Genomic DNA, 55,422 nt, shown 5'->3' on the forward strand with positions numbered 1-55,422 from the left:
GCGTGCGTGCACACGAGCCCGGCCCCGTACCGCGCGGCCACCTCCGCCAGCTTGGGGTCCACGCCGCCCCAGGCGTCGTTCAGCACGTCCGCCCCCGCCTCGCAGACGGCCTCGCCCACGTCGTGCCGCCAGGTGTCCACGCTGATCACCACGTCCGGGTGGCGGCGGCGCACCTCGGCGACGAATCCGACCGTGCGGCGTGCCTCCTCCCGCGCCGTCACCTCCTCGCCGGGACCCGCCTTCACCCCGCCGATGTCGATGATCGCGGCGCCCTCGGCGACGGCCTGCTCGACCCGTGAGAGCGCGGGTTCGTCACGGAACGTCGCCCCCCGGTCGTAGAACGAGTCAGGAGTCCGGTTCACGATCGCCATGATCACCGGTTCGTGCGGCCCGAACTCCCGCCGCCCCAGCCTGAGCGCCCCGCTTCGCATTCCTGGTTCCTCCTCGTAGCCCGCCTGCGACCCTAGGGTCTCTCGCGTCCCGATCATGCCGGGCCCGCGTTCCGGTACGCGGGTCCGAGGTGCCACCCAGGGGCCCGGCGCCCGGCCCTCACACCGCCTCGCCTGCCGTCCGCACGGACCGGCCCCCGCTCGCCGGGCCCGTCCGATCCAGACGAAAGACCCTAACTGTCGGTGCCTCATGGCACGATCTGACCTGGACAGGTATTCCGCTTCCCGGGAGATGCACGTGTTCTGGTTCTTGCTGCTGACGATGGCCGTGGTCGTGGCCGCGGTCACCCTCGCGGTGGTCGGTGGAGGCGGAAGCGCGGTTCTGCAGGACGTCGAGCCCGAGCGGCTCACGGACCCGCTGCCCACGAACCGCCCCGTCGGCCGCGCCGACATCGAGGCCATGCGGCTGCCCATGGCCGTGCGCGGCTACCGCATGACGGACGTGGACGAGGCCCTCGGCCGGCTGGGCGCCGAGCTCGCAGAGCGGGACGCCCACATCGCCGAGCTGGAGTCGGCGCTCGCCGGCGCCCAGGCGACCGCGGTGACGGGCCCCGACCTGTTCAAGCGGCCGGGCGAGCTCCCCGCCGGCGGAGAGGGCCCGAAGGACGAGGAGGGCGGGCGGTGAGCGGCGCACAGCCGGCGGCGGACGGGCGCCCGCGCTGCCCCTGGGGCCTGTCCACGGAGGACTACCTCGCCTATCACGACACCGAGTGGGGCCGCCCGGTCCACGGCGACGACGCCCTCTTCGAGCGGCTCTGCCTGGAGGCCTTCCAGTCGGGGCTGTCCTGGCTGACGATCCTGCGCCGCCGCGAGGGCTTCCGCAGCGCCTTCGCCGGATTCAAGATCTCCGCCGTGGCGGAGTTCACCGACGCCGACAAGGAGAGGCTCCTCGCCGACGCCGGAATCATCCGCAACCGCGCGAAGATCGACGCCACCCTCGCCAACGCCGAGGTGCTGGCCGGCTGGGACGAGGGCGAGCTGGACGCCCTGATCTGGTCGTACGCGCCCGATCCCGCCACACGGCCCGCCCCGCGCACCCTCGGCGACGTCCCCGCGGTCACCCCGGAGTCCACCGCGCTCGCCAAGGACCTGAAGAAGCGGTCCATCCGCTTCGTCGGCCCCACGACCGCGTACGCCCTGATGCAGGCCTGCGGCCTGGTCGACGACCACCTGGCCGACTGCGTGGCCCGGGGCGGCGGCCGGTAGGGCCCCGCCCCGGGCGGGCGCCTGCTACGCGCCGAGGTACTTCGGCGTCCGCTTGGCCAGGAACGCCTCGACGGCGATCGTGTGATCCCGCGACGCGCCCGCCTTCGTCTGGAGTTCGTCCTCCTTCTCCAGCGTCTCGGCGAGCGTGTGCCCGGCGCCGTACGCCACGGACGCCTTCAGGGCCGCGTACGCGACCGTGGGGCCGTCCGCGAGGGCGCGGGCCACCGCGTGGGCCTCCTTCGCCAGGTCGGCCGCCGGCACCACCTTGTTCGCGATGCCCAGCTCGTAGGCCTCCTGGGCGGAGACCGAGCGCGGGAAGAACAGCAGGTCGGCCGCCCGGCTCGCACCGATCAGCCGGGGCAGGGTCCAGGAGACGCCCGAGTCGGCGGTCAGGGCGACACCCGCGAAGGACGTGTTGAACGCGGCGGTGTCGGCGACCACGCGGTAGTCGGCGGCGAGCGCGAATCCGAAGCCCGCCCCCGCGGCGACCCCGTTGACCCCCGCGACGACCGGCTTCTCCATCTCGGTGAGGGCACGGACGATGGGGTTGTAGTGCTCCCGCACCGTGCTCAGCGCGTTGCCGCCGTCCTGCTCACGGGCCTCGGAGAGCTTGGCGACGTGCTCCTTGAGGTCCTGGCCCACACAGAAGGCACGCCCGGTGGCGGTGAGCAGGACGGCCCGCACGGCGGGATCGTCCGCGACCGCGCGGAGGGCGTCGCGCAGCGCGACCTTGGCGGCGGTGTTCATGGCGTTCATCGCGTCGGGACGATTGATCGTGATCGTCGCGAGCCCGTCGCTCACGTCGGTGAGCACCGGGCTCGCGCCGGGAAGGTCGATCGCGATCGTCACGAGCCCGTCGCTCGCGTCGGCGCGCACCGTGTCAGCCGTGCTGTCGGCCATTGCTGGGTCTCCTCGCGGGTCCGGCGTCGTGCCTGTCGAGGTAAGCATGGCGGACATCGCGCGGGCCGGACATGTGACCTGCGTCTAACGATTGGACCTCGGCTGGGGGCCGACGGTGGCGCAGTATCGCAGCCGGATCGCCGAATTGGGTGGTTTTGGGAAAGCGCGTTGCGCAAGCGATGCCGGCCGATGTTGGTCATCGGGGTCCCTGATGCGGGATAATGCGGAGGAAGCATTGTGTTCGACGCCGGTGAGGCAGCGCCTGTCATGGAGCCGCCGGCTGCGATGAGCTGGTTTCAGGAAGGGGAACGAGCATGGCGGCCATGAAGCCGCGGACGGGCGACGGCCCGCTCGAGGTGACAAAGGAGGGGCGGGGCATCGTCATGCGCGTTCCGCTCGAAGGCGGCGGTCGGCTTGTCGTCGAGCTGACTCCGGACGAGGCGGACGCACTCGGCGACGCGCTGAAGAAGGTCGTCGGCTGAGGCGGGAGCGCCCACACTTCACCACTGCCCCGGTACGCATCCCGTGCCGGGGCAGTGGTGCGTCCGGGGAGGGGTCCTGCGGGGGTGGGGAGGCCCGGACCGAGGGGCGGAGGGTCAGCCGCGGCGTACCGCGCACAGCAGGCCGTCGCCCACCGGCAGCAGCGTGGCCATGAGCTCCTGGCTCTCGCGCACGGCCCGCAGCAGTTCGCGCAGGCGCAGCACCTCGGCCGGCTGGGCGGCCGAGTCGATCGTCCGGCCGTCGGCGAACACGCCCTCGAAGCAGACCAGGCCGCCCGGCCTCAGCAGCCGCAACGATTCGTCGAGGCAGTCCAGGCTCTCGAGCCGGTCGCCGTCGCAGAAGACGAGGTCGTACCCGCCGTCCGCCAGCCGCGGCAGTACGTCCAGGGCGCGGCCCGGGATGAAGCGGGCCCGGTTCGTGGCGAAGCCGGCGGCGCGGAAGGCCTCACGGGCGAACTGCTGGCGCTCGGGCTCCGGGTCGACCGTGGTCAGCACGCCGTCCGGCCGCATCCCCTGAAGCAGGTAGATGCCGGACACGCCGGTGCCGGTGCCGATCTCGGCCACGGCTTTGGCGTCCGCGGTGGCAGCGAGCAGGCGCAGTGCCGCGCCGGTGCCTGACGACACCGGGCGGAGTCCCGTCTCGTGGGCCCGGTCCCGGGCCCAGAGCAGAGCTTCCTCCTCGGCGACAAAGGCGTCGGCGAATGCCCAGCTCGTCTGCCGGTTGGCGGTAATGACGCTCTCCTGTCCCCGTAGTTGGCGCAACGGTGACTGTATCCGCTGCGCCCGGGAACCCGCAGATGGGACCGGACGTTATGAAGACGTGAAGAGGAACGCCGGGACCGCGCCCTGGAGCCGGGCCCGGAATGTGCCTCTTGCTCCCGGGGGCACCGGGGCACGAGCAGGTAAAAAGGCTTATCCGGAGCTAACGGGCGAGGTGGCTATGGTAGGGGCTCCACTGGACACCACCAGAGCCGATAGGGGAGGTGCGGCTGCGCCTGTGGATCGGAGAGGTGCGCTGCGGCGTCTTCTCGGGTCGGCGGGTGAGCCGAAATCCGTGACCGACACCGCTGACCGTTCTTCCAACGCTTCCGCACCGACCGCGACCTTCGCCTCAGATGCGGATTCCCAGGCGTGGACCCCGCCCTCATGGGAAGAGATCGTCAGCACACACAGCGCTCGTGTGTACCGCCTCGCCTACCGGCTGACGGGTAACCAGCACGACGCCGAGGACCTCACCCAGGAAGTCTTCGTCCGTGTCTTCCGGTCGCTGTCGACCTACACGCCCGGCACCTTCGAGGGCTGGCTGCACAGGATCACGACGAATCTCTTCCTCGACATGGTCCGCCGCAAGCAGCGGATCCGCTTCGACTCCCTCGGCGACGACGCGGCCGAGCGGCTCCCCAGCCGTGAGCCGTCCCCGCAGCAGGTCTTCAACGACACCCACTTCGACGCGGACGTCCAGCAGGCGCTGGACACCCTCGCGCCCGAGTTCCGTGCGGCCGTCGTGCTCTGCGACATCGAGGGCCTCTCGTACGAGGAGATCGCCGCCACGCTCGGCGTGAAGCTCGGGACGGTCCGCAGCCGCATCCACCGCGGTCGTTCGCACCTGCGCAAGGCGCTCCAGCACCGTTCGCCCGAGGCCCGCGCGGAGCAGCGTTCCCTCGCGGACGCGGTCCTGGCAGGGGAGGGCGGAACGGCGTGAGTGGCACAGGTCCGACCCCCGCGGAACAGCACCTGGGGGACCGGCTCGCCGCGCTTGTCGACGGGGAGCTCAAACACGATGCCAGGGAACGGGTCCTGGCCCACCTGGCGACCTGCGCCAGGTGCAAGTCCGAGGCCGACGCCCAGCGGCGGCTGAAGAGTGCCTTCGCGACCTCCGCCGCCCCTTCGCCCTCGGAGGGCTTCCTGGCCCGCCTGCAGGGCCTTCCCGGGGGCCCCAGCGGCGGTGACGGCGGCCCCGGTGACGGCGGCAGGCGCTTCGGCGAGGGAATCTTCCCCGCGCCGCAGTCAGCGCCCGCCGAGCCGGGACGCTCACCGCTCGACGGCTTCGGCTATCTCCCCACGGCCCACGGTTCGACCGCCGTACTGCCCGGAGGCAGGTCCGGTTCCGGCTTCCGCATCCACGACGTGGCCCGGGACGCCGACCGTTCGCCCTGGCGCGCCCGGCGGTTCGCGTTCGTCGCGGCCAGCGCGGTCTCCCTCGCGGCCATCGCCCTGGGAGGTTCCCTCCCCCTCGACTACGGCCCCGAGCCGCCGCTCAGCGCCGAGGGCGCGGGCAGCGGCACCACTCCGCTCACCGCCGACGAGCGCACCGGCAGCGCCGCCGTCACCGCCAGCCGCGGTGGTGGCGGCACCCTCACCTTCGGAGAGGACCAGGGCATCCGGCCGAGCGCCGCGCCGTACCCGTCGGCCCGGGCCGTGTCCGCCTCCGCGCCCACGCTGCTGAACACCTCGGTGCTCGCCGGGGGCACCTTCGCCTTCCCGGTGCTCAACGTGACGGTCCCGCCGCTGATACGCCCGACCGACGCCGGCCCGCTGTACTCGGCCTCGCTCGGAGGGGGAGCGGACCCGAAGCCGTCCGCTCCGTCGGCGACGGCCTCGGCCCCGCCGCTGCACGACCGTGCGATGCCGCTCACCCCGCTGCGCTGACCGGGACCCTGCGCGCCGATTCGCAAACCTGGTTGAATTCCCGCAGGGACGCCTCTGTGGGGCGTGCACGGGCCAGTTGCGGGGAGAGCATGGACGACGGGAAGCCCAGCGGGCCGAAGACGAAGTGGTGGAGCCGTCCCTCTGCGGAACGGAACCACCCGGCCGGGCCGCAGGACGCGGCCGTCGGTGGCGCGGGCGCCGCGCGGCCCGCGGACGCGGCACCGGACACCGGCGGGGCCACCGCACCGCCGTCTCCGCCCGCAGCGGCGGAGCCGCCCGCGCCGGTGACACCGCACGGCGGGCCGGCCACACCGGACGGCGACTACACGCCCGCGCCCCCGGGCGGCGACTACACGCCCGCCCCGCCGGACGGTGACTTCAGCCCCGCCCCGCCGGAACCAGGGCCGGGGGAGCACGCCGTACCGGCCGCCGCGCCGCACGTCCCGGCGCCGCCGGCCGCCGAACCGGCCGTACCCGCGCCGGCCGCTGCCGGGCCGACTGCCACCGCGCCGGTGCCTCCGGCCGCCGGACAGGGCGTATCCGTACCCGCGTCCGCACCGGTGCCGCCGCCCGCCGAACCCGCCGTCCCCGCGCCGCCGGCCGCCGAGCAGGCCGCCCACGCACCCGCCGCCGTGCCGTCCGCCTCCGAGGCCCACGCGCCCCGGACGCAGCCGCTGCACGCGCCCGACGAGTACAGCACCCCGCCCTACGGCGACCCGGGGCCGTGGGCGCTCGCGCCGCCCGTCCAGCGCCCGGTGCCCACCCCGGCCCACGGGACCCCCGTACCGCCGCCCTACGCCGGGACGAACGGCCACGGCACGCCCGCCCCGGCTCCGGCGACGGCCGGTCAGGGGCACCCCGAGGCCTGGCCGCCCCCGCCGCACACCCTCCCGCAGCAGCACACGCCGCCCCCGCCCGGCGCGCAGCCCCCGCAGCAGCCCTCGCAGTGGCTGCGTTACGACCCCTGGGGCGCACCACAGCAGCCGCTGAGCCACCCCGGCCCCGGCCAGGGCGAGGAGACCCGGCCCCGCAGGGGACGCAAGGGGTCGGCCCTCGCCGGTGCCGCGCTGCTCGCCCTCGTCGCCGGCGGGATCGGCGGCGGTATCGGCGCGTACGTCGAGCGCAACGGCGGCCTGACCACGGTCGAGCTGCCGCAGGCCGGACGGGACGCCGGCGGCCGCGCACCCGACAGCGTCGCCGGTATCGCGGCCAGCGCGCTGCCCAGCGTGGTCACCCTGCACGTCAACGGTTCCGCCGAGTCCGGCACGGGCACCGGCTTCGTCCTCGACGATCGGGGCCACATCCTCACCAACAACCACGTGGTCGCCCCCGCGGGCTCCACCGGGGACATCACCGTCACCTTCAGCAGCGGGGAGAGCGCGGCGGCCGAGGTCGTCGGCAAGGACAGCGGATACGACCTGGCGGTCGTGAAGGTGAGCGGCGTCTCCGGCCTCAAGCCACTGCCCCTCGGCAACTCCGACAACGTGCGGGTGGGCGACCCGGTGGTGGCGATCGGCGCGCCCTTCGACCTGTCCAACACGGTCACCTCCGGCATCATCAGCGCCAAGCAGCGGCCCATCACCGCGGGCGGCGAGAAGGGCGACGGCACGGACGTGAGCTACGTCGACGCCCTCCAGACCGACGCCCCCATCAACCCGGGCAACTCCGGCGGCCCGCTGGTCGACGCCCAGGCCCGGGTCATCGGCATCAACAGCGCGATCCGCGCCGCCGACAGCGCGTCAGGGCTCGAAGGCGGCCAGTCCGGCTCCATCGGCCTCGGTTTCGCGATACCGATCAACCAGGGCAAGCGGGTCGCCGAGGAGCTGATCAACACCGGCAGGGCCACCCACCCCGTGATCGGCGTCACCCTCGACATGGAGTACACCGGCGACGGCGCCAAGGTCGGCGGCAGGGGCTCCGGCGCGGCGGTCACCGAGGGCGGTCCGGCCGACCGGGCCGGCGTCCGGCAGGGCGACGTCATCACCGAGGTGGACGGCCAGCGGGTGCACAGCGGTGAGGAACTGATCGTCAAGATCCGCGCGCACCGGCCCGGTGACCGGCTCGGCCTCGTCCTGACCCGCGGTGGCAAAGACCTGTCCATGACGTTGACGCTGGGGTCGTCGAGCGGCACCTGACGGCCACCGGCAGGTACCGCGCGGACGGCTTCGCCGGGTACCGTGGAGCGGTCCGGGCCCCTGACCTGGCGGCGGAGACCACGCGGAGAAGACGCAGAGAACACGAGGAGCAGCAAGGTGTTCAATGACATAGGCGCACTCGAGCTGCTGACGCTCGTGGTTCTCGCCGTGCTCGTATTCGGCCCGGAGAAGCTGCCGAAGGTCATCCAGGACGTCACGCGCACCATCCGCAAGATCCGTGAGTTCTCGGACAGCGCCAAGGAAGACATCCGCTCGGAGCTCGGGCCCCAGTTCAAGGACTTCGAGTTCGAGGACCTCAACCCCAAGACGTTCGTCCGCAAGCAGCTCATGGACGGCAACGACGACCTGGGGCTCAAGGAGATCCGCGAGAGCTTCGACCTGCGCAAGGAGATGGCCGAGGTCACCGACGCGGTGAACGGCCGCGAGACCGCCCCGTCCACCGGCACCGTGGCGGCGGCGGCATCCGGTGCCGCGGCCACGCCGGACCTCCTCAAGAAGCCCGCGCAGCCGGTCAAGGACGAGCGCCCGCCCTTCGACGCAGACGCCACCTGAGACCCGTCAATCCCGACTCGTCCGGACGGTATCGCTATTCTCCATCTGTCCGGTTGCGAGGTTGCCCATGCCCACGGGGGGAGGGCCGCTCCGGATCAGCGGAAGATCGAGGAGGCGGCCGGACAGATGGAGACGACGAGTCGGGCAGGGGCGGACGATGCCCCCGGCGCGGACACCGCGGAGGGGCTGCCGGCGACCCGGCGTACTGTCGACGGCTATCTCAAGGCGCCGTTCCCCTGGTACGGACTGGACGCGGCCTTCACCGGGCAGCGCTGGCTGATGCACGTCACCGCCGCGGCGGACGACACGGTGCAGCACGGTTCCACCGGGCACGGCGAGGAACCCGTCGTACGGGCCGACGCCGGGGCGGAGAAGGCGCGCTTCGCGGTGGTCGTGACCGTGGGCAGCAGCCCCGTGCGGAACAGCGACGACGGTACGGGGGTCCTGGACGCCACCACCGTCTCGTCGGCGGCCTGGCTGGCGGGCTCCGGCCTGCTGGACTGCACCTGGCCCCCGCAGATGGACCACACCCTGCGCGGCGAATGGCTGAACCAGCAGACCGAAACGGCGTTCGAGCTGGCGGACGAGCTGGACCAGGCACCCTGGTCGACGCTGTCCCTTCCGGTGGACGGCGTACCGGTGGACTTCCACTACCGGGAGTCCGAGTTCGGCTGGGTGCTCGCGGGATCGGCCCCTGAAGGGGTCCACATCGGCGCGTACGGGCGCGGGATGAGCGCCTACGGTCTGGGATTCGCCGTGATCGGCGACATCGCCTCGTACGAGGCCTGAGCGACGCGCGTACGGGTGGGGGCGGCCTCGTCAGGAGGCCGCCCCCACCCGTACGGCGATCAGAACTTGTTGCGCGGGGTGAGCCCCAACGACATGCCGGACAGGCCGCGCTGACGGCCGCTCAGCTTCTCCGCGATGGACCGCAGCGCCGAACCCGCGGGTGAGTCGGGGTCGGACAGGACGACGGGCTTGCCCTCGTCGCCGCCCTCACGCAGCCGTACGTCGATCGGGATGGACCCGAGCACCGGAACCTCGGCGCCGACCGTCCGCGTCAGCCCGTCGGCGACCCGCTGCCCGCCGCCCGAACCGAACACGTCGACCATCTCGTCGCAGTGCGGGCACGGCATGCCCGACATGTTCTCGACGACGCCGACGATCTTCTGGTGGGTCTGCACGGCGATGGACCCGGCCCGCTCGGCCACCTCGGCGGCGGCCTGCTGCGGGGTCGTGACGACCAGGATCTCGGCGTTCGGGACGAGCTGCGCCACGGAGATGGCGATGTCGCCGGTGCCCGGGGGCAGGTCGAGCAGCAGGACGTCCAGGTCGCCCCAGTACACGTCGGCGAGGAACTGCTGGAGCGCCCGGTGCAGCATGGGCCCGCGCCACACCACGGGGGTGTTGCCCGGGGTGAACATGCCGATGGAGATCACCTTCACGCCGTGCGAGGACGGCGGCATGATCATGTTCTCGACCTGGGTGGGCTTGCCGTCCGCGCCGAGCATCCGGGGCACGCTGTGGCCGTAGATGTCCGCGTCGACCACGCCGACCTTGAGCCCGTCGGCGGCCATCGCCGCGGCGAGGTTCACCGTCACGGACGACTTGCCGACGCCGCCCTTGCCGGACGCGACCGCGTAGACGCGGGTCAGCGAGCCGGGCTTGGCGAACGGCACCTCGCGCTCCGCCGTGCCGCCGCGCAGCGAGGAGGCGAGCTCCTTGCGCTGCTCGTCGCTCATCACGTCGAGCGTGACCTCGACCCGCGACACGCCCTCGACACGGGCCACCGCGTCGGTCACGTTCGTGGTGATCGTCTCGCGCATCGGGCAGCCGGAAACCGTGAGATACACGGTGACAGCGACTACACCGTCAGGATCGATCTCGACCGACTTCACCATGCCCAGCTCGGTGATCGGTCGGTGGATCTCCGGGTCGTTCACTGTCGCCAGCGCTTCGCGCACCGCGTCTTCCGTAGCCATACCGACGATGGTACGGCGCGGACACCTACGGGCGGGTGGCCCCTCCGCGGTCGCCTTCGTCACTCTCCGCGGGCAGGAGTACCCGGCGCTCCTCCATGTCCTTGACCATGGCCTCCAGCTCCGAGCGGATCCAGTCCCGGGTGGCGACCTCGCCGAGGCCCATCCGGAGTGCGGCGATCTCCCGGCTGAGGAACTCGGTGTCCGCGATCGAGCGCTCGTTCTGCTTGCGGTCCTGCTCGTGGGTGACCCGGTCGCGGTCGTCCTGCCGGTTCTGCGCGAGGAGGATCAGCGGGGCCGCGTAGGAGGCCTGGAGGGACAGCATCAGGGTCAGGAAGATGAAGGGGTACTCGTCGAACCGCAGCCCCGTCGGCGCGTAGATGTTCCAGACCACCCAGACGATGATGATCAGCGTCATCCAGACGATGAACCGCCCCGTGCCCAGGAAACGGGCGATGCGCTCGGAGAACCGGCCGAACGCCTCCGGGTCGTACTCCGGCAGCAGGCGGCGCCGCGGTGCCTTCGGGAGGTCGAGCCGGGGGCGCGGCGGGCGCACGATGCCCGACGCGCCCGTCGCCCCTGCCCTCGAACGGTCCTCAGCGGCCACCGGTGATCCCCTCCTCGCCCTGGAAGTCGTTCTCGCGCCAGTCCTCGGGGAGCAGGTGGTCCAGCACGTCGTCGACGGTCACCGCGCCCAGCAGCGATCCGCTCTCGTCCACCACGGGCACCGAGACCAGGTTGTACGCGGCCAGGTAGCTGGTCACCTCGGGCAGCGGGGTGTCCGGCGCCAGGGGCACGAGATCGCTGTCGACGATGGAGCTGACCAGGGTGAACGGGGGATCCCGCAGCAGCCGCTGGAAGTGAACGGTGCCCAGGTACTTGCCGGTGGGGGTCTCGTCGGGCGACCGGCAGACGTAGACCTGGGCGGCCAGCGCGGGGGAGAGGTCCTGCTGCCGGACCCGGGCCAGCGCGTCCGCGACCGTGGCGTCGGGGCGCAGGATGATCGGCTCCGTCGTCATCAGCCCGCCCGCGGTCCGCTCCTCGTACGACATGAGGCGCCGTACGTCGGCCGCGTCGTCCGGCCGCATCAGGGCCAGCAGCCGTTCCTTGTCGGCCTCCGGCAGCTCCGAGAGCAGGTCGGCCGCGTCGTCCGGGTCCATCGCCTCCAGGACGTCCGCGGCGCGGTCCTCCTTCAGCTTCCCCAGGATCTCCACCTGGTCGTCACCGGGCAGCTCCTCCAGGACGTCCGCGAGCCGGTCGTCGTCGAGGGCCGCGGCGACCTCGGCGCGGCGCTTGGGCGTCAGGTGGTGCATGGCGTTGGCGACGTCGGTGGGGCGCAGCCGCTCGAAGGTCGCCACCAGGCTCTCGGCGCCCTGCCCGTGCTCCTCCAGCGAGAAGCCGCTGATCGCCGACCACTCCACGGTCAGCGTCTCGCCCTTGCGCCGCAGCGCCCCGCCCCGCCCCTTGCGTACGAAGAACTTGTCGATCTCCCAGTCGCGGCGGGCCGGGAGCTGCTGGATGGCGACGTCGAGGACGGTCACCTCCTCGTCGGACTCCACGAGGCGCACCCGCCGGTCAAGGAACTCGCCCAGGACGAGCCGCTCGGTCGGGCGCTGCTCGAAGCGCCGCATGTTGACGACGCCGGTGGTGATGACCTGTCCCGACTCGACCCCCGTCACCCGGGTCATCGGGACGAAGATGCGCCGCCTGCTCACGACCTCGACGACCATGCCCAGCAGCCGCGGCGGTCTGCCGCCCACCCGGAGCATCGCCACCAGGTCGCGGACCCGGCCCACCTGGTCGCCGTTCGGGTCGAACACCGGTACGCCGGCGAGGTGCGAGACGAAGACCCTGGGAGTGCCTGCGGCCATCCTGTGCGCCTCCCTCTGTCCCCCGCGTCCTCCTTTGCCGTGATCAGGCTAGCCCGTACCGGTCCGGGCCGCCCTGGCGGACCGTCCGTACGGAGCTCTGCCGAATGGCGTACGCGTCACGGGTACGCTGCCGTCTGCCAGCCCCCGACACACAGATGAGAGGCAGTGCGCCCGTGACCTCTTCCGCTCCGGCCGCCCGTACCCGCCGCCGGACCGTATCCGCCGTGGTGCTCTGCGCGGGACTGACCGTGGCGCTCACGGCCTGCGCCGGCGAGGACCCGGACGAGGGGACCAACGGCGTCGGCAAGCTGACGGCGGCGCAGATCGACAAGAAGGCGCGCGCGGCGGCCGATGCGGCGGACGCCGTGCGCCTGACGGGCACGCTGGTCGGCAAGGGCGGCACGTACACCCTGAACATGCAGCTCAGCAGCAAGGGCGGCACCGGGTCGGTCACCTCGAAGCAGAACACCTTCGCCCTGCTGCGCATCGGTGACGAACTCTTCCTCAAGGCCGACGCGGGCTTCTGGAAGCACGAGGAGAGCGACGACGGGAGCGAGCAGGCCGCCGACAAGCTCGACGGGAAGTTCGTCAAGGTCCCCGAGGACGACCCCACCTACCGGCAGATGCGGGGGTTCACGGAGATGGACACGCTCCTGGACGGGGTGCTCGCCCTGCACGGAATGGTCAACAAGGGGGACCGGGACACGATCGGCGGGGTGCGCACCGTGCAGATCGCGGGCGGAAAGGGTGAGGGAGGCGTACTGGACGTCTCCCTCCAGGGCACCCCGTACCCGCTGCGGGTGGCCCGCGGCGGGGGCGGCGGCAGCGTCACCCTCGCGGACTGGGGCAAGAGCTTCGCCCTGGAGGCACCGGCCGAGGACGAGACCGTCGACTACGGCGGCGAGCTGCCCAAGTCCTCCAGCTGACGGGCGCTCCGGAGCGGGCAGCCCGTCGGCCCGTCGTCCGGGTGGGCCGGCCGGCCGGCCCACCCGGGGCCGAGGTGCCGTCAGCGCTTGTCGCGGCGCTTCAGCAGCAGCCGGGGGAGTGCGCCGGGCGCCGTCTCCCGGGTGGTCGCGCCGGTGGGCAGCGGGCGGGCCGACAGCGGGCCGTCCGGGTGCGCGGTGCTGGAGGCGCCGGGCGTCAGCCGCAGGACCCGGCACTCGCGCGCCCAACGCTCCGTCATCAGCTCGGCGTCCGGGGCGTTCAGCCGCTTGCCCCTGAGCTCGCCGACCGCCGCCTCCCACTCCTCGGAGTGCGGCTCCAGCACGGTGACTGCGGCCGTCCAGGCCACGAGCCTGCCGCCCTTGTCCTTGCTGCGTACGGTCACCTCGGCGGCCGTACCGGTGTCCAGCCCGGCCGGGAGGGGCTGCTCCCCGGGGCCGTCCCCGACGAGCACGGCCGCGCCCTCGTGCCACACGTGCCACAGCGCGCGCGAGGGGCCCGTGCCCCGCACCCAGATCAGGCCGGACTTCTTGGTGGCCTCCTCGACGAGAGCCCGGGCCAGCAACACGTCAGCAGCAGTCATGCCCGAACTCTATGGGGTCCCGTGCCCGGGGCGGGCAGGTGCGCGTGCCCCGGGCCGCAGGCCCTCAGAGCCAGCCGTTGCGCTTGAGGGTGCGGTGGATGGAGAAGCAGACGACGCCGATGAGCGCCAGCACCATCGGATAGCCGTAGGTCCACCGCAGTTCGGGCATGTGCTTGAAGTTCATGCCGTAGACCCCGCAGATCATCGTCGGCACGGCGATGATCGCCGCCCAGGACGTGATCTTCCGCATGTCCTCGTTCTGTGTGACGGTCGCCTGCGCCAGGTTGGCCTGGAGGATCGAGTTGAGCAGCTCGTCGAAGCCGATGACCTCCTCGTGCACCCGCGCGAGGTGGTCGGCCACGTCGCGGAAGTACTTCTGGATGTCGGGGTCGATCAGCCGCATCGGCCGCTCGCTCAGCAGCTGCATCGGCCGCAGCAGCGGTGACACGGCCCGCTTGAACTCCAGCACCTCGCGCTTCAGCTGGTAGATGCGGCCCGCGTCCGAGCCGCGCCTGCTGCCCTTCGCCGGGGTGGAGAAGACCCCGATCTCCACCTCGTCGATGTCGTCCTGCACCGAGGCAGCCACCGCGATGTAGCCGTCGACGACGTGGTCGGCGATGGAGTGCAGCACGGCGGAGGGACCCTTGGAGAGCAGCTCGGGGTCCTCCTGGAGGCGGTGGCGCAGGGCGCGCAGCGAACCCTGTCCGCCGTGCCGGACGGTGATCACGAAGTCCCGCCCGGTGAAGCACATCACCTCACCGGTCTCGACGACCTCGCTGGTCGCGGTCAGCTCGGCGTGCTCGACGTAGTGGATCGTCTTGAAGACGGTGAAGAGCGTGTCGTCGTACCGTTCGAGCTTGGGGCGCTGGTGGGCGTGGACCGCGTCCTCGACGGCGAGCGGGTGGAGGCCGAACTCCCTTGCGATACCGGCGAATTCCTCCTCGGTCGGCTCGTGCAGGCCGATCCAGGCGAAGCCGCCCTCCTCACGCACGCGCAGCATCGCCTCGCGCGGCGTCAGGCAGGAGGCCTCGGTGATCCGGCGCCCGTCCCGGTAGACGGCGCAGTCGACGACGGCGCTGGAGGCGGAGGGGTCGCGGGTGGCGTCGTAGCTGTTGTACGGGGTGTTGCTCTTGCGCTGGGACGGGCGCACGGCGGCGCGCAGGTCACGGATCATCGACATGGCTGGCTCCTCTTCACGGAGGGCCGTCGGCGGGCACGTGGAACAGCCCGGAATGGGGACGTGCGCTCACGTCCGCAAAGCGGGCGGCACCGCGCGGGCACGATGACGGCGTTCGCTACAGACAGGCAAAAACGAGGGGCTCTTCCGGTGCGCGAACTACCGTGCTGACGTCCGGGAAGGGTGTCAGGACACAGAAGGAAGGCGTCGTGCGGAAGGGCGGTTGGTACTGCACGGTCGACTTGGATCCACCGCAGCCCCACCTCCTCCGGCCGGTCCCCCGTGGGGGATCACGTGTTCTCGGGACTGAGAGCGACGCTTCTGCGTGCTGTCCCGACCGACGCCTCAGGCTATCAGCCAGGTGAGGAGCCAATCCCTTCCTTTGCCCGTTCCGCACGCGTTCTATGCTCGCGGCATGGGAGAAATTCTTGATCTGGTCGAGGCCCGGCTCCGTACGGCGCTGGGGGAGCCGGACGCCCGCGCCGGGGTGACGTTCCTCGGCACGGACCGTATCGAGGTGCTCCGCTTCATCGACGGGGACGTGGTGCGCTACGCCACCCTGGGCATGTCCGCCCAGCCGATGGCCGACCCCGCCTCCCCCCTCGCCGACCCCGTGAAGGGACCCCGCGCCGAACTGGTCCTGTCCGTGCGGCTGGGACTCGCCGACACCGACCAGGTGCTGCGGCCCCTGGCGGTGCTGGCGGCGTCACCGCAGGTCGAGGGGGTGATCGTGGCTCCGGGGGCGTCGCTGGACCTCGGGCAGCCGCTCTGGACCGGGGCCCCCTTCGACTCCGTCCTGGTCGCCGAGCCGGGCGGCCTGGTCGAGGACCTGGAGCTGGACGCGCCGATGGAACCGGTGTGCTTCCTCCCGCTGCTGCCGATGACGCGCAACGAGGCCGCCTGGAAGCGTGTCAGGGGGGCGCAGGAGCTCCAGGAGCGCTGGCTCTCGCAGGGGACGGACCTGCGCGATCCGCTGCGGGCGTCCGTGGCGCTGGACTGACCCCCGCCCCGACCGGGAAGCACGGCCGTGGGCGGGGTCCGGAAGGGAAGCCGGTCAGTCGGCGAAGGCCGTGACGCCGTCCTCGGTGGCGTGGCGCGGTCCCAGCTCCTCGGCCTCGTGGGTCAGCGCCGCCCGCCGGACGAGGACGACCGCGGCGCCGACGAGGGCCGCGACGGCCGCGACCACGAACGGGGTGTGGAGGTCGCTCCACTCCTCGATCTTCGGCGCGAGGTAGGGCGCCGCGGCGGCCGCGAACCAGCGGACGAAGTTGTAACCGGCGCTCGCCACCGGGCGTGGCGCGTCCGAGACGCCCAGGGCCAGCTCGGTGTAGACGGTGTTGTTCATGCCGATGAAGGCCCCCGAGACCACGGTGCAGACGATGGCCGTCGTGTGGTTTCCGTACCCGAGGACCACCAGGTCCGCCGCGAGCAGCACCAGGGAGCCGCCGACCACCTTCAGCGAGCCGAAGCGCCGTTGCAGCCGCGGGGCGACGAGCACCGAGAAGACGGCGAGCAGCAGGCCCCAGGCGAAGAACACCGCGCCCGACCGGTAGGGCGACATGTCGAGCACGAACGGGGTGAAGGCCAGGATGGTGAAGAACGCGTAGTTGTAGAAGAACGCCGATGTCGCGACCGAGGCCAGTCCGCCGTGGCCGAGCGCCCTGAGGGGGTCGAGCAGGGAGGTCTTCCCGGCCGGCCGGGGCTGTTCCTTGAGGAACGCGGTGATGCACAGGAACCCGATCGCCATCAGGACGGCGGTGCCGAAGAACGGGTAGCGCCAGCTGGCGTCGCCGAGCAGGGCGCCGACCAGCGGCCCGCACGCCATGCCGAGGCCGAGCGCCGACTCGTACAGCAGGATCGCCGCCGCGCTGCCGCCGGCCGCCGCGCCGACGATCACCGCGAGGGCGGTGGACACGAACAGGGCGTTGCCCAGCCCCCAGCCGGCCCGGAAGCCGACCAGCCCGGCGACGGACGAGGACGTGCCGGAGAGCGCGGCGAAGACGACGACCAGCGCGAGACCGGCGAGCAGGGTCCTGCGTCCGCCGATGCGGCTGGAGACGAAACCGGTCACGAGCATCGCGACCGCGGTGATCAGGAAGTACGAGGTGAACAGCAGGGACACCTGGCTGGGCGTGGCCTCGAGGCCCTTGGCGATGGACGGCAGGATCGGGTCCACCAGCCCGATCCCCATGAAGGCCACGACCGAGGCGCCCGCCGTGGCCCAGACGGCCTTCGGCTGACGCAGGATGCTGGCCGCCCCTTCGTCGAACGGATCCTCTCCCCGCATGGTTCCTCGCTCTCCACTGGGTCGTTGCGTTATACAAAGAATAAGTTAGACATTCTAATAAGTGCAAGCTGCATCTAACTTTGCCGGTGGGAGCCTCGCTGCGGACGGGTGATCGTCCTTGACGCGGCGACGGCCGAAGAGGACCGTTGGGCGGTATGAGGGGCGAACCCAGTTGCCCGAAGTGCGGTGGCCGGGTCAGGGCGCCCGGCCTCTTCGCCGATGCCTGGCAGTGCTCCGCGCACGGCCAGGTGCACCCCATGCAGCCGGTCGTCCCGCCCAGCGTCGAGGCGCTGGGCGTGGTGGTGCACCGGGCCCAGGTGCCGGTGTGGATGCCCTGGCCGCTCCCCGTGGGCTGGCTCTTCACGGGCGCGGCCTACGCGGGCGACGACCGCAGCGGCGGCCGGGCGACCGCCGTCGCGTGCTCGGGGCCCGGACCGCTCGGAGGCATGGGCGAGCTGCTGCTCGTCGCCGAGGAACTCGGTGTCGGACTCGGCGCGCGCTACGCCGGTCTCGACGGCCCCGACCCCGGCTCAGGGCTGCGCGTCGACGACGCCCCCGACGCCAAGGTGCTCGCCGCCGGCCGCCCCACCCCGCTCTGGCACGTCAAGGACGCCCCCGGCGACCGTGCCGTCTTCGCGGGCGAGGCGCGTGGCCTGTGGCTCTGGGCGATCGTCTGGCCCGAACAGTCCGGGCTCCTGATGTACGACGAGCTGGTGCTGACCGACCTGCGCGACGCGGGCGGGGAGGTGGACCTCCTGCCGTGCGGAGCGCTCACCCCGCGGCTGATCGCACCGCCCTGACCCGGGCGCTTCACCGTGAGCGGGGCCGGGAGGGTGGCGCCCGGCGGTTATCCTTGAGCGTCCCCTGTCCGTCCACCAGCACCGGAGTACGCGTCGTGCGCATCGACCTGCACACCCACTCCACGGCTTCGGACGGTACGGACACCCCCGCGGAACTGGTGGCCAACGCCGCCGCCGCGGGCCTCGACGTCGTCGCCCTGACCGACCACGACACGGTCGGCGGCCACGCGGCAGCCCTGGCGGCCCTTCCCGAGGGCCTCACGCTCGTGACCGGCGCCGAGCTCTCCTGCCGCGTCGACGGCGTGGGCCTGCACATGCTGGCCTACCTCTTCGACCCGGCCGAGCCCGAACTGGCCCGTGAGCGCGAGCTCGTACGGGACGACCGGGTGCCGCGGGCGCGGGCCATGGTGGCCAAGCTCCAGGAGATGGGCGTTCCCCTCACCTGGGAGCGGGTCGCCCGGATCGCCGGGGACGGCTCCGTCGGCCGCCCGCACGTCGCCAGCGCGCTCGTGGAGCTCGGGGTCGTCGACACGGTCTCGGACGCCTTCACCTCGGCCTGGCTCGGCAACGGCGGGCGCGCGTACGCCGACAAGCACGAACTCGACCCGTTCGACGCGGTCCGGCTGGTCAAGGCCGCGGGCGGCGTCACCGTCCTCGCCCACCCGCTCGCCGTCAAGCGCGGCGCGGTGGTCCCCGAGGCCGTGATCGCGAAGCTGGCGGCCGCCGGCCTGGACGGCGTCGAGGTGGACCACATGGATCACGACGAGCCCACCAGGGCCCGCCTGCGGAGGCTCGCCGCCGACCTGGGGCTGCTGCCCACCGGGTCCAGCGACTACCACGGCAGCCGCAAGACCGTCCGGCTCGGGGAGTACACCACCGACCCCGAGATCTACGGCGAGATCACCCGGCGCGCCACGGGAGCGTTCCCCGTGCCGGGAGCCGGTGGACCGCTCCCCGCGTAACGGGGCCCTTCCCTCCTCCTCCCCTTCCCTCCGTCGCGTCCCCGCGCCCGGACGTCCTCCTGGCGTGCCGGCGCGCATCCTCCTGTTCGGCCCGCACTTCTCTCGCAAGGCTCACCGTGTTCGACATCGCTGTCTTCGGATCCCTCTTCCTCACCCTGTTCGTGATCATGGATCCGCCCGGAATCACCCCGATCTTCCTGGCCCTCACCGCGGGCCGCCCCGCCAAGGTGCAGCGCAGGATGGCCCTCCAGGCCGTCGCCGTCGCCTTCGGCGTGATCGCCGTCTTCGGCCTGCTCGGCCAGCAGATCCTCGACTACCTGCACGTCTCCGTGCCCGCGCTGATGATCGCGGGCGGGCTCCTCCTGCTGCTCATCGCGCTGGACCTGCTGACCGGCAAGACGGACGAGCCGACGCAGACCAAGGACGTCAACGTGGCGCTGGTGCCCCTCGGCATGCCGCTGCTCGCCGGACCCGGCGCGATCGTCTCGGTGATCCTCGCGGTGCAGAACGCCGACGGGACCGCCGGCCAGATCTCGGTCTGGTCCGCGATCGTCGCGATGCACCTCGTGCTCTGGGTGACCATGCGCTACTCGCTGCTGATCATCCGCGTGATCAAGGACGGCGGTGTGGTGCTGGTGACCCGGCTCGCCGGGATGATGCTCTCGGCCATCGCCGTGCAGCAGATCATCAACGGCGTCACCCAGGTCATCCAGAACTCCTGAGGCCGGGCCCCGGCCCCGGACACAACAGCGCCCCCGCGCGGAACTTCCGCGCGGGGGCGCCTCGTCATCTTCAGCTCGTCATCGGCTCGAAATCAGCGACACGAAGCGATACAAGGTGTTACGAAGCCGACGTGTCGGCCGGCCGGATGTAGATGCGCTGGCCCATCGAGGCGGCCTGCTGCACGATCCGGTTGACGGAGGCGGCGTCCACGACGGTGCTGTCCACGGCGGTACCGTCGACATCGTCGAGTCGCATGATCTCGAAGCGCATATGGCTTCCCTTCGTCTGATCCTCCTGCTGGAGAACTACTGGGAGGACGGGCTCACCGTCCACAAGGACGGGAGCGCAAGGCGTATGCGTCTCGCGCTCCACACGGGGTACAACGGCTTGCCCGCCGTAAACATTCCCTACGCTAAGGAAATTTTTTGGATGTCTAAGGACCCGTCGGTAATCAGCCATGTGCAGACAATGAGGACCGCATGAGTCACCCGGACACGCGGGCGGACGAGGAGCCGGGTATCCGCGAGCAGCTGGACCGCACCAACGAGCTGCTCCTGAGGGTGCTCGCCGAGGTGTCGAAGACCCCTTCCACCCACGCGATCTTCGTGGACGCGGGGTACGTCTACGCGGCGGCCGGGCTCCTCGTCACCGGCACCGAGGACCGCCGGTCCTTCGACCTGGACGCGGAAGGGCTGATCGAGGCCTTCATCGACAAGGCCCGCACGATCTTCGCGGACAGCAGGCTGCTGCGCGTGTACTGGTACGACGGGGCCAGGCGCCGGATCCACACCGTCGAGCAGCAGTCCATCGCCGAACTCCCCGACGTCAAGGTCAGGCTCGGCAACCTCAACGCCAACAACCAGCAGAAGGGGGTCGACTCGCTCATCCGCAGCGATCTGGAGTCGCTCGCCCGGCACCGCGCCATCAGCGACGCGGCCCTCGTCGGGGGCGACGAGGACCTGGTCTCGGCCGTCGAGGCCGCCCAGGGCTACGGCGCCCGCGTCCACCTCTGGGGCATCGAGGCGGGCGAGGGCCGCAACCAGGCGGAGCCGCTGCTGTGGGAGGTCGACAGCCAGCGCACCTTCGACCTCGACTTCTGCCGCCCCTACGTCACCCGGCGCCCCGTCACGATGTACGACGACGACAGCCCGGCCCCCTCACGCGAGGACGTCCGCTTCGTCGGCGCCCGGATCGCCGCCGGCTGGCTCTCCTCGCGCGGCAGCGAGGCCCTCGCCGACCTGCTGCCCGGGCACCCCTACCTCCCCGGTGCGGTCGACCAGGACCTGCTCGTCGAGGCCGAACGGCTGCTCCAGCACTCGCTGCGCGGCCACGCCCATCTGCGCAGGGCGCTGCGCGACGGCTTCTGGCAGCACCTGCAGGCGCAGTACTGACGGATCCCCGGGCGCACCTGTGCGATCCCGTGCGCGAGGGTCAGGGCCGTCGCCGGAACCGCCGCACGGAACGCGCCCGCCGACCTCCCGCGGTGGGGCGCCCGGGGCGCGCGCCCCAGGTGCCGGCGGTGGGGTACGCGGCGCGTCCCGGCCCGGACGGTGGCGCACCGGCCGGGCCGGGCACAGGACGACCGGTGCGGGACCTGGACGACCGGCCGGTGCCCCTTCGCCGCCGAGGATCCGCTCCGGGCTCCCCAGGGCTCAGAGGCCGCTCCAGAACGCGACCAGGGCCGCCGCGGTCTCCACGGGCCTGGCCGTGTTGGGGGAGTGCTCGGCGCCCTCGATCACGGTGCGGCGGGCGCCCAGCCGCCGGGCCATCCCGTTGAGCAGCGGCACCGGCCAGACGTCGTCGGTGGCGCCCGAGACCACGTGCACGGGCAGGGACAGCGCGGCGAGCTCGGCCACCCGGTCCGGCTCCGACGACAGCTGCGCCCCGGTGGCGATCAGCTGGGCCGGGTCGTGGCGGAGCCAGCGGCGGCGCAGATCCTCGCCGTCGCCCGTGTCCGCGTCCTCCGGCGGGTCCATCGCCCGCATCATCTGCCAGACCTCGGCCATGCTCCACCGGCCGAGCGCGTCGCTGAGCAGCCGGGCCTTCTTCTGCTGGGCCGGGTCGATCTCGGCGGGACCGGACGACATCAGGGTCAGCGAACGGAACGGCGCGTCGTCCAGCAGCACCGCCGCACGGGCGATCTGCCCGCCCAGGGAGTGCCCGAGCAGATGGATGCCGCCGGACGGCGGAACGCCGTCGACGGCCGCGGCCTGCGCCAGCACGTCACGGGCCAGCTCGGCCTGGGCGTACGCCTCCTGACGGCCCGTGCCCCCGGTCTCGTACTGCCCCCGGCCGTCGACGGACAGCACCCGGAACCCGGCCTCGGCCAGGGGTTCGAGCAGTGCGATGAAGTCCTCCTTGCTGCCCGTGTACCCGGGCAGCAGAAGGGCGGTGGAGTGCGCACCGGCGGACGGCACGGCGTCCAGCACGGCGAAGTCCCCGCGCTCGGTACGCAGTACGCGGGCACGGGCACAGGGGGGCGGGGTGAAGGTGGGCGGCCGGCTCATGGGGCCGAGCGTATCGCCGGGTGCCCGGACATGCCCGGGCAGGCGTACGGCCCCGGCCCCCGCAGTGCGGGAACCGGGGCCGTACGGAGGTGAGCGCGGCCGAGGATCAGCCCTCGGTCGTCTCGGCGGCGGCGGCCGTCGCGCGGGAACGGCGCCTGCGCGGCTTCGCGGGAGCCGCCTCGTCCGCCACGGCCTCGGTCACCGCGACGGTCTCCGCCTTCTCGGCGGCACGCGGCCGGCGGCGGCGCGGCTTGGTCTCCGCCACGTCCTCCGCGACGGCCGTGGCCGTGGTGGCCACCGCCTCGGCCTTCGGCTTGGCGGCGGGGCGGGTGCGGCGGCGCGGCTTCGTCTCCGACACGGGCTCGGAGACCGGCGCGATCTGGAAGTCGACCTCGTCGGCCGGCTTCACGACCCGGGTGCGGCGGCGCGGCTTGGTCGCCACGGGCTCCGCGACCGGTGCGGCGACGGCCACGGTCTGGAAGTCGACGACGGGCTCGGCCGCGGGGGCCTGTGCGACGGCCGGCTTCGTGACGGCGGCACGCGTACGGCGCCGGCGGGGCTTCGCCTCGGCGTCGGGCTCGGCCACCGGCTCCACGGCCGGGGTCTCCACCACGGCCACCGCTGCCTCGGTCACGGCCTCCGGGGCGACGGCGCGCGCCCGGCGGCGCCGGCGCGGGGTGCGCGCCTCCGGCGTGTCCTCACCGGGCGCCTCGGCGGCGGGTGCGGGCACCGTGGCGGCGGCGGTCTCGTCGAGGGTGCTGCCACCACGGGTGCGACGGCGCTGGCGCGGCGTGCGCGGCGCCCGCTCCTCGCGAGGGGCGGGGGCGGGGGCGGAGGGGGCGGACCTGCGGCCGCGGCCGCCGGTCTCGCCGAGGTCCTCGATCTCCTCCGCCCGCAGACCCGCGCGGGTCCGCTCGGTACGCGGCAGGACACCCTTGGTGCCGGCCGGGATGCCGAGGTCCTCGTACAGGTGCGGAGACGTGGAGTACGTCTCGGCCGGGTCCGGGAACTTCAGGTCCAGCGCCTTGTTGATCAGCTGCCAGCGCGGGATGTCGTCCCAGTCGACCAGGGTGATCGCGATGCCCTTGGCACCCGCGCGGCCGGTGCGGCCGATGCGGTGGAGGTAGGTCTTCTCGTCCTCCGGCGACTGGTAGTTGATGACGTGGGTCACACCCTCGACGTCGATGCCGCGCGCGGCGACATCCGTGCAGACGAGGACGTCGACCTTGCCGTTGCGGAAGGCGCGCAGCGCCTGCTCGCGGGCGCCCTGGCCGAGGTCGCCGTGGACCGCGCCGGACGCGAAGCCGCGCTTCTCCAGCTGCTCCGCGATGTCGGCGGCGGTGCGCTTGGTACGGCAGAAGATCATCGCGAGTCCGCGGCCCTCGGCCTGAAGGATGCGCGAGACCATCTCGGGCTTGTCCATCGAGTGGGCGCGGTAGACGTACTGCGCCGTGTTCTTGACGGTCGTGCCCTCGTCGTCGGGTGAGGTGGCGTTGATGTGCGTCGGCTGCGACATGTAGCGGCGGGCGAGGCTGATGACGGCACCGGGCATGGTGGCCGAGAACAGCATCGTCTGGCGCTTCGGCGGCAGCATGGTGATGATGCGCTCGACGTCGGGCAGGAAGCCCAGGTCCAGCATCTCGTCGGCCTCGTCCAGGACGAGGACGCGGATGTGCGAGAGGTCGAGCTTGCGCTGGCCCGCCAGGTCGAGCAGCCGGCCCGGGGTGCCGACGACCACGTCGACGCCCTTCTTGAGGGCCTCGACCTGGGGCTCGTACGCCCGGCCGCCGTAGATCGCGAGAACGCGGACGTTACGGGCCTTGCCGGCGGTCAGCAGGTCGTTGGTGACCTGCTGGCACAGCTCGCGGGTGGGGACGACGATCAGGGCCTGCGGCGCGTCCGTCAGCTTCTCGGGAGCCGCGCGGCCCGCCTCGACGTCGGCCGGGACGGTCACCCGCTCCAGGAGCGGGAGACCGAAGCCCAGCGTCTTGCCGGTGCCGGTCTTGGCCTGGCCGATGACGTCGGAGCCGGAGAGCGCTACGGGGAGCGTCATCTCCTGGATGGGGAAGGGGGACGTGATGCCGACCGCCTCGAGGGCTTCGGCCGTCTCGGTAAGGATTCCGAGGTCGCGGAACGTAGTCAGGGTGCTGCCTCTTCTGTGAGACGCGGCCCGAGGCGAACGCTGGGGGTCGTACCGTGCCGGGGTTGGTCATCCGGCCGTGGATGGGCCGGGTGGCGCGGGACCACTGCCGTCGCTCGAGCGCTCGTGCCGCTGAGGGGGCCCCTCATCTGCGGTCGTACGTGGTGTACGCCCCGCGTGGAGGGCTGTCGGGTCGGAGCCGATCGGGCCACCGACCGGGCATCCTCATTCAAGGTCGCGCTCACGGCACAGGAAAATGCTCAGTAAGCGCAATACCACTGTACCCCGGATTCGCGCATGCGTGTTGGGCGAATTCATCGGAACGGTGTGATGTCTCCAACCGGCCGGGCCCTTCCGCCCCCGGCCTGTCCGGCTATTCTGCGCTCCATGGAGACGTCTGACAACGCCACTGAAGCATCCGACGAAGCGCCCGCACCCACCGGAATCGCCGCCCAGGACTGGGCCACCGCCTCCGCCGACCCGCAGTACCGCGCCGCGGTCGTGGATCTGCTCGGAGCGCTCGCCTACGGGGAACTCGCGGCCTTCGAGCGGCTCGCCGAGGACGCGAAACTCGCGCCGACACTCGGCGACAAGGCCGCGCTGGCGAAGATGGCCTCCGCCGAATTCCATCACTTCGAGCAGCTCACCGACCGGCTCACCGCCATCGACGAGGCCCCGACCGACGCCATGGAGCCGTTCGCCAAGGCGCTGGACGACTTCCACCGCCAGACGGCCCCGTCGGACTGGCTGGAAGGTCTGGTCAAGGCGTACGTCGGTGACTCGATCGCGAGTGACTTCTACCGTGAGATCGCCGCACGCCTCGACACGGACACCCGTTCCCTCGTCCTCTCCGTGCTCGACGACACGGGCCACGGCAACTTCGCCGTCGAGAAGGTGCGGGCGGCCATCGAGGCGGAGCCCAGGGTCGGCGGCAGGCTCGCCCTGTGGGCCCGCAGGCTGATGGGGGAGGCGCTCTCGCAGGCCCAGCGCGTGGTCGCGGACCGCGACGCCCTGTCCACGATGCTCGTGGGCGGCGTGGCGGACGGCTTCGACCTGGCCGAGGTCGGCAGGATGTTCTCCCGGATCACCGAGGCGCACACCAAGCGGATGGCGGCCCTCGGCCTCGCCGCCTGACGCCCGGCCGCGGCCCTACTGGGCCGCCGCCGACCGCACCGGCCCGCTGCCGCGGGGGCGGATCAGCAGCGACAGGGTCACCGCCCCGACCAGCACGGCGCCCGTGGGCACCGCCAGGAAGTGGCCCGAGCCCAGCGTCGAGTGGGTCAGATACGCGCCGAACAGGCCGCCCAGCCCGCCCGTGACGAACACCACGCGGGAGGGCGGGAGCCTGCCGGGCAGGAAGCGGAGCGCGATCCAGGACAGGGCGAGTCCGAGCACGACGGCGGTGATGGATTCCCGGAGCACAGAGGGGTCACCTCGCTTGATGGCCTGGCGGTCGGTCCTGTGCGGTTCTACCCGTGGCCCGTGCCGTACAACCCTCCCGGGCTCCTGAGAACCCCTTCGTGGGACGGAACCGGAGCGGATCCGGAGGAGAAGAGGTGGAGGCCCGGCGGAACCGTCCGCCGGGCCTCCACTGTGCTGCCGTGTCGCGCGGGCTACAGCGCGCCGAACCCCACCCGCCGGGTGCTGGGCTCGCCGATCTCCACGTAGGCGATCCGGTCGGCCGGCACCAGGACCTTGCGGCCCTTGTCGTCCGTGAGGCTGAGCAGCTGCGCCTTGCCGTTGAGCGCCTCGCCGACCGCGCTCTCGACCTCTTCGGCGGAAAGTCCGCTCTCCAGAACGATCTCGCGGGGCGTGTGCTGCACCCCGATCTTGACCTCCACGGCTATGTCCCTCCGACGGTCCGTCTCTGCGCGGTGAACCGCGCCGTACGCAGCACACATTAGCCCGGTGAAGGGACGGACCACGGGTCGACCGGCAACGCCCGCAGCGAACACCGGCCGCGGCGCGCCGGGCTCAGTGCTGGTCGGTGCCGTGCAGCGGGAACCCCGCGATGCCACGCCAGGCGAGCGAGGTCAGCAGTTGCACGGCGGAGTCGCGCGGGATGCCGGAGGGGCTGGAGAGCCAGTACCGCGCCACGACCTGGGAGACGCCGCCGAGACCGACCGCGAGCAGCATCGACTCGTCCTTCGACAGGCCCGTGTCGCCGGCGATGACGTCGGAGATGGCCTCCGCGCACTGGAGCGAGACCCGGTCGACCCTCTCGCGGACCGCCGGCTCGTTGGTGAGGTCGGACTCGAAGACCAGGCGGAAGGCGCCGCCCTCGTCCTCCACATAGGCGAAGTAGGCGTCCATGGTCGCCTCGACGCGCAGCTTGTTGTCCGTGGTGGAGGCCAGCGCCGTACGGACGGCCTGGAGCAGCGACTCGCAGTGCTGGTCGAGCAGGGCGAGGTAGAGCTCCAGCTTGCCGGGGAAGTGCTGGTAGAGCACCGGCTTGCTGACGCCCGCACGCTCGGCGATGTCGTCCATCGCCGCGGCGTGGTAACCCTGGGCGACGAAGACCTCCTGGGCGGCGCCCAGGAGCTGGTTGCGTCGGGCACGGCGGGGCAGCCTGGTGCCACGCGGGCGCGCCGCGTCTGTCTGCTCGATGGCTGTCACGCCGCCTCCCAAATTCGTGTTCGAACACAGTCGTACCGTGCACGCTGCGCCGTGGGGCCATCGTACTTTTGAGTAACCCGGGTGCGCGCGGCGCGGACGCAGAATTTCACGGACCGGACCGCTGCGGAAGCCGCGGATCCGCGGGTCGGCGCCGCAAAGCGGTGCGTTCTACCGGTAATCGTCCTCATCCTGTGTGACCACACGTGCCTGTTCCGCGGCGTCCGCCTCGTCGGCGGAGCCGCGGTCGACGCCGGTGAGCGGTTCGTCACGCTCCGGCCGGACGTCCGCCCGCTGTTCCGCGGTGTCGGCTTCCGGGGCCTCGGGGTCCGGTGTGTCCGGCTGCGGGTCCTCGAAGGTCTCCGGGTCGCTCGGGTCGACCGTCATGGTGGCTCCCTTCCTTCCCTTGCAGCCTAGGAGCAACCCCCACGGGCCGCTATGCGGCCTGTGACGGCGAACACATGAACCATCACGTGATCGTCTCGTAACATTGCCGCATGTCTTCGACCGAGCTGCCCGGTATCCACGCCGCCGCCGCCGCGGTGGCACCCACGGTCAGCGCCGTCCGGGTCGCGGAGGGGGAGAAGCTCCGCTCCGTCGCGCTGCCCGGTCTCACCCTGGCCGTCCGCTCCCGCCCGGCGGAGGCGGCGGGATCGGCTCCCGCGCTTCTCGTGCACGGGCTGGGCGGCTCCTCGCAGAACTGGTCGGCCCTGATGCCGCTGCTGGCGGACACGCTCGACAGCGAGGCGGTCGATCTCCCCGGGTTCGGGGACTCGCCGCCGCCGGACGGCGGCAACTACTCCGTCTCCGGACACGCCCGCGCGGTGATCAGGCTGCTGGACGCGGGCGGGCGCGGGCCCGTCCACCTCTTCGGCAACTCCCTGGGCGGCGCGGTCGCCACCCGGGTCGCGGCCGCCCGGCCCGACCTGGTGCGCACCCTGACGCTCGTCTCCCCGGCCCTGCCCGAGATCCGGGTCCAGCGGCCCGCCGTGCCGACCGCCCTGCTCGCCCTCCCCGGAGTCGCATCCCTGTTCGCCCGGCTCACCCGTGAATGGACCGCGGAGCAGCGCACCCGCGGGGCCATGGCACTCTGTTACGGCGATCCGGCGCGAATCTCCGACGAAGCCTTCCGCCACGCGGTGGCCGAGATGGAGCGACGGCTGGAACTGCCGTACTTCTGGGACGCCATGACCCGCTCGGCACGGGGCATCGTCGATGCCTACACGCTGGGGGGACAGCACGGGCTGTGGCGTCAGGCCGAGCGGGTGCTCGCGCCGACCCTGCTGGTGTACGGCGGGAGGGACCAGCTGGTCTCGTACCGGATGGCACGCAGGGCGTCCGCGGCCTTCCGCGATTCGCGCCTGCTGACACTGCCCGACGCGGGGCACGTGGCGATGATGGAGTACCCGGAGGCGGTCGCCCAGGCGTTCCGGGAACTGTTCGACGAACGCGGCGGGAGCTGATCCGGGGCGTGGGACGACACAGCCGAAAGAGCCCCGGGCCCACCCGGGGTGACACGGGGGCAGCCGCGGGCGCCGCCGTCGAGCGCGGCACCGGCAGGCGTGGGCGGGACCCCGCCACACCGCCGCCGCGGGACGGTCACGGCCCGTCCGGTGACGCGCCCCAGGTGCGCGGCGGGCACCCCGAACAGCATGAGCCGGGCGGCGGCTGGGGGACGGGGCCGCAGCAGCGGCCCGGCCCGGCGGGACCCGCCGGGCAGGAGGTCTTCCGCGCCGGGCAGGCCGCCCTCGCGCGGCAGCGGGCCGCCGAGCGGGCGGCGGCCGGGCGGCGCCCGGCGGAGCCGGAGACCGGCGGCGACGCCCCGCTGATACCGGGACCGCGCCGGGAGTTCCTCGAGGCGTTCGACACCACGCCTTCACGCCCGGCCCCGCCGCTCCCGCCCGAGGAGACGGACCGGACCTCGGCCGAGGCCGACGGGCCCGCCGACGGCCGGACCGAGGGGGACGGCCGGCGGACCAGGGGCGGTAAGGGCCGCGCCTTCATCGGCATCGCGGCCGCCGCCGTGACCACGGTGCTCGCGGTCGTGGTGGCCGGTCAGGTGGCGCGGGACTCCGACGGCCCGGCGGACGGCCCGCGGCCCGCCGGAACCGACCGGCAGAACTCCGAGGACGCCTCCCGCTCGGTGGACCGTACGACTCCCCAGGTGAAGCAGCAGGAGGTCAAGACCCTCTCGTACGCGCAGAAGATGGCCACCGCCTTCCCGCTGGCGCCGGACCTCCGGGCGTCCGGGGCGTTCGAGGCGGTGCAGGGCCTGGCGAAGGCACCGGGCACGGGGCACAGGTACCGGTACCGGATCGACGTCGAGAAGGGGCTGGGGCTCGATTCCGGCCTGTTCGCCGAAGCGGTGCAGAAGACGCTGAACGACGACCGCAGCTGGGCGCACAACGGCGCCATGACCTTCGAACGGATCTCCTCCGGCGAGCCCGACTTCGTGATCACCCTCGCGAGTCCGGGCACGACGGCGGTCTGGTGCGCGAAGTCGGGGCTGGACACCACCGAGGACAACGTCTCCTGCGACTCCGCCGCCACCGACCGCGTGATGATCAACGCGTACCGCTGGGCCCAGGGTGCCGCGACCTTCGGGCCGGACAAGATGCTGACCTACCGTCAGATGCTGATCAACCACGAGGTCGGCCACCGGCTGGGGCACAACCACGTGAGCTGCCGCACCCCCGGCGCGCTCGCGCCCGTGATGCAGCAGCAGACCAAGACGCTGGACCTGGACGGCGTCAAGTGCCGCCCCAACCCCTGGGTGTACCCGGGTAGTTGAGCGCCCCGGGATCCTCCGGTGTCCGCATGGTGGGACGAGCGTCTCACCGTGCGTTGACATCGGGGGAGGGGGTCGTTCATATTTCTCCGCATGTCACGCAGCCCCGCATCCTCCGAGCGCGCCGCCCTTGAGCTGGCGCTCCTCGGCGTGGCCGGGCACTGCGTAGCCGACGTTCTCTGTCGCTGACGCCTGCTCGAGCGCGTCGGCCCCTGACGAGCCCCTCCGGGCTCCCGTCCCCTTTCCGCCGCGCCCGGGCGTACTCCGTCCGCAGGCGCGGCCCTCCGGTATCCGGTCCCCTCCCCGTCACGGGGCGGGGCCCGCTGCGCCCGCGCGGACCCGTTCCCCCTCCCCGCCGCAGCACACCGAGAGGTCATCTTCCGATGAGTCAGCCGTCCGTCATATCCCGCCGCGTGGCGACCACCGCCGCCGTCAGTCTCGCCCTGGTCGCCGGCCTCGCGGGCTGCGCGGGCCCGCAGAACAACGACGGCGGGGGAAGCGGGGACGGCTCCGGAGCCTCGGGCAAGCCGCAGAAGGGCGGCACCCTCACCGTCCTCAACCGCAACCCGCAGGAGGACTTCGACCCGGCGCGGCTCTACACCTCCGGCGGCGGCAACGTGCCCTCGCTGGTGTTCCGTACGCTCACCACCCGCAACCGCGAGAACGGCGCGGCGGGTGCCGAGGTCGTCCCCGACCTGGCCACCGACCTGGGCACGCCCAGCAAGAACGCCACCGTCTGGACGTACACGCTCAAGGACGGGCTGAAGTACGAGGACGGCACCGCGATCACCAGCGCGGACATCAAGTACGGCATCGAGCGGTCCTTCGCCCCCGAACTGTCCGGCGGGGCGCCCTACCTGCGCGACTGGCTGATCGGCGGGGCCGGCTACCAGGGCCCGTACAAGGACGGCAAGGGCCTCGACTCGATCGAGGTACCGGACGCGAGGACCATCGTCTTCCACCTGAACAAGCCCGAGGGCGAGTTCCCCTTCCTCGCCACCCAGACCCAGACGACCCCGGTGCCGAAGGCCAAGGACACCGGCACCAAGTACGAGGAGCACCCGGTCTCCTCCGGCCCGTACAAGGTCGTCTCCAACGAGAACGACGGCGAGCGGCTCGTCCTGGAGCGCAACCCGCACTGGTCGGCGGAGACCGACGAGGAGCGCAAGGCCTACCCGGACAGGATCGACGTACGCTCCGGCCTGGACTCCGCCGTCATCAACCAGCGGCTCTCGGCCTCGCAGGGGGCCGACGCCGCGGCCGTCACCACCGACACCAACCTCGGCCCGGCCGAACTCGCCAAGGTCTCCGGCGACAAGAAGCTCGCCGCACGCGTCGGCACCGGTCACTTCGGCTACACGAACTACATCGCCTTCAACCCGAAGGTGAAGCCCTTCGACGACCCGAAGGTGCGCCAGGCGATCGCGTACGCGGTCGACCGCTCCTCGGTGGTCAACGCGGCCGGCGGCTCCTCGCTCGCCGAACCCGCCACCACCTACCTGCCGAACCAGAAGTCCTTCGGGTACACGCCGTACGACCACTTCCCCGCGGGTGAGACCGGCAACGCGGCGAAGGCCAGGGAACTGCTGAAGGAGGCCGGTCACCCCAAGGGCCTGACCGTCACCCTCACGCACTCCAACGACAAGGACTTCGAGACCAGCCCGGAGATCGCCACGGCGCTCCAGGCCGCGCTCAAGAAGGCGGGCATCACCGTCGAGCTCAAGGGCCTGGAGAGCAACGACTACTCCGACACCATCCACAGCGCCTCCAAGGAGCCGGGCTTCTTCCTCGCGCACTGGGGAGCCGACTGGCCCTCCGGCGGCCCGTTCCTCGCACCGATCTTCGACGGCCGGCAGATCGTGAAGGACGGCGCCAACTTCAACACCGGCTTCCTGAACGACGCGTCGGTCAACCAGGAGATCGACGAGATCAACAAGCTCACCGACCTCGACGCCGCGGCCACGCGCTGGGGCGCCCTCGACAAGAAGATCGGCGAGCAGGCGCTGACCGTGCCGCTCTTCCACCCCGTCTACAAGCGGCTCTTCGGGCAGGACGTCAAGAACGTGGTCATCAGCGACTGGACCGGCGTTCTCGACATCTCCCAGGCCGCGGTCAAGTAACCATGTCGGAAGCGCTCCTGGCCCAGGAGACGGGAGCGGCGCCCCTCGCCGCTCCCGTCTCGGGGGCCCGGCAGTTCTGGCGGCGGCTGCGCGCCCAGCGCGCGGCCACCGTCGCGGCGGCCGTGGTCCTCCTGCTCTTCCTGGCCGCGCTCGCCGCGCCGCTGCTCAGCGCGCTGGCGGGCCAGGACCCCAACACCTACCACCCCGCCCTCGTCGACTCGGCGGCCGGCGGCGTCCCCCTCGGCCCCTTCGGCGGTATCGGCGCGGACCACTGGTTCGGCGTGGAACCGCAGACCGGCCGCGACCTGTTCGCCCGCGTCGTGTACGGCGCGCGGGTCTCGCTGGGCGTGGCCGTCGCGGCCACCCTCCTCCAGGTCACCATCGGAGTCGCGGTGGGACTCGCCGCGGCCCTCGGCAACCGCTGGGTCGACCAGGCCCTCAGCCGGATCACCGACATCAACGTCGCCCTGCCGCTCATGGTCATCGCCCTGGGGCTGCTCGCGGTCGTTCCCCCGTCGTTCCCCCGCCCCGTCCTGATCGCTCTCGTCATCGGCGGCATCAACTGGGCGGGCACGTCGAAGATCGTGCGCGCCCAGGCACTCACCCTGAAGTCCCTCGACTTCGTGTCCGCCGCCCGCCTCAGCGGCCGCGGACGGTGGAGCATCGCCCGGCGCGAACTGCTCCCCTCGCTCGCCGCACCCGTCATCACCTACGCCGCGCTGCTCTTCCCCGTCAACGTCACCGTCGAGGCGGCCCTGTCCTTCCTCGGCGTCGGGATCAAGCCGCCCACACCGTCCTGGGGACAGATGCTCACCGAGGCCGACACCTGGTACCAGTCGGCCCCCACCTACCTCCTGCTGCCGGCCGGGCTGCTCTTCGTCACCGTGCTCGCCCTGACCGTCCTCGGGGAGGGCGTCCGTACGGCACTCGATCCCAGGGCGGCCTCCCGGCTGCGGATCGGCACCGGGCGCACGGCACGCGGGGAACGTGCGAAGGAGGCCGCCTCATGACCGGATTCCTGCTGCGGCGGCTCGGCGGAGCCGTCTTCGTGCTCCTCGCCCTGACCGTCATCCTCTACGCGGTCTTCTACGTGGCCCCCGGCGACGTCGCCCAGATCGCCTGCGGGCCCCGCTGCTCACCCGCACAGGTCGCCCAGGTGACCGAGCAGCTCCGGCTCGACGACCCGGTGTACACGCAGTACTGGCACTTCCTCCAGGGCATCGTCGCGGGACGGGACTTCTCCACCGGCACGGGCGTGGACCACTGCCCCGCCCCCTGCCTCGGCGTCTCCTACCAGAGCGACCAGCAGGTCATGCGGCTGATCCTCACCAAGCTGCCGGTGACCGGCTCCCTCGTCGTCGGGGCGTTCGTCTGCTGGATCGTGCTCGGCGTCGGCACCGGCGTGCTGTCCGTGCGCCGGCGGGGCAGGATCACCGAGCGGGTCCTGACCTGGCTGACCCTGGCCGGCACGGCGACACCGGTCTTCGTCATCGGGCTGCTGCTCATCATCGTCTTCTGCTCCACGCTGCGGTGGCTGCCGTCGCCGGTCTACGTGCCGTTCACGGAGGACCCCGAGCAGTGGGCCTGGGGGCTGCTGCTGCCCTGGGTGTCCCTGGCGCTCATCGAGTCCGCCAAGTACGCCCGCCTGACCAGGAGCTCCATGCTGGAGACGCTCGCCGAGGACCACGTACGCACCTTCCGCGCGTACGGCGTCAGCGAGCGGGCCATCGTCGGACGGCACGCGCTGCGCGGCGCCGTCGCGCCCGTGATCGCGCTCAGCGCGCTCGACTTCGGCAGCATGTTCGGCGGCGCGGTCCTGACCGAATCCCTCTTCGGGATCCCCGGGCTCGGGCGTGAGCTGGTGCACGCGGTCAAGGTCGTCGACCTGCCCGTGGTCGTCGGCATGGTGCTGGTGACCGGCTTCTTCGTGGTGCTCGCCAATGCCGTCGCGGACCTGCTGTACGCGCTGGCCGACCGACGGGTGGTCCTGTCATGACAACGCCGCTGGTCCAGGTCGAGGACCTCACCGTCGACTTCGGCCCCGTCCGCGCCGTGGACGGGCTCTCCTTCACCCTGGAGGCGGGCGCCGCACTCGGGGTCGTCGGGGAGTCCGGCTCGGGCAAGAGCGCGTCCGCCTCCGCACTGCTCGGGCTGCACCGGGGCACCGGCGCACGGGTCACCGGGACCGTCCGGGTGGCCGGTACGGACGTGGGCGCGGCGGACGAGGACCAACTGCGCGCGTTGCGGGGCGCGCGGGCCGCGATGGTCTTCCAGGACCCGCTGTCCTCCCTCGACCCCTACTACACGGTCGGCGACCAGATCGCCGAGGTGTACCGGGTGCACAACTCCGTCTCCCGGCGGGCCGCGCGGGCCCGTGCCGTCGAGGTCCTGGACCGGGTCGGCATCCCGGACGCGGTCCGCCGCGCCCGGTCCCGGCCGCACGAGTTCTCGGGCGGGATGCGCCAGCGGGCCCTCATCGCGATGGCCCTGGCCTGCGAACCGCGGCTGATCGTCGCGGACGAGCCGACCACCGCCCTCGACGTCACCGTGCAGGCGCAGATCCTGGACCTGCTGCACGGCCTGCGCCGCGAGACGGGCATGGGCCTGCTGCTCGTCACCCATGACGTGGGCGTCGCCGCGGAGAGCGTGGACGACATCCTGGTGATGCGGCACGGCCGTGCGGTGGAACGCGGCCCGGTCGCCGAGGTGCTGGCCGCACCCCGGCAGCCGTACACCCGCGAGCTCCTGGCCGCGGTGCCCCGGATCGAAGGGAAGCGGACCGCCGCCCCGGGCCCGCGGACCGTGCCCCCCGGAGCCGGGCCGCTTCTCGAAGCCGACGGTCTGCGGCGCGAGTTCGGCCGGGGCGCGGGGCGGGTCACGGCCGTGGACGGCGTCTCGCTCACCGTCCACGCCGGCGAGACCCTCGGGATCGTGGGGGAGAGCGGCAGCGGCAAGACGACGCTCGGGCGCATGCTCGTACGGCTGGAGGATCCGACCGCGGGCCGGCTGCGGTACGCGGGCCGGGAGATCGGCTCGCTGCCGGAGAGGGACATCCGCCCCTTCCGCCGCGAGCTCCAGATGGTCTTCCAGGACCCCGTCGCCTCGCTCAACCCGCGCCGCTCCGTCGGTGAGTCCGTGGCCGACCCGCTCCGTGCCGCCGGGGAGACCGACGAGTCCCGCGTCAGGGACCGCGTGCGCGAACTGCTGGAGAGGGTCGGCCTCGACGCCGCACGGTACGACCGCTATCCGCACGAGTTCAGCGGCGGGCAGCGGCAGCGGATCGGTATCGCGCGGGTGCTCGCCGCCGAGCCGAAGCTGATCGTGTGCGACGAGCCCGTCTCCGCGCTCGACGTCACCACCCAGGCCCAGGTGACCGCCCTGCTCGCGGAACTCCAGGCCGAACTCGGCATCGGGCTCGTCTTCATCGCCCATGACCTCGCCGTCGTCCGGCAGGTCAGCGACCGGGTGGCGGTGATGCGGCGGGGCCGGATCGTCGAACAGGGTGCCGTGGACGAGGTCTACGGATCACCGCAGGACCCGTACACGAAACAGCTCCTGGCGGCGGTCCCCACGCTCGACCCCGCGCGCGCCGCCGCGCGCCGTGCGAGCCGGTCGGAGCTGGCCCGGGCCTGACTCTGCGTCATCGAACGCCGCATTGTCGCAACAGAACGCGACTGCGGCGGGAAAGTTACGCCGGTTCACCCCTTTCGGTGGTGGGGGGGGGGCGCCGCCGGGGCCCCCCCCCCGGGGGGCGCGACCGGGGGGCCCCCGGGTGGCGCCCCCCCCCCCCCGCGCCGCCCCCCCCCCCCCCGCCCCTCTCCCCGGGGTGGGGCCGGGTTCAGCAGCTCAGGTTCGAGCCGGGTGTGGTGCCCAGGATCTGGACGAAGGCCTGGTACTTGTCGATGCGGCTCTGCACCTGGGCGGGGTTGCCGCCGTTGCACTCGATGCTGCCGTTGATGGACCGGATGGTCTCGCCGAATCCGGCGCCGTTGACGATGGCGTTGTGAGGCGTCATGGTGCCGGGGCCGGACTGGGTGTTCCAGTACCAGAGGCCGGTCTTCCAGGCCACGGCCGCGTTCTGCTCCACCTGCCACGGGTTGCCGAGCAGGTCGATGCCGAGCGCGTCACCCGCGGCCTTGTAGTTGAAGTTCCAGCTCAGCTGGATCGGACCGCGCCCGTAGTAGGCGGCCTGTCCGGCCGGGCAGCCGTACGACTGGCTGGTGTCGCAGTAGTGCGGGTAGTTCGCGGTGTTCTGCTCCACGATGTGCACCAGGCCGCCGGTCTCATGGCTGACGTTGGCGAGGAACGCCGCCGCCTCCTGCTTCTTGACCGTGTCACTGCCGGTGTTCGCGAAGCCGGGGTAGGCGCTCAGCGCGGCGGTCAGACCGCTGTAGGTGTAGAACGAGTTCCGGCTCGGGAACATCTGGTTGAACTGGGACTCGCTCACGACGAAGCCCGAGGGGGACGGATCCGTGCCACCGCCGCCCGACCCGCAGGCCCCCTGGTCGGCCCAGACGTCGGCCGTGCCGGGCCGCTCGTTCTGGGTCCACCACTTCGCGGACCAGTTGTGCCCGTTGTACGAGGCCGATCCGCCGCCCACGTAGACGGAGGAGGCGTTCCAGGCCGGGGCGCAGGTGGCGGCCGATGCCGTGGACGCGGGGAGGAAGACGAACATCGCGATGACCGCGCCCAGCGCGGCGATCAGGCTCATGACACGTTTGGCCACGTGATCACTCCTTGGTCGCGGCGCCCGCGCCGAGCGTGCGCCGCCATGGGGGGTGGGCCAACTCAAGCGTCGATGGTCTGGACCTGTCAAGGTCTAGACCAGAACTCGGCCGCTTCCGTCCATCCGCCGGCCTCGGGCCCGCCGGGCGCGGAACGCCGCTCCCCCGCTCACCCCCGGAACGCCCGACGGCCGGGCCTCCCCGAAGGGGAAGACCCGGCCGTCGTCACGCCGTTGCGGGCGGTGCCGCTCCTAGAGGAAGGAGTTGATCTCGATCGTCTCGGTACGGCCGGGGCCGACACCGATCGCGGAGATCGGGGCGCCGGACATCTCCTCCAGCGCCTTCACGTACGCCTGCGCGTTCTTCGGCAGGTCGCCGAAGGTCTTGGCCTTCGTGATGTCCTCGGACCAGCCCGGCAGCGTCTCGTAGATCGGCTTCGCGTGGTGGAAGTCGGTCTGGCTGTAGGGGAGTTCCTCGACGCGCTTGCCGTCGATCTCGTACGCCACGCACACCGGGATCCGCTCCCAGCCGGTCAGCACGTCCAGCTTGGTGAGGAAGAAGTCGGTGAGGCCGTTGACCCGGGTCGCATACCGCGCGATCGGGGCGTCGAACCAGCCGCAGCGGCGGTCGCGGCCGGTGGTGACACCGCGCTCCCCGCCGATCCGGCGCAGCGCCTCGCCGTCCTCGTCGAGAAGTTCCGTCGGGAAGGGGCCGGCACCGACGCGGGTGGTGTAGGCCTTGAGGATGCCGATGACCCGGCTGATCTTCGTCGGGCCCACGCCGGATCCGGTGCAGGCGCCGCCCGCGGTCGGGTTCGACGAGGTGACGAAGGGGTACGTGCCGTGGTCGACGTCCAGCAGGGTGCCCTGGCCGCCCTCGAAGAGGACGACCTTGCCGTCGTCGATGGCGTTGTTCAGGATCAGCGTGGTGTCGGCGACGTACGGCTTGATCTGCTCCGCGTACTGGAGCATCTCCTCGACGATCTTGCCGGACTCGATCGCGCGCCGGTTGAAGACCTTGGCGAGGAGCTGGTTCTTCTGCTCCAGCGCCGCCTCGACCTTCTGCTCCAGGATCGACTCGTCGTAGAGGTCCTGGACGCGGATGCCCACCCGGTTGATCTTGTCGGCGTACGTCGGGCCGATGCCGCGCCCGGTCGTCCCGATCTTCCGCTTGCCGAGGAAGCGTTCCGTCACCTTGTCGACGGTGACGTTGTACGGAGTGATCAAATGAGCGTTGCCGCTGATCAGGAGCTTGGACGTGTCGACGCCCCGCTCGTTCAGACCGCTCAGCTCGGAGAGCAGCACCGCCGGGTCGACGACGACACCGTTACCGATGACCGGGGTACACCCCGGCGACAGGATTCCGGAGGGGAGGAGATGCAGTGCGTACTTCTGGTCGCCTACGACGACCGTGTGACCGGCGTTGTTGCCGCCCTGGTATCGCACCACATAGTCAACGGATCCACCGAGGAGGTCGGTGGCCTTCCCCTTGCCCTCGTCACCCCACTGAGCACCGAGCAGCACAAGTGCGGGCACAGGCGTACACCCCTTCCGGGCGGGGCATGTCCAAGGTCAGGGGGCGTACGTAAAGGTCGTACCTGCCGCACGACGATGTACGGCAAAGCCTGAGCCGTCGAACCGGGTGCCCCGGAATAGACGAAGCCCCTGGCGCAATAGCGCAAGGGGCTCTTGCACCAAGATGCTACCCGAGGAAGGACCGAGGTGTCGGCTGCAGAGCCCCCCGGCGACGGCGACCACCAGCTACTCGTACTCATCGACCCCCTTGCCCGCCGCTACGACGGCGAGTCCGTGCGCATCGCGAAGGACGTGCTGAGCGCCGGCGCGCAGGCCAAGATCTGCCTCGCGGACAGCCCCGACGAGTTCGCCAAGGCCCTCTCCAGGCGCGGCTCCAGACGTCCGGTGGTCGTCGGCGACGACCACGCGCTGCTGCGCGCCGTCTCCCAGCTCCACCGGGAGCGGGAGCTGTCCGGCGGCGCACTCGCCCTGATCCCGGTCGGCGCCGCGCACACGCTGGAACTCGCTCACGCGCTGGGCGTGCCCCGGGGTGCGGTCGCGGCGGCGCGCACGGCGCTGGACGGGGCCGCGCGGCGGCTCGACCTCCTCGTCGACGACAGCGACGGAGTCGTCCTCGGCGAGCTGCGCATCCCGGCGGCCAGCCCTACGGCCGGCCCTCCCCACACGGTCTGGGACACCTGCCGCACCTTCGTGTCCTCGCTGGTCAGGCCCGCTCCTCCGGCGCCCTCCGGGCCCTCGCGTGCGCACCGGCTGCGGGTCGAGGCGGACGGGGTGCTGCTGAACGGCCTGGACCGCCCGGTCGAGACCGTCTCGGTCACCGCGCAGGGCGACGGCGGCCTGGCGGACGTGGTGATCCGGACGGCCGCCGGCCGGACGCACACGACGGAGGCCAAGGCGGTCACGGTCTCCGGCCCCGACTTCCGCTACCGCGCGGACATATCGGTGGCGGGTCCCGTCAGGACCCGCACCTGGACCGTCCGGGAGGGTGCCTGGGGGCTGGTGCTCCCCGCGGCGGGGGACTGAGCCCGCGCCTCCGCGGGACCGGCCCCGGTCCTCACCCCGCCGTCCCGCGGCTCTCGTGCCACCGGTCCAGGATGCCGATCAGTTCGGCCTGCATGAACGCGAAGAACTCCGCCGTCTCCACGAGCCGCGCCCCCGCCGGTGTGTCCTCGCCCAGCGAGCGCGCCCCCTCCCTCAGGGTGCGCTCCCAGCGGGTCAGCACCTGGTCGCGGTGGGCGAAGGCGGCGTGCCAGATCCCGTCGTGCAGGCGGTAGCGGTCACGGCGTGAACCGGGGTCCCGTTCCCGGCCGACCATCCTGGCCCGGGTGAGGTGGTTGACCGCCCCCGACACGGCGGCCGGGCTGATCCGGAGCCGGCCTCCGAGGTCCGCCGAGGTCATGGAACCGTCGTCGTCGGCGAGGAGCGAGGCGAAGACGCGTGCGGCCATCCGCTGCATCCCGGCCTCCGTCATCTCGGCCGCGAAGCGCTCGACGAAGCGTGACACCGCCTCCTCGTCCCGCCCGCGCGGTGCCGCGCTCCCGGGCTCGTCGGCCATGGTCTCCGCCGCCTTCTCCGCTCCGTTCACGCCCCGACTTTATCCACTTCCGCACTTTCACCATTTCGTGAATCCCGCGCGTTCGGGCCGGTGCGACACGGACGATCGCCACGGCCGGACCGCGCCCCCGGCCCCACGCCCCGCGGACGGCGGGAACCGGCCACGGGGCGCGTGCGTCCTGAAACGCATGGAACAACGGGACGCGGCGGGGTACGGCGGTTGTGCGGCGGCGGCGCTCGGGGCGGTCACGGCCCTGTACGTCTGGGGTTCGTCGCGGCGCACCGGCCTGCACATGGGCACCGGTCTCGAAGGGAACGGCAGGGATCTCTCCGTCCTGTTCACGGAGCTGCCCCTCGTCCTGCTCGCCGGGGCCCTGATCCCTCCTGTCTCCTGGCTGCTGACCCTGCGGCTGCTGCGCGGGCGCGGGGCCCTGCGGTCCCGGGCCCTCGTCGCGGCCGTGTGCACGGCCGGTGTCCTGGCCATGGCCACCTGGGGTCTGCACAGCTGGGCGAACCCGCACGACCCGGACCGCGTACGGCTCTCCGGCGTCCTCGTCTCAGATCTCGACGCGTAGCTCCCGCAGCCCCCGGATCACGTACCCCGGGTTCCACTCCGGCTCCGCCGTCAGCCGCATGCCGGGTGCCTTGCGCAGCAGCTCACCGAAGGACGCGGTCAGCTCGACACGGGCCAGGGGTGCGCCCAGGCAGTAGTGGATGCCCGCGCCGAACGAGATGTGCGGGTTGTCCTGCCGGGCCAGGTCCAGCGTCTCCGCGTCGGCGAAGCGCTCGGGATCGCGGTTGGCCGACGCGAAGAGCAGCGCGACCTGCGAGCCCCTGGGGATGACGGTGCCGTCGATCTCGATGTCGTCCAGCACCCAGCGCGCGAACATCGGCACCGGGGTGTCGTAGCGCAGCAGTTCCTCGACCGCGGTCGGCAGCAGGCTGTGGTCGCCGCGCAGCGAGGCCAGCTGCTCCGGGTGCCGGAAGAGCATCCACCAGCTGTTGGCGGTGGCGTTGACGGTGGCCTCGTGACCGGCGTTGAGCAGCAGGACGCAGGTGGAGATGATCTCCTGCTCGGTCAGCCGGTCCTCGTCGTCGTGGGCGGCGATCAGCCCGGAGATCAGGTCCGTCCCCGGGTCGGCGCGCCGCGCGGCGATCAGTTCGCGCAGATAGCCGGAGAACTCGACCGACGCCCGCACGGCGGCCCGGGCGGTCTCCTCCGGCGGGTTCAGTTCGAACATCCCGCAGATCGCCGCCGACCACGGCCGCAGCAGCGCCCGGTCGGCCTGCGGGACACCGAGCATCTCGGCGATGACGGCCACCGGCAGCGGCTCGGCGACCGCGCTCAGCAGGTCACCGCCGCCCGCCGCCACGAAGTCGTCGACGAGTCCGGCGGCCAGCCGCTCGACGGCCGGGACGAGCGCCTCGACACGCCGCGGGGTGAACGCCTTCGCGACGAGCCGGCGGATGCGGGTGTGGTCGGGAGCCTCCAGGTCGAGGATCCCGTGCCCGTTGAGCGTGTGGAAGGGCTCGTGGGCGGCGGGCGGGGCGGTGACGCCGAACTCCTCGTGGCTGAAGCGGTGCAGGTACGTCCGCCCCAGCCGCCGGTCACGCAGCAGACCGGACACGTCGGAGTAGTGCGGGACGAGCCACTGCCGCGTCGGCTCGAAGTAGTGCGCCCGGCCGGTGGCGCGCAGCGCGGCGTAGGCGGGGTACGGATCGGCGACGAACGCCGGGGACCAGGGGTCGAAGGACACGTGCATGAGCCGACGCTATCCGGGCGTGACCAGCCTCGCCTCGTACGCGAACACCGCCGCCTGCGTCCGGTCCCGCAGGCCCAGTTTCACCAGGATGCGGCTGACGTGGGTCTTGATCGTCGACTCGGCGACCACCAGGTGCGAGGCGATCTCCAGGTTCGACAGCCCCTGGGCGATCAGCACGAGCACCTCCGTCTCCCGTTCGGTCAGGTCGCCGATCCTCGCCATGGCGGGCGGCCGGGGCGCGTCGGCGATCTTCGAGAACTCGGTGATCAGCCGCCGGGTCACCGTCGGGGCGAGCAGCGCCTCACCGGACGCCACCACCCGCACCCCCTCGGCGAGCTGTCGGGCCGACGCGTCCTTCAGCAGGAAGCCGGAGGCGCCGGCCCGCAGGGCCTGGTAGACGTACTCGTCGAGGTCGAACGTGGTCAGGACGAGCACCTTGGCGTCCGCGTCGGCGGCGACGATCTCACGGGTCGCGTCGATGCCGTTGAGCTCCGGCATGCGGATGTCCATCAGCACCACGTCGGGCCGCAGGGCCGCGACCTGGGAGACGGCCTGCCGGCCGTCGACGGCCTCACCGACGACCTCGATGCCGGGCATCGCGTTGAGCAGCACCGAGAACCCCTCGCGGACCATCATCTGGTCGTCGACGATCAGGACCCGGATGGGAGACTCGTTCACGCGCCCTCACCGGCCTCCGCGTGCTCCCGCCGCACCGGCACCGGAAGGAACACGGCGACCTCGTAGCCGCCGTCCCCGGTGGCGCCCGCCGTCATCTCGCCGTTCAGCATCGCGACCCGCTCCCGCATCCCCGTTATCCCGTGCCCCGCCCCCGGCGACGGCTTGACCAGCCCCCGCGCGGGGCCGTTGACGACCCGTACCCCGAGCCCGCCGAGCACATAGCCGATCTCCACCTTGGCCGCGGCGCCCGGGGCGTGCCGGAGGGTGTTGCTCAGCGCCTCCTGGACGATCCGGTACGCCGACAGCTCGACGCCCTGCGGGAGCTCCCGCACCGCACCGGTGACCGTCTTCTCCGTCTCCAGCCCCGTCTCCCGGACGTTGTCCAGCAGCCGGTCGATCTCCGCGAGGGTCGGCTGCGGGGCGTCCGGCGCCTCGTAGTCCTCCGCGCGTACGACGCCGAGGACCCGGCGCAGCTCGGTGAGCGCGGCCACCGCGTTCTCCCGGATGGTGACGAAGGCCTGCTCCAGCTCGGGCGGCGGATTCTCGACCCGGTACGGGGCGGCCTCCGCCTGGATGGCGACGACCGACATGTGGTGCGCGACGACGTCGTGCAGCTCGCGGGCGATGGTGGTGCGCTCCTCCAGGAGTGTGCGCCGGTCGCGCTCGACGGCGGTGACGGTGCGCTGCACGGTGACCTCGTGCTGCGCCTCGCGGCGCACCTGCACCATGGCCACGACGAGCAGGGCGAGCGCGGACGTCACGGCCATCGGCGCGGTGTTGGAGAAGCCGGGGCCCATGTTCCCCAGGGAACTTCCGACGGCCAGGGTGATCAGCCACATCCAGCCGGCGGTACGGGGCCGGGTCCTCGCCGCGACCACCGTCAGCACACCGAGGTGGCAGGCGAACGCGCTCGGCTCCCAGGGCCAGTCGCCGCTGCCCATGACCGCCACCACCGGCGTCGACGCGATCGACACCCAGAACGCGAGGACGGGACGCACCAGCGTCATCAGCAGGGTGGCGGCCGGGACGAACGCGGTGAGCAGGGTCACGACACCGAACGGGGAGTGAGTGTTCGCGGTGAACGTGCCCTCCATCAGGGAGATCAGCGCGACCATGCCCACCACCGCGTGCGGGAACCACACGGCGCCCTTGCGCAACGGCGCCGGAAGGCGCCGGATGACCGGGCCGTCCACGCCCAGCGGGCCCAGCGGGCGGTAGTCGAACACGTTGTGGAGCAGGTCCTGCCGCAGGCTCGCCATCGCCGCCGCGGCCGCCCGGCGCTCCGGGCTCTGGGTCTTGGTCTCGGTCACGCTTCCACGGTAGGGGCCGCGCCCGCCCCGGTCGTCAGCAGTGATGCGGATCCTTCGCCGTCCGTCGCAAGTACTACCAGGCCAGCTGGGCGATCTCCTCGGCCACCACGGCGCAGGCGTCGGCCGCCGGATCGATCAGCGGGAAGTGCCCCACCCCGTCCAGCAGCGTCAGCCCCACCACCTCACCGGCCTTCGCCGCGGCGTCCACGAACGCCTCCGCGACGGCCTGCGGCACCGTGGTGTCCTCCACGCCCTGGACCACCGTCGTCGCGATGCCGGTCGGCAGCAGCAGAGCGGGATCGGCGTGCGCGCTCCGCGCCTCGAAGCCTTCCGCACCGCCGAGGAGCTGGTGCAGCGCACCCGAGCAGACGTCCAGCTCCACCGCGCTCGCGAAGTCCCCGACCGGTGCCAGGGCGATCACCCCGCGCAGCGGCGGTGCGGCGGGCAGCCGCCACGGGGAACCCTCCGGCAGCACGTGCCGGGCGGCCGCCCACAGGGCGAGCTGCCCGCCCGCCGAGTGGCCGGTGACCACGGTCCTGCGCGGATCGGCGCCCGGCATCTCACGGGCCGCCAGTTCCGGCAGGGCGTCCATCGCCGCCGCCACGTCGTCGAAGGTCGCGGGCCAGCGCCCCGCGACCGGACCCGCCGCGCCCTGCCGGGGGATCCCGCCGCCGCGCCGGTACTCGACGCTGGCCACGGCGAACCCGCGCCGCGCGAGGAAGTCCGCGAACGGCGACACGTGCTGACGGTCGTACGGGGCACGCCAGGCACCCCCGTGCAGGAGCACCACGAGCGGCGTCCCGGTCCGGCCGTCCCTCGGCGCGAAGAAGTCGATCACCTGGTCGGGGTGGCCGCCGTAGGCCGCGGACCCGTCGGGCGCGACCACCGGGTGGGCGAACGCCGACGCCGTCTCGGCGGCGTCGCGGTCACGCGCGGCAGAATCCGACATGCTGCTCCAACCGTCCTGGGGCCGTGCCCAACTGGGCTGACCTGCGGGGACGGTACCAGTACGGCGCACCGCCGCCGTACCGGCCCGGACGGCGGGCCGGTACGGCGGCGGACCCTCAGACCGCCAGCACCTCGGCGAGGATCCGAGCCGCCCGTTCCGCGTCGGCGAACCCGACGTAGAGCGGGGTGAAACCGAAGCGCAGGATGTCCGGGCGGCGCAGGTCGCCCACCACGCCACGCTCGACGAGGGCGCCCATCACCGCCTCCGTCTCCTCCGCGTCCTCGCACCGCAGCGAGACCTGGCTGCCGCGCTCCGCGTGGGCGGCGGGGGTCACCGGGGTGACCCGGCCCGCGGGGGCGTAGGCGGCGACGCACTCCAGGAAGAAGTCCGTCAGCGCCAGCGACTTGGCCCGCACGGCTTCCACCGGTACGCCGTCCCACACGTCCAGCGCCGCCTCCAGGGCGAGCATGGACAGGATGTCCGGGGTGCCGACCCGGCCCCGTACCGACCCCTCGGCGGGCGTGTACCCGGGGGTCATCCCGAACGGGTCGGCGTGCGACGTCCACCCGGGCAGGGGCGAGTCGAAGGCCGCCTGGTGGCGCTCGGCGACGTACAGGTAGGCCGGTGAACCGGGCCCGCCGTTCAGGTACTTGTACGTGCAGCCCACGGCCAGGTCGACGCCGTGCGCGTCCAGGCCCACGGGCAGGGCCCCCGCGCTGTGGCACAGGTCCCAGACCGCGAGCGCGCCCGCCCCCTGGACGGCCGCGGTGAGGGCGGGCAGGTCGTGGAGCCTGCCCGTGCGGAAGTCGACGTGGTTCAGGAGGACGGCCGCCGTACGGGGCCCGAGCGCGGCCGGCACCTCGTCCGGGGCGACCGGGACGAGACGGTGGCCGGTCATCCGGGCCGCGGACCCGGCGATGTACCCGTCCGTGGGGAACGTCGTCGCGTCCACCAGGATCTCGTCGCGCCCCTCGCCCGCGAGGCGGGTCGCGGCGACGACCGCCTTGAAGACGTTCACGCTGGTGGAGTCGCCCACCACGATCTGCCCCGGGGCGGCCCCGACCAGCGGGGCGATCCGGTCGCCGATCCGCTCGGGCGCGGTCCACCAGCCGCTCTCGTCCCAGGAGCGGATGCGCAGCGAGCCCCACTCACGGGTGAGGACGTCCCGCATGCGCTCGGGGACGTGGCGGGGCAGCGCTCCCAGCGAGTTGCCGTCGAGGTAGACGGTGTCGTCGAGGACGAACAGTTCGCGCAGGGGTGCCAGTTCGTCGGCGGTGTCGAGCGCCTCGGCGCGCTCCTGGAGGTCAGACATGGCTGCGCGCCGTCCACAGCTCGGGGAAGACGCTCTTGGTGGCACGCTTCTCCAGCCAGGCGACCCCGGCCGATCCACCGGTGCCGGTCTTCGAGCCCATCGCCCGCCGGGTGGCCGTCAGATGGTCGTTGCGCCAGCGCCACACCAGTTCGCCGACATCGGTCAGCACCTCGCCGAGCCTCACGAGCTCGGCGTTCTGGTCCTCGTCGGCGTAGATCTCCGCCCAGACGGCCTCGACCTCGGGGGACGGCTCGTACTTCCGCGCCAGGTCGCGCTCCAGCACCGACCGGGGCACCGCGTATCCGCGCCGGGCGAGCAGGGCGAGCGTCTCGTCGTACAGGCCGGGCTCGTGGAGCGCCTTCTCCAGCTCGGCGTGGACCCGGGGCGCACCCCGGTGCGGCACGAGCATGGAGGCGGACTTGTCGCCCAGCAGGAACTCCATACGGCGGTACATCGCCGACTGGAAGCCGGATCCCTCGCCGAGGGATCCCCGGTAGGAGTTGAACTGGGCGGGGGTGAGGCCGGCGAGCGGCCTCCAGGACGCGTTCAGCGCCTCCAGCTCCCGCAGCGAGCGCTTGAGGGCGTCGCGGGCGACGGGTATGCGGTCCTCGCGCAGGGCGTGCGCCGCCGTCTCCCACTCATGGACGATGACCGTGAACCACAGCTCCATGACCTGGGTGGTGACCAGGAAGACCATCTCGCCGGGATCGTCCGAGCGCAGGTGCTGGAGGTGGGTCAGGACGTCCGCCTGGACGTAGTCCTCGTACGGAGTCGTTCCCGCGAAGTCCAGGTGCGGGGTCTCCGCACCGGTGGCTTCGGGGTCGGGGTGGAACGTAGACATCGCTGTCTCCTCGACACGAGCTTCCGGGTAGCGGTCCGCCCCTTCCTCGAGGGTGGTGGAGCTCCGGTCCCCTGTTCCGGATCATAACGGCCTTCCGGGGAACGCGTCGGGCCCCGCGGGCTGCTGCCCGCGGGGCCCGGAAGGCGGGGTCGTCTCAGCCCAGGATGTCGGCGGCGGTCTGCGAGGAGTCACGCAGGAACGCCGAGCAGCGCTCGTACTCCTCCTGCTCGCCGATCGCCTGCGCGGCGCGCGCGAGGGCGTGCAGGGCCCGCAGGAAGCCACGGTTCGGCTCGTGCTCGAACGGGACGGGGCCGTGGCCCTTCCAGCCGGCGCGGCGCAGGGCGTCGAGCCCGCGGTGGTAGCCGGTGCGCGCGTACGCGTACGACTCGACGACCCGGCCGCCCTCGTACGCCTCGTCGGCGAGCTGCGCCCAGGCCAGCGAGGACGTGGGGTACTTCGCCGCGACATCGGCGGGCGCCGTGCCGCTCGCGAGCAGCTCACGCGGCTCCGGGTCGTCGGGCAGGTGGGTCGGGGCAGGGCCCCCGAGCAGGTTCTCGTGGATGGACATGGCTCAAGTGTGCCCGGACCCGGGTTCCGGCTCCAAGGGCGGGGCCGTGACCCCGCAGTGCGTCGTGCACGCCGGCCGGGGCTCCTGCCGCGCCACGGGGGACGACCGTACGGCCGACCAGGCGATCACCGAGCCCGCCACCAGCAGACCGGCGCACATCGGCATGGCCCGCCGGAACGTCGAGGCGAACTCCCCCGCGTCGCGGTACGCCTCCGGCCCCATCCCGGCCAGCAGCGGGAGCGCGGCCACCGCGAGCAGCCCGGCGGCCCGCGCCGCCGCGTTGTTGACGCCGCTGGCGAGACCGGCCCGTCCGGTGTCCACGGCGGCCAGCACGGTCGCGGTGAGGGGCGCCACGAGGGTCACCATGCCGAGCCCCAGCACCAGCACCGCGGGCAGGACGTCCAGCGGGTAGGAGGCGCCGGGGCCCACCCGCAGCATCAGGAGCATCCCGGCGGCGGCCAGCAGCGGGCCCACGGTGAGCGGGATCCGCGGCCCGATGCGCCGCCCGAGGTCGCCCGCCGACGCGGAGAACAGCAGCATCAGCACCGTCGTGGGCAGCAGCGCGGTGCCCGCGCCGAGCGCCGAGTACCCGGCCACCACCTGGAGCTGGATCGCCGACAGGAAGAAGAACCCCCCGAGGGCCGCGTACACGCAGAACGTGACGACGTTGACGGCGGTGAACTGGCGCGACGCGAAGATCGACGGCGGCACCATGGGGTCGGCCCGGTGCCGCTCCACGTGCACGAACGCCGCTCCGAGGACGACACCGCCGAGAGCCGCGCCGATCACCGTGAGGGACGCGCCCTGCTCCGGCACCTCGATCAGCGCGTAGGTGACCAGTGCGAGCGCGAGCGCCGCGAGGGCGGCACCCAGCACGTCGAACCGGCCGTGGGCGTCCGGGTCCCTGGACTCCGGTACGTGACGCAGGGCCACGGGCACGCAGACGGCGGCGAGCGGCAGATTGAGCAGGAACACCCAACGCCAGCCCGGCCCGTCCACCAGCCACCCCCCGAGGAAGGGCCCGACGGCCGCCCCGACCCCGCCGAGCCCGGACCAGAGCCCCACGGCACGGGCCCGGTCGTCGGGGTGGAAGCTCGCCTGGATGATCGCCAGCGAACCGGGGGTGAGCAGCGCGCCCCCGGCCCCCTGCAACGCCCGCGAGGCCACCAGCACCTCCGCGTTCGGCGCGATCCCGCACAGCAGCGAGGCCGTCGCGAACCAGACCACCCCGAGCACGAACACCCGCCGCCGCCCGAACCGGTCGCCGAGGGCCCCTCCGAGCAGGATCAGCCCGGCCAGGGTGAGCATGTACGCGTTGACGGTCCACTGGAGGGCGGCCAGATCGGTACCCAGGTCCCGGCCGATGCGGGGGAGGGCCACATTGATGACGGTGGAGTCGAGCAGGGCCATGCTCGATCCGAGCACGGTGGTCAGTACCACCCAGCGCCCCACGGGCGAGGCAACCCGGATCCCGACCCCGTCCGTACCCTCCGCACCCTCCGCGTCAGTCATACGAGCAGCATCACCGCTGCCCGCCCCGGTGGCCATTCATGGACCCGCCCGGCCGCACGGCACCCCTCCGTCCCCGGACCCCTCTGGCCGGCCGCGGCCGGCCCCACAGGTCCGCCGAGCCACTCGGCACCTCCGGCCCGCTTCCGGCACCGGAGCTCCGGCCCGGACACCCCGGGCTGCGGCGGCGCCCACGCCCCGGAGCCCGTCGCACAGCTCCGCCCTGGGCCCCCGGCCCCTTTCCCCGTGCGAGGGGCGGGCAGGGGACGAGCCCGCCCCTCGCCCCCAGCCCGACGGCCGGGAACCGGGGCTCCTACCCCCGCACCGCCCCCAGCCCACGCACCAACGCCGCCACTCCCGCCTCCGCCTTGCTCCGCGCGCATCCCACGTTCAGCCGCACGAACCCCGGCGCCCCGTACACCGCCCCCGGCATGATCGCGACCTTCTCCCGCTCGATCAGCACCCGCTGGAGAGCCTCGTCGTCCACGCCGAGCGGACGCAGATCGATCCAGGCGAGATAACCGGCCTGCGGCGGTTCCCACGCCAGCTCGGGAAACGCCGCGTCCAGCCGCTCCGCGACCATCCGCAGATTCCCGGTGACATACGCGCGGACCGCGTCCAGCCAGGGGGCACCCTGCCGGTACGCCGCGATGTGCGCGGTCAGCGCCAGCACGGCGGGCGAGGCGAGGCCCTCGGCCGTCTCCATCCGGCGCAGGTACTCCGCGCGGTCCGCCGGGTCCCCTATGAGCCCGTACGAACCGGTCAGCGCCGGAAAGTTGAAGGACTTCGACGCCGATGTGATCAGGGCCCAGCGCTCCCCACCGCCGCCGCTGCGCTCACCGCCGGAACCGCCGTCACCGTCGCCGACGACCCGTACGTACGGCACGTGTGTCCGCCCCTCGTGGACGAAGTCCGCGTGGATCTCGTCGCTGATCACGGCCACCCCGTGCCGCCGGGCCAGCGCCGCCATCTCCCGGAGCTCGGCCTCCGTCCACACCCGCCCCGTCGGGTTGTGGGGTGAGCACAGCACCAGGACCTTCGCGTCGGCTCGCGCCAGCTCCCGTTCCAGGGCGCCCGTATCCCCCACCGGCACGCCCCGCAGCTCCCGGCCGAGCCCCAGGACCGCCTTGCGGAAGCCGTCGTACGTCGGGGTGTGGACGACCACGCCCTCCCCCTCGGCCGTCCACATCTGCAACAGCTGCGAGAGCTGGCTGAGTACCGACGGCCCGTAGACCAGCCGGCCGGTGTCGATACCGGTGCCGTGGCGGGTCTCGTACCAGTGCGCGACGGCCGACAGGAAGTCGTCCTGTCGCCAGTCGGTGTAACCGAGCACCCCGTGGTCCAGCCGGGCCCGCAGCGCGGCCAGGACCTCGGGCGCGGTCTCGAAGTCCATGTCGGAGATGGTGAACGGCAGCAGCCCGTCCACCCCGAACCGGTCGGCGACACCGTCCCACTGGACGCACCAGGTTCCCCGGCGGTCGATGACGGTGTCGAAGTCGTACTGCGCAGGCGTACCCACGGCGGATCCCTCACTCCCTCGGACATGGAGCGGGCCCGGCCCCCCGAGGGGAGACCGGGCCCGCTCGTACGTCCGCGACGTACTTACTTCAGCTTCGTGCCCGACGAACGCAGGTTGGCGCAGGCCTCCGTGACGCGCTTGGCCATGCCGCCCTCGGCGGACTTGCCCCAGCTGCGCGGGTCGTAGACCTTCTTGTTGCCGACCTCGCCGTCGACCTTCAGCACGCCGTCGTAGTTGCGGAACACGTGGTCCACGATCGGGCGGGTGAAGGCGTACTGGGTGTCGGTGTCGAGGTTCATCTTCACGACGCCGTTCTCCAGCGCGGTGGCGATCTCCTCGGCCGTGGAGCCCGAGCCGCCGTGGAAGACGAAGTCGAACGGCTGGCTGCCGGCCGGCTTGCCGTACGTGTCCGCCACGCCCTGCTGGAGGTCCTTGAGGAGCTCGGGACGCAGGACGACGTTGCCCGGCTTGTAGACGCCGTGGACGTTGCCGAAGGACGCTGCCAGCAGGTAGCGGCCCTTCTCGCCCAGGCCCAGCGCCTCGGCCGTACGCAGCGCGTCGTCGACGGTCGTGTACAGCTCGTCGTTGATCTCGTGCGTGACGCCGTCCTCCTCGCCACCGGTCGGGGTGATCTCGACCTCAAGGATGATCTTGGCGGCGGCGGCCTTGGCCAGCAGCTCCTGGCCGATGGCCAGGTTGTCGGCGAGGGTCTCGGCCGAGCCGTCCCACATGTGCGACTGGAACAGCGGGTTGAGACCCTTGGCGACGCGCTCCGCGGAGACGTCGAGCAGCGGACGCACGTAGCCGTCCAGCTTGTCCTTGGGGCAGTGGTCGGTGTGCAGCGCGACGGTGACGTCGTACTTGGCGGCGACGATGTGCGCGAACTCGGCGAGGGCCACAGCACCCGTCACCATGTCCTTGTTGTACTGGCCGCCCAGGAATTCGGCACCACCGGTGGAGATCTGGACGATGCCGTCGCTCTCCGCCTCCGCGAAGCCGCGCAGTGCAGCGTGCAGGGTCTGGGTCGACGTCACATTGATGGCCGGGTAGGCGAACTTGCCTGCCTTCGCCCGGTCGAGCATCTCGGCGTAGACCTCGGGGGTTGCGATGGGCATCTGTCCGCTCCTTGGGATGTGCGGGTGTGCGGTGCTTGGTCCCTGACCTGGGGGCGACGTCATCGTCGCCCTTATCTTCCCAGACTCTCGCTCCGGCTCCACGCTGCCCGTCGAGTAGCGTTCCCTGTTTCACGTGAAACAGGGAACGCCCCGAGGAATCCCCAGGTCAGACCAGGTCGAGGTCCGCCGCGGAGTAGACCTGGACATACCGCAGCCCGGCTTCGGCGATGGCGGAAGCAGCTCCGCGATCCACGATGACGGCGACGGCGACGACCTCACCACCGGCCTCGCGCACCGCCTCGACCGCGGTCAGGGGGGAGCCGCCGGTCGTCGAGGTGTCCTCGACGACCAGGCACCGGCGCCCCTTGACGTCCGTTCCCTCGATGCGGCGCTGCATCCCGTGAGCCTTCTGCGCCTTGCGGACGACGAAGGCGTCCAGCGTCGTCCCGCGCGCCGCGGAGGCGTGCAGCATCGACGTGGCCACCGGGTCGGCGCCCAGCGTCAGGCCGCCGACACAGTCGTAGTCCAGCTCCGCGGTGGCGTCGAGCATCGCCTGGCCGACCAGCGGCGCGGCCGTGCCGTCCAGCGTGACCCGGCGCAGGTCGATGTACCAGTCGGCTTCCAGACCCGAGGAGAGGGTCACTTTGCCGTGCACCACGGCCTTGTCCTTGATCTGCTGGAGCAGCTCAGCGCGTACGTCAGTCATGCCAACGAGGGTAAGCGCTGCCACGGAGGGGTCAGAGCCGTGTCCAGCTCCAGGTCGTCGAGATCTCCAGGGGCTCGATCGGGGTGACCAGCCGGGGGGCGGTGTTCAGCCCGTTCGGCGGCCCGGACTGCGGCTCCACGCAGACCGCCTCGGCCTGTTCGTCGTAGATCACCACCCACTCGTCCCGGCTCTTGACCGTCAGCTCCAGCTGTTCCGGCCAGGTGAGCTTCACGTCGACGCCCTCGGGCATCCCGAAGCAGTCGTCCCACGGGCCGGGTTCGGGGTCGATCCGGCGGCCGGTGGGCAGGTGGTTGTCGCCCCGCTCCTCCTGCCACGCGGCGTCGAAGGCGATCCGCACGTCCTCGCCGCCGAGGTTCCGGAGGAACCATGGGTGCCACCCGGCCTGCGCCGGGAAGGAGTCGCCGTACGTCTCGACGCCGAGGCTCAGCGTCAGCGACTCCTCGGTCAGCTCGAAGGACTGCGTCACCCGGCCCTCGTATGGCCAGGGGGCGGCCAGGTCGTAGAAGAAGGCCGCTTCCGCGTCGCCCTGCCGTGCCGGCTGCCAGGCGGTGTCGCGACCGGTGCCGTGGATGGCGTGCGGCGGGGAGTTCAGCGGCATCTGATGCGGCTCGCCGCCATTGCGGAACAGCCCGTTCTCGGTACGGCCGCACCACGGAACCATGGGGAAGCAGCCGTACCGCTCGCCCTGGCGCAGCAGCTCGGTACCCCCGATCCGGAGGCTGCTGATCCGGCAGCCGTTGGCGGGGTCAACGGTCAATTCGACGTCGCCGGCGGTCAGCCGGGCGTTCTTCACAACTCTGCTCACCCCTCGACACTACTGGCGTGGGGCGGCCCCCTACGGCCTTCTGCGCCGCAGCGCCCTGCCCACCACCACGGCCGAGGCGATCACCACGGCGGCCGCCGGGGCGGCCCAGCGCAGCGCGATGCCCGCGGCGCCCGCCTCCGGCGACGGGACGGGGGCGTACCGGCCGCGCGGCGGGGCGTGATCGACCTCCTCCGTGCTGCGGCCGATCATGGTGCGCCGGGCGTGCGCGGCCTCGGCCGGGGGCTCGTCCGGCACCGTGAACTCCAGCTCCTCGGAAGGGTCGAGCGACGACGGCGGTACGGGCGCGTCGAAGACGGACCCCTTGTCCGAGGACGGCGGCTCACCGGACGCGTCGGGCGACGACGGACCGGACAAACTCTCCCCGGCGGACGCGTCGGAGGCGGAAGCGTCGGAGGCGGGCGCGTCAGAAACGGGCTCGTCGGGAACGGACGCGTCAGGAACGGACGCGTCGGAGGCGGGCACACCGGAAGTGCCGCCCCCACCGGACGTCCCCTCGCCGGCCCCGGCATCCGCGGAGACGCCGTCGTCGGGACCGGTATCGGCGGACCCCGCCGACGCGCCCTCCGCGGCCGCGCCGTCAGGGGACCCCGCGGACGCGCCAGGGGCCGGCCCCGCACCGGGTGAAGGCTCGTCCGCCGCCGACTCGTGCGCACCTGCCGTCCCCGCAGCCTCACCGGCCGGCGGCTGGTCGGCTTCCGGGGCGCCGTCGCGTGCCGCCAGGGACTCCGTCACCAGTTGCTGCGTGAAACGGTCCAGCAACCGCTGCGCGGCGGAGAGCGCCGCTGCCGGGTCCAGGTCCACGATGCGGCCGTCGCCCGTCACGGTGCCGGTGAATGCGATCGTCGTGCCGCCGTCCGTCCCCGTGAGGCCGACGGTCAGCACGAGCTTCGCCGAGCCCGCGCCCCGGGCCTCCACGCCCTCCCCGGTCACGGAGAAGGAGCCGTCCTCGTCGGAGGACCCCAGCGTCAGGGCACCGCGGTACGTGATCGTGTGGCCGTCGGCCCGGAATTTCAGCCGGCCCGCCAGCGGACCCGCCGACGCGTCGGCATCCTGCTGGAACCCCGGCACACACCGCGCGACGCGGGCGGGATCACCCAGCGTCCGCCGCACCGACGGGACCGGAACCGGAACGAACACCTCATGCTCCATACCGACCGAGCCTACTCAGCCCCGGCCGTCCCGTCAGCGCTTCGGCGCCCCGCATACCGTGCGGACCGCACCGCCCCCACGGGCTCACGGTTCGTCCCAGTACCTCGGGTGGACCAGCGTCGACGGCAGCACCCCCTGCTGCCGTACCCGCTCCAGCGCGCGCCGGCCGGCCAGCAGCTCCCCCTCCCCCAGCGTCCGCAGGGCGGGCGCCCCCGGGTCCATGCCGAGCCGGCCCACCGCGTGCCGGGCGGCCAGCACGAATCCCCAGTCCCGGGGCGCCCCGGCCCGGTCCGGGCCGGCCGCGAACCCGGTGAGGCGCCCGCCGACCCGGTACGGCCGGGTCACCAGGCCGCCCGCCCGTACCGACGCCTCCACCGTCCAGAAGGTGTTCGGTCTGACGCTCGGCGGCCCCGCGTGCACCACCAGCCGGCCGCCGGGTTCCAGCACCCCGGAGACCAGCCCGTAGAACTCGGCCGAGTAGAGCTTGGTGCTCGCCGTGACGGCCGGATCGGGGAGGTCCGAGATCACCACGTCGTAGTGGTCGTGGGTGCCCCGCAACCAGGTGAAGGCGTCGCCCGTGACCGTCGTCAGCCGGGGATCGTCGTGGGCGTGCCCGTTCAGCCCGGAGAGCGCGGGGTCCGTACGGGCCAGCCGGGTGACGGCCGGATCGACCTCGACGACCACGACGGACCCGACATCGGGATAGCGCAGCACCTCACGGGCGGCCAGCCCGTCGCCGCCGCCCAGGATCAGCACCCGCCGGTGCGCGCCCTTCATCGCCGGGTGCACCAGCGCCTCGTGGAAGCGGTACTCGTCACGGGAGCTGACCCGGAGCCGCCCGTCCAGATAGAGGTCGAGCGAGCCGCGCGCCGCGCCCGTCAGGACGATCTCCTGGACGTCCGTCCGCAGGGCGACACGCACCTCGTCGCCGTACACCGCGCGCCGCGCCGCCCGCTCGAAGTCGTCCACCAGGACGGAGGCCGTGGCCAGCAGGGCGATCACGGCCGCGTTGGCCGCGACGAGCAGCCAGCGCGAGCGGGGGTTCAGATCGTGCCGGAACACCCAGAGCACGAGCGCGAGGCCCGCCACCGCGTTGACCGCGCCGGTGAACAGCGCCCCGGTCAGCTGGCCCATCATCGGCAGCAGCAGGAACGGGAACGCGAGCCCTCCCACCAGCGCGCCCACGTAGTCCGCGGCGAAGAGGTCCGCGACCGCGCCGCCCGCGTCCTGCCGGTCGACCCGCTGGATGAGCGTCATCAGCAGCGGGATCTCCGCGCCGATCAGGATCCCGATCGTGAGCGAGAAGCCGACGAGCGCGTAGCGCGACTCCCCGAGCCACGCGAAGGTGGCGTACAGGACGAGGGCCGACGAACCGCCGACGAGCGCGAGCCCGGCCTCCAGCAGCCCGAACCCGACGGCGGCCCGGGTGCGTAAACGTT

57 protein-coding genes (2 of these 57 cut by a window edge) are annotated in these 55,422 nt (G+C 72.5%); 24 read left to right on the forward strand and 33 right to left on the reverse strand.

All coding sequences use genetic code 11. From position 1 onward, the window contains the following. Positions 1 to 431, reverse strand: the 5' portion of a protein-coding gene (gene folP / locus ACFVS9_RS02685) for a dihydropteroate synthase (protein WP_383115924.1). 442 nt of this gene lie to the left of the window's left edge; only the first 431 of its 873 coding nucleotides appear in the window; the start codon lies at positions 429 to 431; its stop codon lies beyond the left edge, outside the window. 250 nt (positions 432 to 681) lie between these two features. Here folP and ACFVS9_RS02690 point away from each other — a divergent pair, with 250 nt between their 5' ends. After that, entirely contained in the window at positions 682 to 1,074 is a 393-nt protein-coding gene (locus ACFVS9_RS02690) for a DivIVA domain-containing protein (RefSeq protein ID WP_383115959.1), read from the forward strand. Further along, positions 1,071 to 1,655: a DNA-3-methyladenine glycosylase I gene (locus ACFVS9_RS02695; protein ID WP_383115925.1), complete on the forward strand. Its 585-nt coding sequence runs from the start codon at positions 1,071 to 1,073 to the stop codon at positions 1,653 to 1,655. Before ACFVS9_RS02690 ends, ACFVS9_RS02695 begins: the two co-directional genes overlap by 4 nt. A gap of 24 nt (positions 1,656 to 1,679) precedes the next feature. On the opposite strand, the gene ACFVS9_RS02700 is transcribed toward ACFVS9_RS02695, so the two are convergent. Beyond that, the gene (locus ACFVS9_RS02700) at positions 1,680 to 2,555 is read right to left on the reverse strand and encodes an enoyl-CoA hydratase/isomerase family protein (RefSeq protein ID WP_383115926.1); all 876 of its coding nucleotides are present in this window, start codon (positions 2,553 to 2,555) and stop codon (positions 1,680 to 1,682) included. 314 nt (positions 2,556 to 2,869) lie between these two features. On the opposite strand from ACFVS9_RS02700, the gene ACFVS9_RS02705 reads away from it, so the two are divergent. Next, a complete protein-coding gene (locus tag ACFVS9_RS02705) occupies positions 2,870 to 3,037 on the forward strand; it encodes a DUF3117 domain-containing protein (protein ID WP_003966491.1) in 168 nt (55 codons plus the stop codon). 114 nt (positions 3,038 to 3,151) lie between these two features. Here the strand turns inward: ACFVS9_RS02705 and ACFVS9_RS02710 are convergent, their stop codons facing one another. Further along, positions 3,152 to 3,817: an O-methyltransferase gene (locus ACFVS9_RS02710; RefSeq protein ID WP_383115927.1), complete on the reverse strand. Its 666-nt coding sequence runs from the start codon at positions 3,815 to 3,817 to the stop codon at positions 3,152 to 3,154. A 178-nt stretch (positions 3,818 to 3,995) separates the two neighbouring features. Between ACFVS9_RS02710 and sigE the strand changes: the two genes are divergently transcribed. From sigE to ACFVS9_RS02735, 5 genes are all read left to right on the forward strand, one after another. After that, entirely contained in the window at positions 3,996 to 4,757 is a 762-nt protein-coding gene (gene sigE, locus ACFVS9_RS02715; protein WP_277332111.1) for an RNA polymerase sigma factor SigE, read from the forward strand. Then, complete coding sequence (locus ACFVS9_RS02720) at positions 4,754 to 5,704, forward strand: anti-sigma factor family protein (RefSeq protein WP_389929629.1); 951 nt, start codon at positions 4,754 to 4,756, stop codon at positions 5,702 to 5,704. Before sigE ends, ACFVS9_RS02720 begins: the two co-directional genes overlap by 4 nt. An 89-nt stretch (positions 5,705 to 5,793) precedes the next feature. Beyond that, complete coding sequence (locus tag ACFVS9_RS02725) at positions 5,794 to 7,839, forward strand: trypsin-like peptidase domain-containing protein (protein ID WP_389929631.1); 2,046 nt, start codon at positions 5,794 to 5,796, stop codon at positions 7,837 to 7,839. A gap of 117 nt (positions 7,840 to 7,956) precedes the next feature. Next, the gene (locus tag ACFVS9_RS02730; protein ID WP_389929633.1) at positions 7,957 to 8,412 is read left to right on the forward strand and encodes a sec-independent translocase; all 456 of its coding nucleotides are present in this window, start codon (positions 7,957 to 7,959) and stop codon (positions 8,410 to 8,412) included. 126 nt (positions 8,413 to 8,538) lie between these two features. Beyond that, the gene (locus ACFVS9_RS02735; RefSeq protein ID WP_389929635.1) at positions 8,539 to 9,201 is read left to right on the forward strand and encodes a hypothetical protein; all 663 of its coding nucleotides are present in this window, start codon (positions 8,539 to 8,541) and stop codon (positions 9,199 to 9,201) included. A 59-nt stretch (positions 9,202 to 9,260) separates the two neighbouring features. Here ACFVS9_RS02735 and ACFVS9_RS02740 read toward each other — a convergent pair whose 3' ends face one another. Genes ACFVS9_RS02740 through ACFVS9_RS02750 form a run of 3 tightly spaced genes read right to left on the reverse strand, consistent with a single transcriptional unit; the run spans position 9,261 to position 12,262 of the window. After that, complete coding sequence (locus ACFVS9_RS02740; RefSeq protein WP_383115932.1) at positions 9,261 to 10,394, reverse strand: Mrp/NBP35 family ATP-binding protein; 1,134 nt, start codon at positions 10,392 to 10,394, stop codon at positions 9,261 to 9,263. A gap of 25 nt (positions 10,395 to 10,419) precedes the next feature. Then, entirely contained in the window at positions 10,420 to 10,998 is a 579-nt protein-coding gene (locus ACFVS9_RS02745) for a DUF1003 domain-containing protein (RefSeq protein WP_383115933.1), read from the reverse strand. Then, on the reverse strand, positions 10,988 to 12,262 hold the full coding sequence (locus ACFVS9_RS02750; protein ID WP_383115934.1) for a magnesium transporter MgtE N-terminal domain-containing protein: 1,275 nt from the start codon (positions 12,260 to 12,262) through the stop codon (positions 10,988 to 10,990). Before ACFVS9_RS02750 ends, ACFVS9_RS02745 begins: the two co-directional genes overlap by 11 nt. A 173-nt stretch (positions 12,263 to 12,435) precedes the next feature. On the opposite strand from ACFVS9_RS02750, the gene ACFVS9_RS02755 reads away from it, so the two are divergent. Further along, positions 12,436 to 13,188: a hypothetical protein gene (locus ACFVS9_RS02755; RefSeq protein ID WP_389929638.1), complete on the forward strand. Its 753-nt coding sequence runs from the start codon at positions 12,436 to 12,438 to the stop codon at positions 13,186 to 13,188. 80 nt (positions 13,189 to 13,268) lie between these two features. Here ACFVS9_RS02755 and ACFVS9_RS02760 read toward each other — a convergent pair whose 3' ends face one another. After that, entirely contained in the window at positions 13,269 to 13,787 is a 519-nt protein-coding gene (locus ACFVS9_RS02760; RefSeq protein WP_389929640.1) for a hypothetical protein, read from the reverse strand. 64 nt (positions 13,788 to 13,851) lie between these two features. Then, positions 13,852 to 14,967, reverse strand: a complete 1,116-nt coding sequence (locus tag ACFVS9_RS02765; RefSeq protein ID WP_383115937.1) for a magnesium and cobalt transport protein CorA — start codon at positions 14,965 to 14,967, stop codon at positions 13,852 to 13,854. A 412-nt stretch (positions 14,968 to 15,379) separates the two neighbouring features. Between ACFVS9_RS02765 and ACFVS9_RS02770 the strand changes: the two genes are divergently transcribed. Then, positions 15,380 to 15,964 carry a suppressor of fused domain protein gene (locus ACFVS9_RS02770; protein WP_389929642.1) on the forward strand — a complete coding sequence of 195 codons (585 nt, stop codon included), beginning with the start codon at positions 15,380 to 15,382 and terminating at the stop codon, positions 15,962 to 15,964. Positions 15,965 to 16,018: 54 nt separating this feature from the next. On the opposite strand, the gene ACFVS9_RS02775 is transcribed toward ACFVS9_RS02770, so the two are convergent. Next, on the reverse strand, positions 16,019 to 17,251 hold the full coding sequence (locus ACFVS9_RS02775) for an MFS transporter (RefSeq protein WP_383115939.1): 1,233 nt from the start codon (positions 17,249 to 17,251) through the stop codon (positions 16,019 to 16,021). Between the two features lie 155 nt (positions 17,252 to 17,406). Here ACFVS9_RS02775 and ACFVS9_RS02780 point away from each other — a divergent pair, with 155 nt between their 5' ends. The 3 genes from ACFVS9_RS02780 to ACFVS9_RS02790 all read left to right on the forward strand — a co-directional run bounded on the left by ACFVS9_RS02780 (position 17,407) and on the right by ACFVS9_RS02790 (position 19,735). Then, a complete protein-coding gene (locus ACFVS9_RS02780) occupies positions 17,407 to 18,051 on the forward strand; it encodes a DUF6758 family protein (RefSeq protein ID WP_383115940.1) in 645 nt (214 codons plus the stop codon). Positions 18,052 to 18,146: 95 nt separating this feature from the next. Further along, entirely contained in the window at positions 18,147 to 19,013 is an 867-nt protein-coding gene (locus tag ACFVS9_RS02785; RefSeq protein ID WP_383115941.1) for a PHP domain-containing protein, read from the forward strand. A gap of 116 nt (positions 19,014 to 19,129) precedes the next feature. Beyond that, the gene (locus ACFVS9_RS02790) at positions 19,130 to 19,735 is read left to right on the forward strand and encodes a MarC family protein (protein ID WP_383115942.1); all 606 of its coding nucleotides are present in this window, start codon (positions 19,130 to 19,132) and stop codon (positions 19,733 to 19,735) included. 118 nt (positions 19,736 to 19,853) lie between these two features. On the opposite strand, the gene ACFVS9_RS02795 is transcribed toward ACFVS9_RS02790, so the two are convergent. After that, on the reverse strand, positions 19,854 to 20,006 hold the full coding sequence (locus ACFVS9_RS02795) for a hypothetical protein (protein WP_175420788.1): 153 nt from the start codon (positions 20,004 to 20,006) through the stop codon (positions 19,854 to 19,856). Positions 20,007 to 20,215: 209 nt separating this feature from the next. Between ACFVS9_RS02795 and ACFVS9_RS02800 the strand changes: the two genes are divergently transcribed. Next, a complete protein-coding gene (locus ACFVS9_RS02800) occupies positions 20,216 to 21,127 on the forward strand; it encodes an NYN domain-containing protein (RefSeq protein WP_383115943.1) in 912 nt (303 codons plus the stop codon). A 261-nt stretch (positions 21,128 to 21,388) separates the two neighbouring features. On the opposite strand, the gene ACFVS9_RS02805 is transcribed toward ACFVS9_RS02800, so the two are convergent. Both ACFVS9_RS02805 and ACFVS9_RS02810 read right to left on the reverse strand, forming a co-directional pair. After that, positions 21,389 to 22,243 carry an alpha/beta fold hydrolase gene (locus ACFVS9_RS02805; protein ID WP_389929646.1) on the reverse strand — a complete coding sequence of 285 codons (855 nt, stop codon included), beginning with the start codon at positions 22,241 to 22,243 and terminating at the stop codon, positions 21,389 to 21,391. A gap of 106 nt (positions 22,244 to 22,349) precedes the next feature. Beyond that, positions 22,350 to 24,296 (reverse strand): DEAD/DEAH box helicase, encoded by a 1,947-nt coding sequence (locus ACFVS9_RS02810; RefSeq protein WP_389929648.1) that lies wholly within the window; start codon positions 24,294 to 24,296, stop codon positions 22,350 to 22,352. 474 nt (positions 24,297 to 24,770) lie between these two features. Here ACFVS9_RS02810 and ACFVS9_RS02815 point away from each other — a divergent pair, with 474 nt between their 5' ends. Beyond that, the gene (locus tag ACFVS9_RS02815) at positions 24,771 to 25,517 is read left to right on the forward strand and encodes a ferritin-like fold-containing protein (protein WP_383115946.1); all 747 of its coding nucleotides are present in this window, start codon (positions 24,771 to 24,773) and stop codon (positions 25,515 to 25,517) included. 15 nt (positions 25,518 to 25,532) lie between these two features. Here ACFVS9_RS02815 and ACFVS9_RS02820 read toward each other — a convergent pair whose 3' ends face one another. The 4 genes from ACFVS9_RS02820 to ACFVS9_RS02835 all read right to left on the reverse strand — a co-directional run bounded on the left by ACFVS9_RS02820 (position 25,533) and on the right by ACFVS9_RS02835 (position 27,383). Then, on the reverse strand, positions 25,533 to 25,805 hold the full coding sequence (locus tag ACFVS9_RS02820) for a hypothetical protein (RefSeq protein WP_389929650.1): 273 nt from the start codon (positions 25,803 to 25,805) through the stop codon (positions 25,533 to 25,535). A 191-nt stretch (positions 25,806 to 25,996) separates the two neighbouring features. Then, positions 25,997 to 26,224 (reverse strand): DUF3107 domain-containing protein, encoded by a 228-nt coding sequence (locus ACFVS9_RS02825; RefSeq protein ID WP_167526138.1) that lies wholly within the window; start codon positions 26,222 to 26,224, stop codon positions 25,997 to 25,999. Between the two features lie 133 nt (positions 26,225 to 26,357). Then, positions 26,358 to 26,999 carry a TetR/AcrR family transcriptional regulator gene (locus tag ACFVS9_RS02830; protein WP_383115948.1) on the reverse strand — a complete coding sequence of 214 codons (642 nt, stop codon included), beginning with the start codon at positions 26,997 to 26,999 and terminating at the stop codon, positions 26,358 to 26,360. A gap of 168 nt (positions 27,000 to 27,167) precedes the next feature. Next, entirely contained in the window at positions 27,168 to 27,383 is a 216-nt protein-coding gene (locus ACFVS9_RS02835; RefSeq protein ID WP_383115949.1) for a hypothetical protein, read from the reverse strand. 110 nt (positions 27,384 to 27,493) lie between these two features. On the opposite strand from ACFVS9_RS02835, the gene ACFVS9_RS02840 reads away from it, so the two are divergent. From ACFVS9_RS02840 to ACFVS9_RS02870, 7 genes are all read left to right on the forward strand, one after another. Then, positions 27,494 to 28,459: an alpha/beta fold hydrolase gene (locus tag ACFVS9_RS02840; RefSeq protein ID WP_389929653.1), complete on the forward strand. Its 966-nt coding sequence runs from the start codon at positions 27,494 to 27,496 to the stop codon at positions 28,457 to 28,459. Positions 28,460 to 28,467: 8 nt separating this feature from the next. Next, positions 28,468 to 29,787, forward strand: coding sequence for a DUF3152 domain-containing protein (locus ACFVS9_RS02845; RefSeq protein ID WP_389929655.1), 1,320 nt, complete (start codon positions 28,468 to 28,470; stop codon positions 29,785 to 29,787). Positions 29,788 to 29,877: 90 nt separating this feature from the next. Further along, a complete protein-coding gene (locus ACFVS9_RS02850) occupies positions 29,878 to 29,973 on the forward strand; it encodes an Ms4533A family Cys-rich leader peptide (RefSeq protein ID WP_324605360.1) in 96 nt (31 codons plus the stop codon). 194 nt (positions 29,974 to 30,167) lie between these two features. After that, the gene (locus ACFVS9_RS02855) at positions 30,168 to 31,904 is read left to right on the forward strand and encodes an ABC transporter substrate-binding protein (protein WP_389929657.1); all 1,737 of its coding nucleotides are present in this window, start codon (positions 30,168 to 30,170) and stop codon (positions 31,902 to 31,904) included. Positions 31,905 to 31,906: 2 nt separating this feature from the next. After that, a complete protein-coding gene (locus ACFVS9_RS02860; RefSeq protein ID WP_389929659.1) occupies positions 31,907 to 32,914 on the forward strand; it encodes an ABC transporter permease in 1,008 nt (335 codons plus the stop codon). Continuing rightward, a complete protein-coding gene (locus tag ACFVS9_RS02865) occupies positions 32,911 to 33,900 on the forward strand; it encodes an ABC transporter permease (protein ID WP_389929661.1) in 990 nt (329 codons plus the stop codon). Before ACFVS9_RS02860 ends, ACFVS9_RS02865 begins: the two co-directional genes overlap by 4 nt. Continuing rightward, a complete protein-coding gene (locus tag ACFVS9_RS02870) occupies positions 33,897 to 35,537 on the forward strand; it encodes a dipeptide ABC transporter ATP-binding protein (protein ID WP_389929663.1) in 1,641 nt (546 codons plus the stop codon). Before ACFVS9_RS02865 ends, ACFVS9_RS02870 begins: the two co-directional genes overlap by 4 nt. A gap of 205 nt (positions 35,538 to 35,742) precedes the next feature. On the opposite strand, the gene ACFVS9_RS02875 is transcribed toward ACFVS9_RS02870, so the two are convergent. Both ACFVS9_RS02875 and ACFVS9_RS02880 read right to left on the reverse strand, forming a co-directional pair. Further along, entirely contained in the window at positions 35,743 to 36,630 is an 888-nt protein-coding gene (locus ACFVS9_RS02875; protein ID WP_389929665.1) for a glycoside hydrolase family 19 protein, read from the reverse strand. Between the two features lie 249 nt (positions 36,631 to 36,879). Next, entirely contained in the window at positions 36,880 to 38,163 is a 1,284-nt protein-coding gene (locus ACFVS9_RS02880; protein ID WP_383116974.1) for an adenylosuccinate synthase, read from the reverse strand. Between the two features lie 186 nt (positions 38,164 to 38,349). Between ACFVS9_RS02880 and ACFVS9_RS02885 the strand changes: the two genes are divergently transcribed. Then, positions 38,350 to 39,186, forward strand: a complete 837-nt coding sequence (locus tag ACFVS9_RS02885) for a diacylglycerol kinase (protein ID WP_389929667.1) — start codon at positions 38,350 to 38,352, stop codon at positions 39,184 to 39,186. A gap of 31 nt (positions 39,187 to 39,217) precedes the next feature. Here the strand turns inward: ACFVS9_RS02885 and ACFVS9_RS02890 are convergent, their stop codons facing one another. Continuing rightward, the gene (locus tag ACFVS9_RS02890; protein ID WP_389929798.1) at positions 39,218 to 39,718 is read right to left on the reverse strand and encodes a GbsR/MarR family transcriptional regulator; all 501 of its coding nucleotides are present in this window, start codon (positions 39,716 to 39,718) and stop codon (positions 39,218 to 39,220) included. A gap of 187 nt (positions 39,719 to 39,905) precedes the next feature. Here ACFVS9_RS02890 and ACFVS9_RS02895 point away from each other — a divergent pair, with 187 nt between their 5' ends. Next, positions 39,906 to 40,292, forward strand: a complete 387-nt coding sequence (locus tag ACFVS9_RS02895; RefSeq protein ID WP_383116972.1) for a hypothetical protein — start codon at positions 39,906 to 39,908, stop codon at positions 40,290 to 40,292. On the opposite strand, the gene ACFVS9_RS02900 is transcribed toward ACFVS9_RS02895, so the two are convergent. From ACFVS9_RS02900 to ACFVS9_RS02965, 14 genes are all read right to left on the reverse strand, one after another. Beyond that, entirely contained in the window at positions 40,275 to 41,480 is a 1,206-nt protein-coding gene (locus ACFVS9_RS02900) for a cytochrome P450 (RefSeq protein WP_389929669.1), read from the reverse strand. The two genes, ACFVS9_RS02895 and ACFVS9_RS02900, sit on opposite strands and share 18 nt — an antisense overlap. Before the next feature lie 9 nt (positions 41,481 to 41,489). Then, complete coding sequence (locus tag ACFVS9_RS02905) at positions 41,490 to 42,158, reverse strand: response regulator (protein WP_383116970.1); 669 nt, start codon at positions 42,156 to 42,158, stop codon at positions 41,490 to 41,492. Next, on the reverse strand, positions 42,155 to 43,468 hold the full coding sequence (locus ACFVS9_RS02910) for a sensor histidine kinase (RefSeq protein WP_389929672.1): 1,314 nt from the start codon (positions 43,466 to 43,468) through the stop codon (positions 42,155 to 42,157). The genes ACFVS9_RS02905 and ACFVS9_RS02910 overlap by 4 nt, the downstream gene beginning before the upstream one ends. Before the next feature lie 73 nt (positions 43,469 to 43,541). Next, positions 43,542 to 44,417, reverse strand: coding sequence for an alpha/beta hydrolase (locus ACFVS9_RS02915; RefSeq protein ID WP_389929674.1), 876 nt, complete (start codon positions 44,415 to 44,417; stop codon positions 43,542 to 43,544). A 115-nt stretch (positions 44,418 to 44,532) separates the two neighbouring features. Continuing rightward, entirely contained in the window at positions 44,533 to 45,729 is a 1,197-nt protein-coding gene (kynU, locus tag ACFVS9_RS02920) for a kynureninase (RefSeq protein WP_389929676.1), read from the reverse strand. After that, positions 45,722 to 46,570, reverse strand: a complete 849-nt coding sequence (locus ACFVS9_RS02925; RefSeq protein WP_383116966.1) for a tryptophan 2,3-dioxygenase family protein — start codon at positions 46,568 to 46,570, stop codon at positions 45,722 to 45,724. The genes kynU and ACFVS9_RS02925 overlap by 8 nt, the downstream gene beginning before the upstream one ends. Positions 46,571 to 46,724: 154 nt before the next feature. Continuing rightward, on the reverse strand, positions 46,725 to 47,138 hold the full coding sequence (locus tag ACFVS9_RS02930) for a DUF3151 domain-containing protein (protein ID WP_104787116.1): 414 nt from the start codon (positions 47,136 to 47,138) through the stop codon (positions 46,725 to 46,727). A gap of 3 nt (positions 47,139 to 47,141) precedes the next feature. Continuing rightward, positions 47,142 to 48,650 (reverse strand): DHA2 family efflux MFS transporter permease subunit, encoded by a 1,509-nt coding sequence (locus ACFVS9_RS02935; protein ID WP_383116965.1) that lies wholly within the window; start codon positions 48,648 to 48,650, stop codon positions 47,142 to 47,144. Between the two features lie 310 nt (positions 48,651 to 48,960). Then, positions 48,961 to 50,166, reverse strand: coding sequence for a MalY/PatB family protein (locus ACFVS9_RS02940; protein ID WP_389929679.1), 1,206 nt, complete (start codon positions 50,164 to 50,166; stop codon positions 48,961 to 48,963). An 83-nt stretch (positions 50,167 to 50,249) separates the two neighbouring features. Further along, positions 50,250 to 51,281: a class II fructose-bisphosphate aldolase gene (gene fbaA, locus ACFVS9_RS02945; RefSeq protein WP_383116963.1), complete on the reverse strand. Its 1,032-nt coding sequence runs from the start codon at positions 51,279 to 51,281 to the stop codon at positions 50,250 to 50,252. Positions 51,282 to 51,447: 166 nt separating this feature from the next. Beyond that, positions 51,448 to 51,987, reverse strand: a complete 540-nt coding sequence (gene pyrE, locus ACFVS9_RS02950) for an orotate phosphoribosyltransferase (protein ID WP_383116962.1) — start codon at positions 51,985 to 51,987, stop codon at positions 51,448 to 51,450. 31 nt (positions 51,988 to 52,018) lie between these two features. Beyond that, complete coding sequence (locus ACFVS9_RS02955) at positions 52,019 to 52,813, reverse strand: aldose 1-epimerase (RefSeq protein WP_383116961.1); 795 nt, start codon at positions 52,811 to 52,813, stop codon at positions 52,019 to 52,021. A 30-nt stretch (positions 52,814 to 52,843) separates the two neighbouring features. Further along, positions 52,844 to 53,983 carry an SRPBCC domain-containing protein gene (locus ACFVS9_RS02960; RefSeq protein WP_389929681.1) on the reverse strand — a complete coding sequence of 380 codons (1,140 nt, stop codon included), beginning with the start codon at positions 53,981 to 53,983 and terminating at the stop codon, positions 52,844 to 52,846. A gap of 84 nt (positions 53,984 to 54,067) precedes the next feature. Further along, positions 54,068 to 55,422, reverse strand: the 3' portion of a protein-coding gene (locus ACFVS9_RS02965) for a polyamine aminopropyltransferase (RefSeq protein WP_389929683.1). 232 nt of this gene lie beyond the right edge of the window; only the last 1,355 of its 1,587 coding nucleotides appear in the window; the start codon falls outside the window, past its right edge — the gene reads right to left on this strand; the stop codon is at positions 54,068 to 54,070.

Source organism: Streptomyces sp. NPDC058008 (genome assembly GCF_042886395.1).
Lineage (GTDB): Bacteria > Actinomycetota > Actinomycetes > Streptomycetales > Streptomycetaceae > Streptomyces.

Coding starts and splice junctions, on each gene's coding strand:
- pyrE (WP_383116962.1), bottom strand. CDS start 51,987: ATGACTGACGTACGCGCTGAGCTGCTCCAGCAGATCAAGGACAAGGCC.
- ACFVS9_RS02780 (WP_383115940.1), top strand. CDS start 17,407: ATGAGGGGCGAACCCAGTTGCCCGAAGTGCGGTGGCCGGGTCAGGGCG.
- ACFVS9_RS02855 (WP_389929657.1), top strand. CDS start 30,168: ATGAGTCAGCCGTCCGTCATATCCCGCCGCGTGGCGACCACCGCCGCC.
- ACFVS9_RS02850 (WP_324605360.1), top strand. CDS start 29,878: ATGTCACGCAGCCCCGCATCCTCCGAGCGCGCCGCCCTTGAGCTGGCG.
- ACFVS9_RS02725 (WP_389929631.1), top strand. CDS start 5,794: ATGGACGACGGGAAGCCCAGCGGGCCGAAGACGAAGTGGTGGAGCCGT.
- fbaA (WP_383116963.1), bottom strand. CDS start 51,281: ATGCCCATCGCAACCCCCGAGGTCTACGCCGAGATGCTCGACCGGGCG.
- ACFVS9_RS02870 (WP_389929663.1), top strand. CDS start 33,897: ATGACAACGCCGCTGGTCCAGGTCGAGGACCTCACCGTCGACTTCGGC.
- ACFVS9_RS02760 (WP_389929640.1), bottom strand. CDS start 13,787: ATGACTGCTGCTGACGTGTTGCTGGCCCGGGCTCTCGTCGAGGAGGCC.
- ACFVS9_RS02705 (WP_003966491.1), top strand. CDS start 2,870: ATGGCGGCCATGAAGCCGCGGACGGGCGACGGCCCGCTCGAGGTGACA.
- ACFVS9_RS02840 (WP_389929653.1), top strand. CDS start 27,494: ATGTCTTCGACCGAGCTGCCCGGTATCCACGCCGCCGCCGCCGCGGTG.
- ACFVS9_RS02895 (WP_383116972.1), top strand. CDS start 39,906: ATGGAACAACGGGACGCGGCGGGGTACGGCGGTTGTGCGGCGGCGGCG.
- ACFVS9_RS02765 (WP_383115937.1), bottom strand. CDS start 14,967: ATGTCGATGATCCGTGACCTGCGCGCCGCCGTGCGCCCGTCCCAGCGC.
- sigE (WP_277332111.1), top strand. CDS start 3,996: ATGGTAGGGGCTCCACTGGACACCACCAGAGCCGATAGGGGAGGTGCG.
- ACFVS9_RS02800 (WP_383115943.1), top strand. CDS start 20,216: ATGAGTCACCCGGACACGCGGGCGGACGAGGAGCCGGGTATCCGCGAG.
- ACFVS9_RS02930 (WP_104787116.1), bottom strand. CDS start 47,138: ATGTCCATCCACGAGAACCTGCTCGGGGGCCCTGCCCCGACCCACCTG.
- ACFVS9_RS02835 (WP_383115949.1), bottom strand. CDS start 27,383: ATGACGGTCGACCCGAGCGACCCGGAGACCTTCGAGGACCCGCAGCCG.
- ACFVS9_RS02690 (WP_383115959.1), top strand. CDS start 682: ATGCACGTGTTCTGGTTCTTGCTGCTGACGATGGCCGTGGTCGTGGCC.
- ACFVS9_RS02815 (WP_383115946.1), top strand. CDS start 24,771: ATGGAGACGTCTGACAACGCCACTGAAGCATCCGACGAAGCGCCCGCA.
- ACFVS9_RS02915 (WP_389929674.1), bottom strand. CDS start 44,417: ATGTCGGATTCTGCCGCGCGTGACCGCGACGCCGCCGAGACGGCGTCG.
- ACFVS9_RS02735 (WP_389929635.1), top strand. CDS start 8,539: ATGGAGACGACGAGTCGGGCAGGGGCGGACGATGCCCCCGGCGCGGAC.
- ACFVS9_RS02795 (WP_175420788.1), bottom strand. CDS start 20,006: ATGCGCTTCGAGATCATGCGACTCGACGATGTCGACGGTACCGCCGTG.
- ACFVS9_RS02775 (WP_383115939.1), bottom strand. CDS start 17,251: ATGCGGGGAGAGGATCCGTTCGACGAAGGGGCGGCCAGCATCCTGCGT.
- ACFVS9_RS02935 (WP_383116965.1), bottom strand. CDS start 48,650: ATGACTGACGCGGAGGGTGCGGAGGGTACGGACGGGGTCGGGATCCGG.
- ACFVS9_RS02805 (WP_389929646.1), bottom strand. CDS start 22,243: ATGAGCCGGCCGCCCACCTTCACCCCGCCCCCCTGTGCCCGTGCCCGC.
- kynU (WP_389929676.1), bottom strand. CDS start 45,729: ATGTCTGACCTCCAGGAGCGCGCCGAGGCGCTCGACACCGCCGACGAA.
- ACFVS9_RS02700 (WP_383115926.1), bottom strand. CDS start 2,555: ATGGCCGACAGCACGGCTGACACGGTGCGCGCCGACGCGAGCGACGGG.
- ACFVS9_RS02925 (WP_383116966.1), bottom strand. CDS start 46,570: ATGTCTACGTTCCACCCCGACCCCGAAGCCACCGGTGCGGAGACCCCG.
- ACFVS9_RS02960 (WP_389929681.1), bottom strand. CDS start 53,983: ATGGAGCATGAGGTGTTCGTTCCGGTTCCGGTCCCGTCGGTGCGGCGG.
- ACFVS9_RS02810 (WP_389929648.1), bottom strand. CDS start 24,296: ATGACGCTCCCCGTAGCGCTCTCCGGCTCCGACGTCATCGGCCAGGCC.
- ACFVS9_RS02770 (WP_389929642.1), top strand. CDS start 15,380: ATGGGAGAAATTCTTGATCTGGTCGAGGCCCGGCTCCGTACGGCGCTG.
- ACFVS9_RS02740 (WP_383115932.1), bottom strand. CDS start 10,394: ATGGCTACGGAAGACGCGGTGCGCGAAGCGCTGGCGACAGTGAACGAC.
- ACFVS9_RS02750 (WP_383115934.1), bottom strand. CDS start 12,262: ATGGCCGCAGGCACTCCCAGGGTCTTCGTCTCGCACCTCGCCGGCGTA.
- ACFVS9_RS02900 (WP_389929669.1), bottom strand. CDS start 41,480: ATGCACGTGTCCTTCGACCCCTGGTCCCCGGCGTTCGTCGCCGATCCG.
- ACFVS9_RS02865 (WP_389929661.1), top strand. CDS start 32,911: ATGACCGGATTCCTGCTGCGGCGGCTCGGCGGAGCCGTCTTCGTGCTC.
- ACFVS9_RS02890 (WP_389929798.1), bottom strand. CDS start 39,718: ATGGCCGACGAGCCCGGGAGCGCGGCACCGCGCGGGCGGGACGAGGAG.
- ACFVS9_RS02860 (WP_389929659.1), top strand. CDS start 31,907: ATGTCGGAAGCGCTCCTGGCCCAGGAGACGGGAGCGGCGCCCCTCGCC.